This is a genomic window from Bradyrhizobium sp. Unk1 (genome assembly GCF_059512345.1).
On the sequence record NZ_JCAMOP010000002.1, the window covers coordinates 55,967 to 111,569 of the forward strand.

General features: G+C 64.5%; 57 protein-coding genes (1 of these 57 only partly in view). 23 read left to right on the forward strand and 34 right to left on the reverse strand.

Going from position 1 to position 55,603, the window contains the following annotated elements; all coding sequences use genetic code 11:
- Positions 1-75: 75 nt before the first annotated feature.
- Entirely contained in the window at positions 76-813 is a 738-nt protein-coding gene (locus AC5ZFO_RS02335) for an SDR family NAD(P)-dependent oxidoreductase (protein ID WP_496121241.1), read from the reverse strand.
- 98 nt (positions 814-911) lie between these two features.
- Between AC5ZFO_RS02335 and AC5ZFO_RS02340 the strand changes: the two genes are divergently transcribed.
- Together AC5ZFO_RS02340 and AC5ZFO_RS02345 are read left to right on the forward strand one after the other, a co-directional pair.
- Positions 912-1,691, forward strand: coding sequence for an SDR family NAD(P)-dependent oxidoreductase (locus AC5ZFO_RS02340; protein ID WP_282520029.1), 780 nt, complete (start codon positions 912-914; stop codon positions 1,689-1,691).
- A 97-nt stretch (positions 1,692-1,788) separates the two neighbouring features.
- Entirely contained in the window at positions 1,789-2,676 is an 888-nt protein-coding gene (locus AC5ZFO_RS02345; protein ID WP_496121244.1) for a TauD/TfdA dioxygenase family protein, read from the forward strand.
- 175 nt (positions 2,677-2,851) lie between these two features.
- Here AC5ZFO_RS02345 and AC5ZFO_RS02350 read toward each other — a convergent pair whose 3' ends face one another.
- Positions 2,852-3,496, reverse strand: coding sequence for a YqgE/AlgH family protein (locus tag AC5ZFO_RS02350; RefSeq protein ID WP_063981003.1), 645 nt, complete (start codon positions 3,494-3,496; stop codon positions 2,852-2,854).
- A gap of 142 nt (positions 3,497-3,638) precedes the next feature.
- Here AC5ZFO_RS02350 and AC5ZFO_RS02355 point away from each other — a divergent pair, with 142 nt between their 5' ends.
- The 3 genes from AC5ZFO_RS02355 to AC5ZFO_RS02365 all read left to right on the forward strand — a co-directional run bounded on the left by AC5ZFO_RS02355 (position 3,639) and on the right by AC5ZFO_RS02365 (position 7,185).
- Positions 3,639-4,478 carry a protein-disulfide reductase DsbD domain-containing protein gene (locus tag AC5ZFO_RS02355; RefSeq protein ID WP_282520027.1) on the forward strand — a complete coding sequence of 280 codons (840 nt, stop codon included), beginning with the start codon at positions 3,639-3,641 and terminating at the stop codon, positions 4,476-4,478.
- A gap of 324 nt (positions 4,479-4,802) precedes the next feature.
- A complete protein-coding gene (locus tag AC5ZFO_RS02360; protein WP_404979732.1) occupies positions 4,803-6,170 on the forward strand; it encodes a flippase in 1,368 nt (455 codons plus the stop codon).
- 190 nt (positions 6,171-6,360) lie between these two features.
- On the forward strand, positions 6,361-7,185 hold the full coding sequence (locus AC5ZFO_RS02365; RefSeq protein ID WP_071916674.1) for a sulfite exporter TauE/SafE family protein: 825 nt from the start codon (positions 6,361-6,363) through the stop codon (positions 7,183-7,185).
- Between the two features lie 142 nt (positions 7,186-7,327).
- Here AC5ZFO_RS02365 and AC5ZFO_RS02370 read toward each other — a convergent pair whose 3' ends face one another.
- The 12 genes from AC5ZFO_RS02370 to cysG form a co-directional block, all read right to left on the reverse strand.
- Positions 7,328-8,116: a 3-hydroxybutyrate dehydrogenase gene (locus AC5ZFO_RS02370; protein WP_028148408.1), complete on the reverse strand. Its 789-nt coding sequence runs from the start codon at positions 8,114-8,116 to the stop codon at positions 7,328-7,330.
- A 1-nt stretch (position 8,117) separates the two neighbouring features.
- Entirely contained in the window at positions 8,118-9,293 is a 1,176-nt protein-coding gene (locus AC5ZFO_RS02375) for a DUF3734 domain-containing protein (protein ID WP_282520025.1), read from the reverse strand.
- Between the two features lie 78 nt (positions 9,294-9,371).
- On the reverse strand, positions 9,372-9,875 hold the full coding sequence (locus tag AC5ZFO_RS02380) for a CAP domain-containing protein (RefSeq protein WP_282520024.1): 504 nt from the start codon (positions 9,873-9,875) through the stop codon (positions 9,372-9,374).
- 92 nt (positions 9,876-9,967) lie between these two features.
- Positions 9,968-11,002, reverse strand: a complete 1,035-nt coding sequence (locus AC5ZFO_RS02385; RefSeq protein WP_282520023.1) for a sulfate/molybdate ABC transporter ATP-binding protein — start codon at positions 11,000-11,002, stop codon at positions 9,968-9,970.
- Positions 10,992-11,903 carry a sulfate ABC transporter permease subunit CysW gene (gene cysW, locus AC5ZFO_RS02390; protein ID WP_282520022.1) on the reverse strand — a complete coding sequence of 304 codons (912 nt, stop codon included), beginning with the start codon at positions 11,901-11,903 and terminating at the stop codon, positions 10,992-10,994. Before cysW ends, AC5ZFO_RS02385 begins: the two co-directional genes overlap by 11 nt.
- A 9-nt stretch (positions 11,904-11,912) precedes the next feature.
- Positions 11,913-12,749 (reverse strand): sulfate ABC transporter permease subunit CysT, encoded by an 837-nt coding sequence (gene cysT / locus AC5ZFO_RS02395; protein WP_282520021.1) that lies wholly within the window; start codon positions 12,747-12,749, stop codon positions 11,913-11,915.
- A gap of 33 nt (positions 12,750-12,782) precedes the next feature.
- A complete protein-coding gene (locus AC5ZFO_RS02400) occupies positions 12,783-13,784 on the reverse strand; it encodes a sulfate ABC transporter substrate-binding protein (RefSeq protein WP_404979730.1) in 1,002 nt (333 codons plus the stop codon).
- A 124-nt stretch (positions 13,785-13,908) separates the two neighbouring features.
- Positions 13,909-14,640, reverse strand: a complete 732-nt coding sequence (locus tag AC5ZFO_RS02405; protein WP_282520019.1) for a phosphoadenylyl-sulfate reductase — start codon at positions 14,638-14,640, stop codon at positions 13,909-13,911.
- The gene (locus tag AC5ZFO_RS02410; RefSeq protein ID WP_282520018.1) at positions 14,637-15,152 is read right to left on the reverse strand and encodes a DUF934 domain-containing protein; all 516 of its coding nucleotides are present in this window, start codon (positions 15,150-15,152) and stop codon (positions 14,637-14,639) included. The genes AC5ZFO_RS02405 and AC5ZFO_RS02410 overlap by 4 nt, the downstream gene beginning before the upstream one ends.
- A complete protein-coding gene (locus AC5ZFO_RS02415) occupies positions 15,139-16,794 on the reverse strand; it encodes a nitrite/sulfite reductase (RefSeq protein ID WP_282520017.1) in 1,656 nt (551 codons plus the stop codon). The genes AC5ZFO_RS02410 and AC5ZFO_RS02415 overlap by 14 nt, the downstream gene beginning before the upstream one ends.
- A gap of 11 nt (positions 16,795-16,805) precedes the next feature.
- Positions 16,806-17,123, reverse strand: coding sequence for a DUF2849 domain-containing protein (locus tag AC5ZFO_RS02420; RefSeq protein WP_028148398.1), 318 nt, complete (start codon positions 17,121-17,123; stop codon positions 16,806-16,808).
- The gene (gene cysG, locus AC5ZFO_RS02425) at positions 17,120-18,544 is read right to left on the reverse strand and encodes a siroheme synthase CysG (protein ID WP_282520016.1); all 1,425 of its coding nucleotides are present in this window, start codon (positions 18,542-18,544) and stop codon (positions 17,120-17,122) included. The genes AC5ZFO_RS02420 and cysG overlap by 4 nt, the downstream gene beginning before the upstream one ends.
- 236 nt (positions 18,545-18,780) lie before the next feature.
- Between cysG and cysD the strand changes: the two genes are divergently transcribed.
- The 3 genes from cysD (at position 18,781) to AC5ZFO_RS02440 (ending at position 23,975) form a co-directional block, all read left to right on the forward strand.
- Complete coding sequence (gene cysD, locus AC5ZFO_RS02430; RefSeq protein ID WP_038933487.1) at positions 18,781-19,575, forward strand: sulfate adenylyltransferase subunit CysD; 795 nt, start codon at positions 18,781-18,783, stop codon at positions 19,573-19,575.
- A 20-nt stretch (positions 19,576-19,595) separates the two neighbouring features.
- On the forward strand, positions 19,596-21,512 hold the full coding sequence (cysC, locus tag AC5ZFO_RS02435; protein ID WP_282520015.1) for an adenylyl-sulfate kinase: 1,917 nt from the start codon (positions 19,596-19,598) through the stop codon (positions 21,510-21,512).
- A gap of 297 nt (positions 21,513-21,809) precedes the next feature.
- A complete protein-coding gene (locus AC5ZFO_RS02440) occupies positions 21,810-23,975 on the forward strand; it encodes a malate synthase G (RefSeq protein WP_282520014.1) in 2,166 nt (721 codons plus the stop codon).
- 158 nt (positions 23,976-24,133) lie between these two features.
- Here the strand turns inward: AC5ZFO_RS02440 and AC5ZFO_RS02445 are convergent, their stop codons facing one another.
- Positions 24,134-24,289, reverse strand: coding sequence for a Thivi_2564 family membrane protein (locus tag AC5ZFO_RS02445; RefSeq protein WP_011084288.1), 156 nt, complete (start codon positions 24,287-24,289; stop codon positions 24,134-24,136).
- 272 nt (positions 24,290-24,561) lie between these two features.
- Here AC5ZFO_RS02445 and AC5ZFO_RS02450 point away from each other — a divergent pair, with 272 nt between their 5' ends.
- Positions 24,562-26,655 carry a methyl-accepting chemotaxis protein gene (locus AC5ZFO_RS02450; protein ID WP_282520013.1) on the forward strand — a complete coding sequence of 698 codons (2,094 nt, stop codon included), beginning with the start codon at positions 24,562-24,564 and terminating at the stop codon, positions 26,653-26,655.
- 68 nt (positions 26,656-26,723) lie between these two features.
- Here AC5ZFO_RS02450 and AC5ZFO_RS02455 read toward each other — a convergent pair whose 3' ends face one another.
- Positions 26,724-27,377, reverse strand: coding sequence for a DUF2865 domain-containing protein (locus AC5ZFO_RS02455; protein ID WP_282520012.1), 654 nt, complete (start codon positions 27,375-27,377; stop codon positions 26,724-26,726).
- 17 nt (positions 27,378-27,394) lie between these two features.
- The gene (locus tag AC5ZFO_RS02460) at positions 27,395-28,174 is read right to left on the reverse strand and encodes a L,D-transpeptidase (RefSeq protein WP_282520011.1); all 780 of its coding nucleotides are present in this window, start codon (positions 28,172-28,174) and stop codon (positions 27,395-27,397) included.
- Between the two features lie 208 nt (positions 28,175-28,382).
- On the opposite strand from AC5ZFO_RS02460, the gene AC5ZFO_RS02465 reads away from it, so the two are divergent.
- The 5 genes from AC5ZFO_RS02465 (at position 28,383) to AC5ZFO_RS02485 (ending at position 32,621) form a co-directional block, all read left to right on the forward strand.
- Complete coding sequence (locus AC5ZFO_RS02465) at positions 28,383-29,495, forward strand: AI-2E family transporter (RefSeq protein ID WP_496121256.1); 1,113 nt, start codon at positions 28,383-28,385, stop codon at positions 29,493-29,495.
- A gap of 79 nt (positions 29,496-29,574) precedes the next feature.
- A complete protein-coding gene (locus AC5ZFO_RS02470; protein WP_282520009.1) occupies positions 29,575-29,946 on the forward strand; it encodes an ElaB/YgaM/YqjD family protein in 372 nt (123 codons plus the stop codon).
- 82 nt (positions 29,947-30,028) lie between these two features.
- Positions 30,029-30,484 carry a hypothetical protein gene (locus AC5ZFO_RS02475; RefSeq protein ID WP_282520008.1) on the forward strand — a complete coding sequence of 152 codons (456 nt, stop codon included), beginning with the start codon at positions 30,029-30,031 and terminating at the stop codon, positions 30,482-30,484.
- 187 nt (positions 30,485-30,671) lie between these two features.
- Positions 30,672-31,814 (forward strand): OpgC domain-containing protein, encoded by a 1,143-nt coding sequence (locus AC5ZFO_RS02480; RefSeq protein ID WP_282520007.1) that lies wholly within the window; start codon positions 30,672-30,674, stop codon positions 31,812-31,814.
- Positions 31,815-32,012: 198 nt separating this feature from the next.
- A complete protein-coding gene (locus AC5ZFO_RS02485) occupies positions 32,013-32,621 on the forward strand; it encodes a TetR/AcrR family transcriptional regulator (RefSeq protein WP_282520087.1) in 609 nt (202 codons plus the stop codon).
- 73 nt (positions 32,622-32,694) lie between these two features.
- Here AC5ZFO_RS02485 and AC5ZFO_RS02490 read toward each other — a convergent pair whose 3' ends face one another.
- The 15 genes from AC5ZFO_RS02490 to urtA all read right to left on the reverse strand — a co-directional run bounded on the left by AC5ZFO_RS02490 (position 32,695) and on the right by urtA (position 46,712).
- Positions 32,695-34,353, reverse strand: a complete 1,659-nt coding sequence (locus AC5ZFO_RS02490; RefSeq protein ID WP_282520006.1) for a CHASE domain-containing protein — start codon at positions 34,351-34,353, stop codon at positions 32,695-32,697.
- A 299-nt stretch (positions 34,354-34,652) separates the two neighbouring features.
- Positions 34,653-35,276, reverse strand: a complete 624-nt coding sequence (ureG, locus tag AC5ZFO_RS02495) for an urease accessory protein UreG (RefSeq protein ID WP_282520005.1) — start codon at positions 35,274-35,276, stop codon at positions 34,653-34,655.
- A gap of 39 nt (positions 35,277-35,315) precedes the next feature.
- A complete protein-coding gene (locus tag AC5ZFO_RS02500; protein WP_282520086.1) occupies positions 35,316-36,044 on the reverse strand; it encodes an urease accessory protein UreF in 729 nt (242 codons plus the stop codon).
- A complete protein-coding gene (gene ureE, locus AC5ZFO_RS02505) occupies positions 36,025-36,645 on the reverse strand; it encodes an urease accessory protein UreE (RefSeq protein WP_259259170.1) in 621 nt (206 codons plus the stop codon). Before ureE ends, AC5ZFO_RS02500 begins: the two co-directional genes overlap by 20 nt.
- 12 nt (positions 36,646-36,657) lie before the next feature.
- Entirely contained in the window at positions 36,658-36,957 is a 300-nt protein-coding gene (locus AC5ZFO_RS02510) for a putative quinol monooxygenase (protein ID WP_007599815.1), read from the reverse strand.
- A 152-nt stretch (positions 36,958-37,109) separates the two neighbouring features.
- Positions 37,110-38,825: an urease subunit alpha gene (gene ureC, locus AC5ZFO_RS02515; RefSeq protein WP_014498211.1), complete on the reverse strand. Its 1,716-nt coding sequence runs from the start codon at positions 38,823-38,825 to the stop codon at positions 37,110-37,112.
- A 34-nt stretch (positions 38,826-38,859) separates the two neighbouring features.
- Positions 38,860-39,399 carry an HD domain-containing protein gene (locus tag AC5ZFO_RS02520; protein ID WP_282520085.1) on the reverse strand — a complete coding sequence of 180 codons (540 nt, stop codon included), beginning with the start codon at positions 39,397-39,399 and terminating at the stop codon, positions 38,860-38,862.
- Positions 39,400-39,547: 148 nt separating this feature from the next.
- Positions 39,548-39,853, reverse strand: coding sequence for an urease subunit beta (locus AC5ZFO_RS02525; RefSeq protein WP_007599812.1), 306 nt, complete (start codon positions 39,851-39,853; stop codon positions 39,548-39,550).
- 8 nt (positions 39,854-39,861) lie between these two features.
- Positions 39,862-40,164, reverse strand: coding sequence for an urease subunit gamma (locus AC5ZFO_RS02530; RefSeq protein WP_007605424.1), 303 nt, complete (start codon positions 40,162-40,164; stop codon positions 39,862-39,864).
- 39 nt (positions 40,165-40,203) lie between these two features.
- On the reverse strand, positions 40,204-41,034 hold the full coding sequence (locus tag AC5ZFO_RS02535) for an urease accessory protein UreD (protein ID WP_063980978.1): 831 nt from the start codon (positions 41,032-41,034) through the stop codon (positions 40,204-40,206).
- Between the two features lie 36 nt (positions 41,035-41,070).
- The gene (urtE, locus tag AC5ZFO_RS02540; protein WP_014498215.1) at positions 41,071-41,766 is read right to left on the reverse strand and encodes an urea ABC transporter ATP-binding subunit UrtE; all 696 of its coding nucleotides are present in this window, start codon (positions 41,764-41,766) and stop codon (positions 41,071-41,073) included.
- Positions 41,767-41,769: 3 nt separating this feature from the next.
- A complete protein-coding gene (urtD, locus tag AC5ZFO_RS02545; RefSeq protein ID WP_282520003.1) occupies positions 41,770-42,531 on the reverse strand; it encodes an urea ABC transporter ATP-binding protein UrtD in 762 nt (253 codons plus the stop codon).
- A 5-nt stretch (positions 42,532-42,536) separates the two neighbouring features.
- A complete protein-coding gene (gene urtC / locus AC5ZFO_RS02550; protein WP_282520002.1) occupies positions 42,537-43,703 on the reverse strand; it encodes an urea ABC transporter permease subunit UrtC in 1,167 nt (388 codons plus the stop codon).
- Complete coding sequence (urtB, locus tag AC5ZFO_RS02555; RefSeq protein WP_282520001.1) at positions 43,700-45,307, reverse strand: urea ABC transporter permease subunit UrtB; 1,608 nt, start codon at positions 45,305-45,307, stop codon at positions 43,700-43,702. The genes urtC and urtB overlap by 4 nt, the downstream gene beginning before the upstream one ends.
- Before the next feature lie 82 nt (positions 45,308-45,389).
- The gene (gene urtA, locus AC5ZFO_RS02560) at positions 45,390-46,712 is read right to left on the reverse strand and encodes an urea ABC transporter substrate-binding protein (RefSeq protein ID WP_282520000.1); all 1,323 of its coding nucleotides are present in this window, start codon (positions 46,710-46,712) and stop codon (positions 45,390-45,392) included.
- Between the two features lie 507 nt (positions 46,713-47,219).
- Here urtA and AC5ZFO_RS02565 point away from each other — a divergent pair.
- The 3 genes from AC5ZFO_RS02565 to AC5ZFO_RS02575 all read left to right on the forward strand — a co-directional run bounded on the left by AC5ZFO_RS02565 (position 47,220) and on the right by AC5ZFO_RS02575 (position 49,581).
- A complete protein-coding gene (locus AC5ZFO_RS02565; RefSeq protein WP_282519999.1) occupies positions 47,220-48,791 on the forward strand; it encodes a DEAD/DEAH box helicase in 1,572 nt (523 codons plus the stop codon).
- A 23-nt stretch (positions 48,792-48,814) separates the two neighbouring features.
- Positions 48,815-49,102 (forward strand): translation initiation factor IF-1, encoded by a 288-nt coding sequence (infA, locus tag AC5ZFO_RS02570; RefSeq protein WP_008131890.1) that lies wholly within the window; start codon positions 48,815-48,817, stop codon positions 49,100-49,102.
- A 266-nt stretch (positions 49,103-49,368) separates the two neighbouring features.
- Positions 49,369-49,581 (forward strand): cold-shock protein, encoded by a 213-nt coding sequence (locus AC5ZFO_RS02575; RefSeq protein ID WP_028148374.1) that lies wholly within the window; start codon positions 49,369-49,371, stop codon positions 49,579-49,581.
- A 164-nt stretch (positions 49,582-49,745) separates the two neighbouring features.
- Here AC5ZFO_RS02575 and AC5ZFO_RS02580 read toward each other — a convergent pair whose 3' ends face one another.
- Both AC5ZFO_RS02580 and AC5ZFO_RS02585 read right to left on the reverse strand, forming a co-directional pair.
- Positions 49,746-50,243 (reverse strand): pilus assembly protein N-terminal domain-containing protein, encoded by a 498-nt coding sequence (locus AC5ZFO_RS02580; protein WP_063980973.1) that lies wholly within the window; start codon positions 50,241-50,243, stop codon positions 49,746-49,748.
- Positions 50,244-50,401: 158 nt separating this feature from the next.
- The gene (locus AC5ZFO_RS02585) at positions 50,402-51,229 is read right to left on the reverse strand and encodes a sterol desaturase family protein (RefSeq protein WP_014498223.1); all 828 of its coding nucleotides are present in this window, start codon (positions 51,227-51,229) and stop codon (positions 50,402-50,404) included.
- Positions 51,230-51,498: 269 nt separating this feature from the next.
- On the opposite strand from AC5ZFO_RS02585, the gene AC5ZFO_RS02590 reads away from it, so the two are divergent.
- From AC5ZFO_RS02590 to AC5ZFO_RS02615, 6 genes are all read left to right on the forward strand, one after another.
- A complete protein-coding gene (locus AC5ZFO_RS02590) occupies positions 51,499-51,663 on the forward strand; it encodes a Flp family type IVb pilin (protein ID WP_014498224.1) in 165 nt (54 codons plus the stop codon).
- A gap of 76 nt (positions 51,664-51,739) precedes the next feature.
- Positions 51,740-51,880, forward strand: a complete 141-nt coding sequence (locus AC5ZFO_RS02595; RefSeq protein ID WP_282520090.1) for a hypothetical protein — start codon at positions 51,740-51,742, stop codon at positions 51,878-51,880.
- A 123-nt stretch (positions 51,881-52,003) separates the two neighbouring features.
- Complete coding sequence (locus AC5ZFO_RS02600) at positions 52,004-52,528, forward strand: A24 family peptidase (protein ID WP_014498226.1); 525 nt, start codon at positions 52,004-52,006, stop codon at positions 52,526-52,528.
- A 126-nt stretch (positions 52,529-52,654) separates the two neighbouring features.
- Positions 52,655-53,449 carry a Flp pilus assembly protein CpaB gene (gene cpaB / locus AC5ZFO_RS02605; protein ID WP_282519998.1) on the forward strand — a complete coding sequence of 265 codons (795 nt, stop codon included), beginning with the start codon at positions 52,655-52,657 and terminating at the stop codon, positions 53,447-53,449.
- Between the two features lie 11 nt (positions 53,450-53,460).
- Positions 53,461-54,936 (forward strand): type II and III secretion system protein family protein, encoded by a 1,476-nt coding sequence (locus tag AC5ZFO_RS02610; protein WP_282519997.1) that lies wholly within the window; start codon positions 53,461-53,463, stop codon positions 54,934-54,936.
- 20 nt (positions 54,937-54,956) lie between these two features.
- Positions 54,957-55,603 carry the 5' portion of a CpaD family pilus assembly protein gene (locus AC5ZFO_RS02615; protein WP_496121268.1) on the forward strand. It continues 88 nt past the right edge of the window, so the window shows 647 of its 735 coding nt (coding positions 1-647); it begins with the start codon at positions 54,957-54,959; its stop codon lies beyond the right edge, outside the window.

Consider the following 55,603-nt stretch of genomic DNA (forward strand, 5'->3'; position numbering starts at 1 on the left):
AGCTTCTGCGAAAGTGTGTAGTCTGGATCCCGCCTGCACTCTTCGAGCTACGGCAGGCCAGTCGCTCCATCCTGGCTACAGGATGAGCCCGCCATCGACGACCAGCGTCTGGCCAATGATGTAGGACGACAGCGGCGAGGCCAGGAACAGGGCCGCGCCCGCCATGTCAGCCGGCGTGCCCAATCGCCGCAGCGGAATGCGCGACAACGCGCCTTCGAGCCGCTTGGGATTGTCGGTGGTTACCTTCGTCATCTTGGTGTCGACGAGGCCGGGCGCGATACCGTTGACGCGGATGCCATCCTCGGCCCAGGCCTCGCCCAGCGTCCGCGTCAATCCGACTGCGCCGGTCTTCGAGGCGTTGTAGGCGGGATTGCCCATGGTGGAATGATAGGCTGCGGTCGAGGACACCATGATCAGCGCGCCCTTGCTGTCGCGCAGCATGGAGTGAAACCGCGTCGCGCAGGCCATCAGGCTCATCAGATTGACCTCGACGACCTTGCGGAAGCCGGCCATCTCGAACTCGCCGCGGCGATAGAGCACCGCGCCCTGCGCGAGCACGAGCACATCGAGACGGTCGAAGGACGGCTTGAACGCTTCCACCGCGCCGGTGTTGCCGACGTCGAGCTGCGCATAGGAAAGACCCGTGAGATCGGAGCCTTCTTGCGTCGAATATTCCGCAGGATGAGCACGCGTGCCGCAGACCGCAACAGCGGCACCCCTCGCACGAAAGGCTTGCGCGATGCCGTTGCCGATACCGCTGGAACCGCCGACCACCAGCACCTGCTTGCCTGAGAAATCCAGCTCGTTCGCCATCGCGGCCTCCCCTTTTGTTTTGCTTGTTTGACCTGTCTGCTGATCGATGCCAGCCTTGTCCATCTCATAACAAGAAACAAGAGACGCGAGGAAACGGCATGTCCGAATTCAAGGAGCTCAGCCGGTCGGTGAAGGGCCTGACCGTTCTCGTCACGGGTGCTGCGAGCGGCATGGGGCGCGCCACAGCGCGCGTGTTCGCCGCTGAAGGCGCAAACGTCGCCGTCACCGACTTTGATGAGCAGGGCGCACTGTCCGTTGCCAAGGAGATTGCCGCGAACGCCGGATCATCGAAGGCGTGGAAGCTCGATGTCGCCGATGGCGGCGAGATCAAGCGCGTGGTTGGCGCTGTCGCGGCGCATTTCGGCGGACTCGACATCATCGTCAACAATGCCGGCATCTCCGTGCGCGTCGCGATAGACGACGAGGCTTACGAAGATGCCTGGGCCAAGGGCATCGCGGTGATGCTGACGGCGCATCCGCGCATCATCCGCGCCGCGCTGCCGCACCTGCGCAGGTCGAAGAGCCCGCGCATCGTCAACATCGCCTCGACCGAGGCCCTCGGCGCCACCGCATTGCACAGCCCCTATTCGGCGGCAAAGGGCGGCGTGGCGAGCCTCACGCGCTCGCTCGCCGTCGAGCTCGGCCGCGAGGGCATCACCGTCAACTGCATCTGCCCGGGCCCGATCCGCACCGCCATCACCGACCGCATCTCCGAAGAGCACAAGACCATCTACGCCAAGCGCCGCACTGCACTCGGCCGTTACGGCGACCCCGAGGAGGTCGCGCATATGACGCTGAGCCTGTGCCTGCCGGCTGCGTCTTTCCTCACCGGCGCGGTGATCCCGGTCGATGGAGGCTTGATGGCCCGCAACGCGTGAGAGCCATGCGCGCCGAGCGTTGACAACGCCGAGTGCCGGAGTAGCTTTTTCACCGGCAGAGCGGGACCAACCGCTCGCGGTTTGCGGGAGAAACACCATGACGATCGCCATCCGGCAGCTTCAAAAACATTTTGCCTGCGAGGTTTCCGGCCTCGACCTGCGAAAGCCTCTCACCGAGGCCGAGGCGCGCGAGGTCGAGGCCGCCATGGACAAATATGCGGTGCTGATCTTCCACGACCAGGACATCACCGACGAGCAGCAGATGGCCTTCGCGCTGAATTTCGGCCAGCGCGAGGACGCGCGCGGCGGCACCGTGACCAAGGAAAAGGACTACCGTCTCCAATCGGGCCTCAACGACGTCTCCAATCTCGGCAAGGACGGCAAGCCGCTGGCGAAGGACAGCCGCGCGCATCTGTTCAATCTCGGCAACTGCCTGTGGCATTCCGACAGCTCGTTTCGCCCGATCCCCGCAAAATTCTCGCTGCTGTCGGCGCGGGTGGTGAACCCGAAGGGCGGCAATACCGAGTTCGCCGACATGCGCGCGGCCTATGACGCGCTCGATGACGACACCAAGGCGGAGATCGAGGATCTCGTCTGCGAGCACTCGCTGATGTATTCGCGCGGATCGCTCGGCTTCACCGAGTACACCGACGACGAAAAACAGATGTTCAAGCCGGTGCTGCAACGCCTGGTGCGCACCCATCCGGTGCATCGCCGCAAGTCGCTCTATCTCTCATCGCATGCCGGCACGATCGTCAGCATGAGCGTGCCGGAGGGCCGGCTGCTGCTGCGCGATCTGAACGAGCATGCGACGCAGGCCGAGTTTGTCTACGTCCACAAATGGAAGCTGCATGATCTCGTGATGTGGGACAACCGCCAGACCATGCATCGCGTCCGCCGCTACGACCAGTCCCAGCCCCGCGACATGCGCCGTGCGACGGTGGCGGGGACAGAGCCGACGGTACAGCAGCAGGCGGCGGAGTAGGCGGCACACCCCGCTGGACGTGGTCATCGCCCGGCTTGACCGGGCGATCCAGTACTCCGAGACGGTTGTGATGCAATCGATAGGCCGCGGCGTACTGGATGCCCCGGTCAAGCCGGGGCACGACAGCGGAGGGGGGCGCAGGACACCGCAAACCTTCGCAGCAGTTGTTACACAGCTACGCGTGTCCCGCATCGTTCGAGAGCATGCCGGGATCGATGCCGATCTTGCGCAGCGCGCGGCCGTACTTCTCGTCAACATCGTCGCCGAAGATCAAATCCGAATCCGCATCGCAATGCAGCCAGCCATTGCTCTGGATTTCGGTCTCGAGCTGGCCCGGCGCCCAGCCGGCATAACCAAGCGCTAGGATGGCGTGCTTCGGGCCGGAGCCGTTGGCGATCGCCCGCAGGATGTCGACGGTCGCGGTGAGGCAGACGCCGTCGTCGATCCGGAGCGTCGCGTTCTCGATGTAGAAATCGCTGGAATGCAGCACGAAGCCGCGGCCGGTATCGACCGGTCCGCCACGCAGCACTTTCATGCTTTCGGCGTTCTCCGGCAGCTTGATGTGCTCGCCCTTCTTGATGATGCCGAGCTGCTGCAGGAGCTCGGGGAAGTCGATGCTGCCGGCGGGATGATTGACGATGATGCCCATCGCGCCCTCGGCGGAATGCGCACAGAGATAGATCACCGAGCGCTCGAAGCGCTCATCGCCCATCACGGGCATCGCGATCAGGAGCTGGCCGTCGAGATAGCCGGCCGAACTGGGAAGCGCGGGGGCCGCGCTGCGGGTGCTTTCGCCCGTCCTTTTGCCTGTGGGAGCCATCGGTAAAGCACTCCGGTTTCGATTCCTATCCTGATGTCGGGCCGGGCCGCTGTCAAATCAAGGCTTGCCTCGACTTGATTCAGGTGCATCCATCACAAGCAATTCAATGGTTTGCCCAGGGGCGACCCTGTAAAGACGTGCCATGCTGACAAGAGTTCCCCTGCATGCGGCGATTGGCGTCGCAACAACCCTGCTTGCGTCGTCGGTGACGCTCGCAGCCCGCGCCGACGACGCTTCGCCCTGGCAGCGCGACGGCCATTCCGCAGTGCGATTGATCGCAGGGTCGCGCAGCGGCGCCGTCCTGCTCGGCGGTATCGCCTTCCAGCTCCAGCAGGGATGGAAGACCTACTGGCGCATCCCCGGCGATTCCGGCGTTCCGCCGCGGTTCGATTTCTCGAAATCGGACAATGTCGAAGCGGTGACGGTGATGTGGCCGGCGCCGCTGAAATTCGATGACGGCGCCGGCGGGCATTCGATCGGCTATCACGGCCAGATCGTGCTGCCTCTGCGCATCGTGCCCAAGGCGCCCGACAAGCCGGTGACGCTGCGCGCCGAGATCAACTACGCCGTGTGCGAGAAGCTCTGCGTTCCCGTCGAGGCCAATGTCGAGCTCGGCTTCAACAACGTCGCCTCGACCGAGGACGCCAATCTGCGTGCCGCGCTCGACACCGTGCCGAAGCCTGCCACGATCGGTGATCCCAATCCGCTGACCATCCGCGACGTCAGACGTGACGGGCCCAAGAATGTCGTGGTCGACGTGGTCGTGCCCGATAGCCGCGGCGTCAATTTGTTCGTGGAAGGGCCGACGCCCGATTGGGCGTTGCCGATCCCGGCGCCGGTCGACCGCAGCCCACCCGGCGTGCAGCGATTTTCCTTCGAGCTCGACGGACTGCCGCCGGGCGCCAAGCCCGACGGCGCGGCGCTGAAGTTCACACTCGTCGCGCCTGAGAAGTCGTACGAGTTCAATACGAATCTGGAGTAAGCCGGAGCTGAGTTGCGCTGCCAGCGCCACATATTCAGCTGTCGTCCCGGGGCGCGCGCAGCGAAAGCCCGGGACCCATAGCCACAGGGAGTGGTTTGGCGAGGACTCGGAGTTGCCAGCCAGCGCAACAATGTCTCCCTGGGGTTATGGGTCCCCGCCCCCGTGCGCAATTGCGCACTAGGCGGGGACGACGCCGGTGGCTGGAGCGGCAGCATGCCTCACCCAACCCAATCTTAACGAATGGTTGCTAATCCCCAAGGGCTACCGCATCAGGCCTGCCGCAGCATGCGGGACGCCTGATACGGACGCCCTGGGGATCTCGAATTGGCCGTGATGGATGCAGAACCCGCAACGACCGGACCTGCCGGCCTCGTCGCGCGGCTGCGCGCGAAGCTGACGGGCGGGTCGAACGAGGCGTCGCTGACGCGGCGGTTGGCCGGCACCATCTTCATCATCCGGGTGATCAGCGCAGGCCTCGCCTATTTCTCGCAGGTTCTGCTCGCGCGCTGGATGGGGACGTCCGACTACGGCATCTACGTCTATGTCTGGACCTGGGTGCTGCTGCTCGGCAGCATGATGGATTTCGGCATCTCGGCCTCCGCGCAAAAGATCATTCCCGAGTATCGCACCAGCGGTGAGCATGCGCTGCTGCGCGGCTTTCTCTCCGGCAGCCGCTGGCTGACCTTTGCCGCGTCCACGCTGGTGTCGCTGGGGCTCGCCGGTATCGTCAAGCTGCTCTCGCCCTGGATTAATCCGGCCGAGGTGCTGCCGCTCTATATCGGCTGCATGACGCTGCCCGCCTTCGTCGTCGCCAACACCCAGGACGGCATCGCGCGCTCGCATGACTGGATGCAGCTCGGTTTGATGCCGCAATTCATCATCCGCCAGGCGCTGATCATCGGCATCACGGCCGCTGCCTTCCTGCTCGGCTATCATCTCGGCGCGGTCGCCGCGATGGTCGCGAGCGCCGGCGCGGTGTGGATCGCGATGACCGGGCAGATGGTGGTGCTGAACCGCAAGCTCGCCGATCATATCGAGCCAGGCCCCAAAACCTACGACATCGGCGGCTGGCTCGCCGTCTCGCTGCCGATCCTGCTGGTCGAGAGCTTTTACCTGCTGCTGTCCTATACCGACGTGCTGGTGCTTCAGCAGTTCCGCCCGTCGGACGAGGTCGGTGTCTATTTCGCGGTGGTGAAGACGCTCGCTTTGGTCTCGTTCATCCACTACGCGATGTCGGCGACCACCGCGCATCGCTTCGCCGAGTACAACGCGCTCGGCGACAAGGCGCGCCTGTCGGCCTATGTCGCGCATGCCATCAACTGGACGTTCTGGCCGTCGCTGGCAGCGACAATCGTGCTGCTTGCGCTTGGCAAGCCGCTGCTCTGGCTGTTCGGCCCGCAATTCACGGTTGGCTACGACATCATGTTCGTCGCCGCGATCGGCCTCGTGGTGCGCGCCGCGATTGGACCGGTCGAGCGCCTGCTTAACATGCTCGGCCAGCAGAAGATCTGCGCGCTGGCCTACGCGCTGGCCTTCGTGATGAACGTCGTGCTCTGCATCGCGCTGGTGCCGAGCTTCGGCGGTCACGGCGCCGCGGCTGCGACCTCGATCTCGCTGACATTCGAGACAGTGCTGCTGTTCTGGATCGTGCGCCAGCGGCTCGGCCTGCACGTGCTGGCGTTTGGCAAATAGGCGCTGCCACCCGGGTTGCCGGCCTGGAGAATGGCTGTTTCGCGCCTTGCGCAGCGGCGACTGAAACCCCCTCCCCGCCCACCGTCCGTAGCAAGATTATTCTTATTCAACCCAAACGGTTGCGCTTCAGGGAAATTTTATTCTACGTCATATTGCTCAACCGACGAGATAAACCTAAGATTCCCCAGACATGATTGATCCACTCTATGTCGCCTCCGGATTTGGCGTCGGCCTGCTTGTCGGGATGACCGGCGTGGGCGGCGGCTCGCTGATGACGCCGCTGCTGATCCTGCTGTTCGGCATCCACCCCTCCACCGCCGTCGGCACCGACCTGCTCTATGCCGCCGCCACCAAGACCGGCGGCAGCGTGGTGCATGGCTGGTCGCGGAGCGTGCACTGGCCCGCCGTGCTGCGGCTCGCCTGCGGCAGCATCCCGGCGAGCGCGCTGACGCTGCTCGTGCTGTGGAAGCTCGACCTCAGGAGCGATTCCGAGCGCAGCCTGGTCAATCTGGTGCTGTGCTTTGCACTGCTGCTGACCGCGACCTCGCTGATCTTCCGCAAGGCTCTCATGGAGCGCTATCGGAAGCGCCTCGAGCAGGTCAATGAGCGCACCACGGCCATCGCGACCGTCGTCACCGGCATCGTGCTCGGCGTGCTGGTGTCGATCTCGTCCGTCGGTGCCGGAGCGGTCGGCGTCACCGTGCTGCTGCTGCTCTATCCGCGCCTGCCGATGGCGACCATCGTCGGCTCGGACATCGCGCATGCGGTGCCGCTGACGCTGGTCGCGGGCATCGGACATTGGGCGCTTGGCGATGTGGATTGGGCCCTGATGGGCGTGCTGCTGCTGGGCTCGCTGCCCGGCATCATCGTCGGCAGCCTCAGTGCGACGCGCGTCCCCGAGACGGTGCTGCGCCTGACGCTTGCCTGCGTGCTGTTCGTGGTCGCCGGCAAGATCATGTTCGCGGAGCTGAACCTGTCGTCCGCGATCGTGACGGCGCTGGCCTGGACGCATTAGGCCAGCCACCCGCCCTAGCTGTCATCGCCCGGCTTGACCGGGCGATCCAGTACTCCAGAGCCTAACGTTGGCGAACTCGCTCTTGCAACTTCCGCCGCGGCGTACTGGATGCCCCGGTCAAGCCGGGGCATGACACCGGTCGTTACTCCGCCGTCCAGCCGCCGTCGATCGACAGGTTGGTGCCGGTGATCTGCGCGGCGTCGTCGCCGCACAGGAACAGCGCGAGGGCTGCGACCTGCTCGGAGGTGACGAACTCCTTGGTCGGCTGCGCGTCGAGCAGCACGTCGTTGATGACCTGCTCGCGCGTGAGGTTGCGCGCCTTCATCGTGTCGGGGATCTGCTTCTCCACCAGCGGCGTCCAGACATAGCCGGGGCTGATGCAGTTGCAGGTGATCTTGTGGGTCGCGACCTCGAGCGCCACGGTCTTGGTCAGGCCGGCGATGCCGTGCTTGGCCGACACATAGGCGGACTTGAAGGGCGAGGCGACCAGCGAGTGCGCCGACGCCGTGTTGATGATACGGCCCCAGCCCTTCTTCTTCATGCCGGGCACCGCCGCGCGGATGGCATGGAAAGCCGAGGACAGGTTGATCGCGATGATCTGGTCCCACTTCTCGACCGGGAATTCCTCGATCGGCGAGACGAACTGGATGCCGGCATTGTTGACGAGGACGTCGACGGAGCCAAACGACTTCTCGCCGAGCGCGATCATCCCGGCGATCTCGGCGGGCTTGGTCATGTCGGCCGGCGAGTACACCGCCTTCACGCCGAAGTCGGACTCGATCTTGGCGCGCTCCTTCTCGATGTCTTCCGGCGAGCCGAAGCCGTTGATGACGACATTGGCCCCAGCGGCGGCGAAGGCGCGCGCATAGGCGAGCCCGATGCCGCTGGTCGAACCGGTCACGACGGCGTTCTTGCCTGACAGACTACCCATGTTATTCGCTCCTTTTTGGCGGGGGCGCGGTGACGTCCCCCGTGAGATCGTAGGTCACCATGGTCTCGCCGGACTGCGGCCGCTCGAGCCAGTCCTTATGGCGCATCGACAGATGCACGTCGCGCACGCCGGCTTCCCAATGCTCGACCATGCCGACATGCGAGAAGTCGTAATCCTTCGACGAGGATTCGTAGTTCTTGCTGCGATAGATCAGGTGCACCACGGTGACGGTGCTTTCGCGCGACACCTTCGCGAGGAATTCGACGGACGGGTCGTTCTTCAGATAGTCCGGCAATTTGCCGATCAGGTCGCGCACGGCCCTGCGGGCGTTGTGGATCTGCTTGTTCTTGTCGGTGTTCATCCGCGTTCGGCTGGAGAAGCGGATGTCCTTCTCGCGCTCGGTCGCCTCGAGCAGCGAATTCGGCAGATCGCCGCGGGCGCTGAACAGATCGACCTGGAAGATCAGCATGTCGCGAGCGATCTCGGCATCGAGCACGTAGTCGAGCGGTGTGTTGGAGGCGATGCCGCCGTCCCAGTAGTGCTCGCCTTCGATCACGACGGACGGAAAGCCCGGCGGCAGCGCGCCGGAGGCCATGATGTGCTCGGGGCCGATGGTCTTGCCGAGCTTCTTGAACTCGTAATTGTCGAAATATTTGAAGTTGCCCGAGGTGACGCCGACGGCGCCGACCGACAGCCGCGTCTTCAGATCGTTGATGCGGTCGAAATCGACCAGGCGCTCCAGCGTCTTCTTCAGCGGCGCGGTGTCGTAATAGCTCTCGGCCTGCTTGCTGCCGGGCGGCCAGAGCGGCGCGGGCGGAATGCGCGGCGTGAAGAAACCGGGCACCCCGAAGGTCGCGATCAATGCGGCACTGGTCGAGTTGAACAGCTCGCGGCTGTGATCGCTCTTGCCGATCGGCTTCCACGGCACCGGCGCCGACACCATCTCCCAGAATTCCTTGAGCCGCTTGATGCGGGTGTGTCCGTCATTGCCGGCGATGATGGCGGCGTTGACCGCGCCGATCGAGATGCCGGCGACCCATTCCGGCTCGAAGTCGAAATGGCACAGCGCCTGATAGGCGCCGGCCTGATAGGAGCCGAGCGCCCCACCGCCCTGGAGGACCAGGACGCGCTGCGCCTTCGCGGGGACTGTTGCGACTTCCGGGCTATGATCTGTCATCTGGGAACAATAGCAAAAGGCGAGCCACCGTGGCGACAGTCCCCCGCGGCGTCAATGCATCCCGGGATCAAGTCTGGCTTATCGGGGGTCGGTCGAGGCCAGGATCATGGTCCAGAACACCTTGTATTTGGTGCCCGGAGCATAGCCCGCCGCGATGCCCAGTTTTGTGACACCGCTCTTGAGCATGTTGGCCCGGTGCGGGGGCGAGTCGCGCCAGCCGGAAAACGCTTCCGCCAGCGTATGATAGCCGGCCGAGACGTTCTCGACCGCCACCGTTGCCGGATAGCCGCCCGCGCTGAGGCGCTTGGCCAGCGGGGCGCGGACGTCATGGTCCATCTTGTTGGCCGCCGCCATGGCCTGGGACTGGGATTCGGCGAGCCGCATCAGATCGGGGTCGATCACGACGGTGCCGAGGGCGTTGTTCTGGCGGTATTGCGAGATCATGATCGCTGCCGCCTGCGCATCGAGCTTGGCGCCCGGGACCGACATGTCGGCATACATGGTCGGCTGCTGGACCGGTGCTTCGTTGCCGGCGCAGCCGGCGAGAAGCAAAGCAATTGATATCGCGGCCGCGGCGCGCATTTCCAGGAGCCCCCAATGAGGGGCCGTTGTTGCATACCAACCGTGGCTGAAAGGTGAATATTGAGGAAGATTTGAGCTTTTGGCCGCGGCGCCTAGCCCGCAAATATCCGGTAGCGGCGCGGTTTGAGGCCGATCGTATCGCCGGCGCGCAGTTCCCTGTCGCGGGGGGCGTCGATCTCGATGGTCTCGCCGCCGGACAGGGCCACCTCGGCCCGCTGCACCGGGCCGAAATTCCGGACGTGCTGCACGGCGCCCTCGAAGGCACCGCTTCCGGGCGGGCCGACCAGCATGTCATGTCGCCGCACGAACAGTTTTGACGCGCCAGACACCAAGCCGTCTACTGCAAGATTGAGCGGCCGGTCGCCGAGCCTGATGACGCCGCCTTCGACCTGGACCGGCAGCTCGATGGATTCGCCGATGAAGCCGTGGACGAAGGCGGTCGCCGGGCTTTCATAGACGTCGTCGGGCGAGCCGATCTGTTCGATCCTGCCCTTGTCCATCACCACGACGCGGTTGGCGACTTCGAGCGCCTCCTCCTGATCGTGGGTGACGAAGATCGAGGTGACGTTGATCTCCTGGTGCAGCGAGCGGAGCCATCGGCGCAACTCCTTGCGCACCTTGGCATCGAGCGCGCCGAAGGGCTCGTCGAGCAGGAGGATGCGCGGCTCGATCGCGAGCGCGCGGGCGAGTGCGATGCGCTGGCGCTGGCCCCCGGAGAGCTGGCTCGGATAGCGGTCGGCGAGCCAGTCGAGCTGCACGAGATCGAGCAACTCCTTGACGCGCGCACGAATGGTGGGCTCGTCCTTGCGGCTGGCGCGCGGCTGCACGCGCAGGCCGAAGGCGACGTTCTCGAACACCGTCATGTGGCGGAACAGCGCGTAGTGCTGGAACACGAAGCCGACGTTCCGTTCGCGCGCGCCCTGCGCCAGCGCATCCTCGCCATTGAAGGAGACCTCGCCGGAATCGGGCCAGTCGAGGCCGGCGATGATGCGCAGCAACGTGGTCTTGCCGGAGCCGGACGGACCGAGCAGCGCCAGGAGCTCGCCATTGTCGACCTTGAGATCGACGCCATCGAGGGCTTTGAAGCTGCCGAACTGCTTGACGAGATTCCTGACTTCAATGGTCACTTGCGTCGTGTCCTTCGTCGAGGTGACGTTCGAGAACGGTCTTGGCGATCAGCGTGATCAGGGCCAGCATCGCCAGCAGCGAGGCGATCGCAAACGCAGCGACGAACTGGTACTCGTTGTAGAGAATCTCGACCAGCAGCGGCATGGTGTTGGTCTCGCCGCGAATGTGTCCTGATACCACCGACACGGCGCCGAATTCGCCCATCGCGCGCGCGTTGCAGAGCAGCACGCCGTAGAGCACGCCCCATTTGATGTTGGGCAGGGTGACGCGGAAGAAGGTCTGCAGGCCGGAGGCGCCGAGCGAGATCGCGGCCTCCTCCTCCTGCGTGCCCTGCTCCTGCATCAGGGGGATCAGCGCGCGCGCCACGAACGGGAAGGTCACGAAGGTGGTGGCGAGCGCGATGCCCGGCACTGCGAACAGGATCTGGATATCGTGATCCCTAAGCCAGCTGCCGAAATAGCCCTGCGCGCCGAACAGCAGCACGAAGACGAGGCCCGAGATCACCGGGCTCACCGAGAACGGCAGGTCGATCAGCGTGATCAGGAAGGTCTTGCCGCTAAACTCGAACTTGGCGATGGCCCATGCCGCGACGAGGCCGAATACGAGATTGAGGCCGACCGAGATCGCCGCCACGATCAACGTCAGCTTGATTGCAGCCAGCGCTTCCGGCTCGGCAAGCGCAGAGAAATAGGCGAGAACGCCTCTCGAAAAGGCCTGCGCGAATACCAGAACCAGCGGCAGCACGACGAAGACGCTGAGGAAGATCACCGCCATCGCGATGATGGCGATACGTATTGCCGGCGGCTCGGTGCGGAGGCTGTCGCGTGCCGCAACGGCGTGCGCACGTGCGCGCGCATCGGTCGAAGGCAGCGAGACGGAATCTGCGATCTGCATCGTCATGATCCGCCCTCAGCGCGCCGGGATCCGGCTCTGCGCCCAGCGCTGGAGCCGGTTGACGGCGAAGATGATGACGAAGGAGACGACGAGCATGACCACGGCGATGGCGGTCGCGTCGGCATAGCGGAACTCGGATAGCCGGATCACGATCAGGAGCGGGGCGATCTCGGAGACATTCGGCAGATTGCCGGCGATGAAGATCACCGAGCCGTATTCGCCGACCGCGCGGGCGAAGGCGAGCGCGAGGCCGGTGAGCAACGCCGGCCCGAGCGAGGGCAGGATCACGCGGATGATGGTCTGCCAGCGGCTGGCGCCGAGGCTGCCGGCGGCTTCCTCGATCTCGGGGTCGAGGTCCTGGAGCACCGGCTGCACGGTGCGCACCACGAAGGGGATACCGATGAAGATCATGGCGACGAAGATGCCGATCGGCGTGAACGCCACCTTGATGCCGAGCGCGGCGAGCGGCGCGCCCAGCCAGCCCGTCTCGGCAAACAGCGCCGTCAGCGCGACGCCGGCGACCGCCGTCGGCAGCGCGAACGGCACGTCGACGATGGCGTCAAACAGCCGGCGTCCGGGGAAGCGGTAACGCACCAGCGCCCAGACGATGATGCTGCCCATGACGAGATTGACGCAGGCCGCCGCAAAGGCGAGGCCGAAGGAGACGCGCAAGGCGTTGAGGGTGCGGCGGCTGGACAGGATGTTCCAGAATTGCTCGGGGCTGAGCTCCAGCGATTTCAGGAACAGCCCGGCCAGCGGAATCAGGATGATGATGGAGAGCCAGGAAAGCGTCAGTCCCATCGTGAGACCGAAGCCCGGCAATGTCCGTCGTCGTGCTGCAAGTACGCTCACCAGGCCCCCTGCTACTCCTAAGACGGCGCCCGATCAGTTCTTGTAGATCTGATCAAAGACGCCGCCGTCGGCAAAATGTTCCTTCTGCGCCTTGGTCCAGCCGCCGAAAACGTCGTCGATCGTGAACAGTTCGACCTTGGCGAAGGAGTTTGCGTACTTCTTGGCGATCTCTGCGTCGCGCGGACGGTAGAAATTGCGCGCGGCGATTTCTTGACCTTCCTTGGTATACCAATACTGGAGGTAGGCATCGGCTGCGTTGCGGGTGCCTTTTTTATCGGCAACCTTGTCGACGATCGCGACCGGCGGCTCGGCGAGGATCGATTGCGGCGGCGCCACGATCTCGAACTTCTGCGCACCAAACTCCTTCAGGGCGAGATAGGCCTCGTTCTCCCAGGCCAGCAGCACGTCGCCGACGCCGCGCTCGACGAAGGTCACGGTGGCGCCGCGCGCACCGGTGTCGAGCACCGGCACCTGCTGGTAGAGCTTTCCGATGAAGTCCTTGGCCTTGTCGGCCGAGCCGTATTTCTTTTGGGCAAAGCCCCAGGCAGCGAGATAATTCCAGCGCGCCCCGCCGGAGGTCTTCGGGTTCGGCGTGATCACCGAGACACCGGTCTTGAGCAAATCGTCCCAGTCCTTGATGCCCTTCGGATTGCCCTTGCGCACCAGAAACACGATGGTCGAGGTATAGGGCGATGAATTCTGCGGCAGACGCTTCTGCCAGTCGGTCGCGGTGAGGCCCTTGTTCGCGACGGCGTCGATGTCATAGGCAAGCGCGAGCGTCACCACATCGGCCTGCAATCCGTCGATCACGGCACGCGCCTGCGAGCCGCTGCCGCCATGCGACTGCTTGATCTCGACACTCTTGCCGGTTTCCTTCTGATAGGCATTCGCGAACGCCTTGTTGAACTCGGCATAGAGCTCACGCGTCGGATCGTACGACACGTTCAAGAGATTGATGTCAGCGGCGAGAGCCGAGCTTGCCAACAATCCAGTCAAGAGCAGCCCTGCCGCGAGCGGAACGATACGGCGCATCATGTCCATCTCCATTCACCACGACGACGTCATCGTCATCGATGGCACGCGGGCATAACTCGGGGCGAAACGCTCTCAAGTCAACGGAACCGGATTTTCTTGTTCGTAGCCGAACAGCTCGACTGTGCTACGAAGTCTTCATCGTGTGGATGCCGCATTCTGTCTTGGCTCGGCCGCGCCAGCGACCGGCGCGTGCATCCTCGCCCTCGGCCGTTCTGCTGGTGCAAGGCATACACCCAACCGACAGGAAACCGGACTCCACCAACGGATGACGCGGCAATTTGGCGCGGACGAAAATGGCTTCGAGTTCCTCGCGCGAGACATTGGCGAAGGGGTTGAACTTCAACCGCACGCCGTCGTCCTCGACCACCGGAATGTCGGTGCGCGCATTGCCCTGAAAGCGCTTGCGGCCATTGAGCCACGCATCGAACGGCTTCAGCGCACGCGCGAGCGGCTCGACCTTGCGGATGCGGCAGCAGGCGTCCGGATCGGAGAACCAAAGGTCGCGGTCGGGGTCTTCGCGCGACAGCGTTTCCTCGGCAGGCCTGATCGAGCGGACGTCCTTCAAGCCGAGTTCCGCGATCAGCGTGTCGCGATAGGCCAACGTCTCCTCGAACAGCCAGCCGGTGTCGAGGAAGATCACGGGGATCGCCGGATCGACGTCGGCCATGACCTTCAGCAGCGTCGCCGATTCCGTGCCGAAGGACGACACCAGCGCAAGCTTCTCGCGCCCAACCGCCTTCAACGCCGCGGCGATGACTTCCGCAGGCGAAGCAGCGCGCAGCGCGCGATCGAGCTCCGCCGCCGAGGGCAGCGCGGATGTGGACACCGAAGAAACCTGAGGCGCGATTGCGTTCACGTGCCGACACCTTCGGAGTGACGCAGTTGCATCCGCCGGTGCAGCGCGGTGATGCGGCCGTCGCCGGTCGGCTGATAGAACACCGAATAGCGCTTCGCGGTCTGCATGAAGGCTTCCGCATCGGCCTGCTTCTTGACCTCGAAGGAATCGAAGCCGGCGCGCAGCATGAACACGAACTGGTCGCGCAGGATCTGGCCCGTTGCACGCAAATCGCCGCGATAATTGTAACGTTCGCGCAGCAGCCGTGCCTGGCTGTAGGCGCGTCCGTCGCGGAAGGTCGGGAACACCAGTGCGACCGTAGCGACCTTGCCGAGATAGGGCACGAGCTCGTCGATGTCGCGATTGTTCGGCCAGATCACACCGACCTTGCCGGTGCGCTTGAGCAAGGCTTCAGCCTCGCCGACGAAGCGCTCGGCAGGCACCAGGATGTCGCCGCTCTCGGGCAGCGGCGTATCGACGGCCAGTTTGACAAAACTGTCGTCGACGATTTTTCCGCCGTTAACGAGTGGCATAGACGCGCTCCTTGAAGGGTTCGACGCCGAGGCGCTTCACCGTGTCGATGAACAGCTCTTCGGGCCGCTCGCGCAGCGCAAGATAGGCTTCCACGACGTCTTCGACGACGTCGGCGACCTCGTCGAACTTGACGCCGGGGCCGATCAGATTGCCCAGCGCAGCACCCTCGTCGGCACGGCCGCCGATGGTGATCTGGTAGACCTCCTCGCCGTTCTTCTCGACGCCGAGAATGCCGATATGGCCGACATGATGATGGCCGCAGGCATTGATGCAGCCCGAGATGTTGATGTGCAGACGGCCGATCAGGTTGGCAAGCTCATGGTTGGCGAAGCGCCGCGTCAGCTCCTGCGCGATCGGGATCGAGCGCGCATTCGCCAGCGAGCAATAGTCCAGCCCCGGGCAGGCGATGATGTCGGTGATCAGATTGACGTTCGGCGTCGCCAGCCCGAGCTTGTCGAGCGCCTTCCACAAGGCCGGCAGGTCGCGCTTGGCGACGTGCGGCAGCGCGAGGTTCTGCTCGTGGCCGACGCGGATCTCGCCGAAGGAGTACCGGTCGGCGAGATCGGCGAGCGCGTCCATCTGCTCGGCGGTGGCATCGCCCGGAGGCGCGCCGATCGGCTTCAGCGAGATCGTGACGATGGAATAGCCCTGCACCTTGTGCGGGGCCACCGAGTTCTTGCGCCACGCCTCGAAATCAGGATCGGCCGCGGCCTGACGCAGCTCGTCCGGATTGTGCGGCAGCTTCTCGTAGGACGGATAGGTGAAGCGCGAGCGGATGTCCTCGATCACCTCGTCGTCGATCTGGAGCGAGGAGTTGCGGATGTGCTGCCACTCCTCCTCGACCTCGCGCGAGAATTTCTCGATCCCGAGCTCGTGCACCAGGATCTTGATGCGCGCCTTGTAGATGTTGTCGCGGCGGCCGTACTGGTTGTAGACCCGGAGGATCGCCTCGATGTAGCTCAGGATATCGCGGCCGTGGACGAAGTGCTTGATGGTCTTGCCGATGAACGGCGTGCGGCCGAGACCGCCGCCGACCAGCACCTCGAAGCCGGTCTCGCCCTTCTCGTTCTTGATCAGCCTCAAGCCGATATCGTGGATCTTGATCGCGGCGCGGTCGTGGTCCGACGCAGTGATCGCGATCTTGAACTTGCGCGGCAGGAACGAGAACTCCGGATGCAGCGTGGTGTGCTGGCGGATCAGCTCCGACCAGATCCGGGGATCCTCGATCTCGCCGGGCGCGACGCCGGCCCACTGGTCCGACGTGACGTTGCGCATGTTATTGCCGGAGGTCTGCATCGCATGGATGCCGACCTCGGCGAGATCGGCGAGAGCATCCGGCAATTCGGCGAGCTTGATCCAGTTGAACTGGATGTTCTGCCGCGTGGTGAAATGGCCGTAGCCGCGATCGTATTTGCGCGCGACATGGGCAAGCGCCCGCAACTGGTTCGACGCCAGCGTCCCATAGGGAATCGCGACGCGGAACATGTAGGCGTGCAGTTGCAGATAGACGCCGTTCTGAAGCCGCAGGATCTTGAACTCGTCCTCGGTGAGCTCGCCGGAAAGGCGCCGCTTCACCTGGTCGCGGAACTCCGAGACGCGCTCGTTGACGAGCGTGCGGTCGATTTCATCGTAAGCATACATAAGAGAGTGCCTTAAACCTGGACCGACGACCCGATAGTCACGCCGGTGCGGCGGATCTGTTCGCGCAGATTGCCGGGTTCGATCTTGCCGTCCGCGCCAACCTGCACCGGTGCGATATAGGGACCGATCGCGCCGACGTCATCGGCAACGGACTCCGCAAGCAACGCTTTGGCCTCGTCCGAGTTGCGCACGATCGCGGCTTCCGACAGGTCCGCGGACCAGCTCTTGGCGGCGGTGCGGTAAACCACGATGCCGTCCCAGGTGCGGTTGGCGGTCACGACCGACGGGCCGGCGATTTTGATCTTCTTCTGTTCAAGCGGAGAGGTCATTCGGCTGCATCCAATAGGTCAGAGATGATGTGTTGAGGTGTCTGGCGGCGAAGCGAGCCGGCATGCCGGACCACGTCGCCGATGATGAGGATGGCGGGACCGCCATGGGTCCGCCGCACGAGCTCGGGCAGGTCGCGCAGCGTGCCGATCGCGCCTTGCGCATCCGGCCGCGTGACGCGGGCGAACACGCCGACCGGCGTCTCCGGCGAACGGCCGGCCGCGAACAAGCCTTCGCGGATCGCGGGGGCAGCGGTCGTGCCCATGTAGACCACGACGGTCATTTTGGTGTCGGTCAGCGCCGACCAGTCCACGTTCTCGGCATCGCGCGCCTTGTGCGCGGTGAGGAAGGTGATGCGAGTCGCTTCATGACGATAGGTGAGCGGCACCTCGAAATCGGCGGCGCCGCCGAGCCCCGCGGTGATGCCGGGAATGATCGAATAGGCGACGCCGGCCGCGCGCAACGCTTCCACCTCTTCGCCGCCGCGGCCGAACACGAGGGGGTCGCCGCCCTTCAGCCGCACCACGCGCTGGCCGGATTGCGCGGCCTCGATCATGCGCTTGTTGATGGCGTCCTGGCCGATGCCGGGCTTGCCGACGCGGCGGCCGACGGCAACGCGCGTGGTGTCGCGGCGGATGCGGTCGAGAATTTCGCCCGAGACCAGTTCGTCATGGAAGACGATGTCGGCATCCTGGAGCGCGCGCAGCGCCTTGATGGTGAGAAGGTCGGCGTCGCCGGGCCCGGCGCCGACCAGCGCGACCGAGCCTTCCGGCTTGTCGGCACGCGCGAACGCGGACGGATCGGAGATCGCCTTGATCGCGGCGTCGGCCTCGCCCTTGCGGCCCGCGAGCACGGACGCGCCGATCGGACCGTCGATGACGCGCTCCCAGAAGCGGCGGCGCAGCGGAAACTCGGCGATGCGCTCGTTGATCGATTTGCGGAAGCCGCCGATGAACTCGGCGAGCTCGCCGATGCGGGCCGGCAACAGTGCCTCGATCTTCTCGCGCACCCGCCGCGCCACCACCGGCGAGGTGCCGCCGGTGCCGACCGCGACCACGACATCGCCACGATCGACGATCGCCGGGAAGATGAAGCTGGAATGTTCGAAATCGTCCATGACGTTGACGGGCAGGCCGAGCGCCTTGGCGCGGCCCGACATGGCCACGCCGACATCGCCCGCGCCCGCGCAAACGATGGCGATGACGCCCGAGAGATCGGCGGTGAGCGGGTCCCCCGCCGCGATTTCAATCCGCGCAGCGTCGTCGGAGCTGAGGCTCAGGTCCCGATTGCCGTCGATCGCATGCACGCGGATGCGCGCACCGGCGGCGGCGAGCACGCGCAGCTTGGCGCGCAAAAGCTCACCCGCGCCGATGAGGACCACCGGACCGGCCTTGAGATCGAGGAACACCGGCAAGAACCGCATGCGATACTCGCTTCCCCCACATCCGGGGTTGACTGGAATTATTTTCTATATATGTGTCGTTTCGAGCGCGCAAAGAGAAAATTTTTTCTTCTCTTCTGCACCGCAACTATAGAAAATTCGCCTCCAAACGCAAAGTGGCAGAGATGCATCTTCTCAGGACCGATTCCGGTGCAGATGGACGGGACTCCCGGGCTCCCGTTTCCGAGCAAATTCCAGTCGGGCTGACCGCCCCCAGCATGGACCATTTGGACCAGCTCGAGGCGCAGAGCATCTACATTTTCCGCGAGGCCTTCGGCCGCCTGAAGAAGATCGCCCTGCTGTGGTCGCTCGGCAAGGACTCCAACGTCATGATCTGGCTGGCACGCAAGGCGTTCTTCGGCCGGCTGCCGTTCCCGGCCCTCCATGTCGATACCGGCAAGAAGTTTCCGGAGATGTATCGCTTCCGCGATCACTACGGCAAGGAATGGGATCTCGATTTGCGCGTCGAGCCCTGCCCGCCGATCGATGCCGTCGATCCAACGCTGCCGCCGGCCGCCCGTTCCGCCGCGCGCAAGACCGAGGGCCTCAAGATGGCACTCGGCAAATACGGTTTTGACGGCCTGATCGCTGGCATTCGCCGCGACGAGGAAGCAACCCGCGCCAAGGAGCGCGTGTTCTCGCCCCGCGGGCTCGAAGGCAATTGGGACGTCCGCGACCAGCCGCCGGAGTTTTGGGATCATTTCAATGCGTCGCCGCCGCAAGGCGCGCATTTGCGCATCCATCCGATCCTGCATTGGACCGAGGCCGACATCTGGGCCTACACCAAGCGCGAGAATATCCCGATCATCCCGCTTTATCTATCGCAGAACGGCAAGCGCTACCGCTCGCTGGGCGATCAGGACATCACCAATCCGGTCGCGTCGACCGCGTCGAACATCGACGAGATCCTGGCCGAGCTCGAGCAGACCAAGGTGCCGGAACGCGCCGGCCGTGCGCTCGACCACGAGACCGAGGACGCTTTCGAGCGTCTGCGCGTCGCCGGCTATCTCTGATTCAAGGACGCAACGCGGCTATGAACATGATCGTCACCCCCGCTTCGCCCGCCACGCCGAACGGCACCACGCGTCCGCAGGTCCGCATCGTCATCGTCGGCCATGTCGACCACGGCAAGTCGACGCTGGTCGGGCGCCTGCTGCACGAGACAGGCAGCCTGCCCGACGGCAAGCTCGAGATGCTGAAAGCCGTCAGCGCGCGGCGCGGCATGCCGTTCGAATGGTCGTTCCTGCTCGACGCGCTCCAGACCGAGCGCGACCAGGGCATCACCATCGACACCACGCAGATCCGCTTCCGCACCAATTCGCGCGACATCGTGCTGATCGACGCGCCCGGCCATGCCGAATTCCTGCGCAACATGATCACCGGCGCCTCGCAGGCGGACGGCGCGGTGCTGATCATCGACGCGCTCGAAGGCGTGCGTGACCAGACCCGTCGGCACGGCTATCTCCTGCACCTGCTCGGTGTGAAGCAGGTCGCGATCGTCGTCAACAAGATGGACCGCGTCGATTTCAGCGCCGAGCGCTTCAAAGAAATCAGCGACGAGATCTCGGCGCATCTGAACGGCCTCGGCGTGACGCCGACGGCCGTGATCCCGATCTCGGCCCGCGACGGCGACGGCGTCGCGGAGCGCACCGACCGCATCGGCTGGTACAAGGGTCCGACCGTGGTCGGGGCGCTTGATAGGCTCGAGCCGGCGCGTCCGCTGGAAGCCCTCGCCCTGCGCCTGCCGGTGCAGGCGATCTACAAGTTCGACGACCGCCGCATCGTGGCGGGCCGCATCGAATCCGGCAGCCTCATTGCCGGCGACGAGATCGTGATCATGCCGGCCGGCAAGATCGCCAAGATCAAGACCGTCGAAAGCTGGCCGGTAACGCCGGTCGCAGGACGGCAGGGCGCGGGCCGCTCGGTCGGCATCACGCTCGACCACGAATTGTTCATCGAGCGCGGCGACATCGTCGCGCATGTCGGCTCCGCACCGCGCGAGACGCGCCGCCTGCGCGCGCGGATCTTCTGGCTGCACGACAAGCCGCTGGCCAAGGGCGACCAGCTGCTGGTCCGCTGCGGACCGAAGGAAAGCCGCGCCACCGTCGTCGCCATCGAGAAGGCGGTCGATCCCGGCGAGCTGTCGAGCGTCGAGAACAAGGCGATCGGCCGCAACCATGTCGGCGAGATCGACATTTCCCTTTCGAGCCCGATTGCCGCCGATCCCTATACTGAGAATCCGCGCACCGGCCGTCTCGTGATCGAAGTCTCGGGGCGCATCGCCGGCGGTGGTCTCGTGCTGTCGGTCGATGCCGGCCAGCGCGCCGTGCCGGTCGACATCGTGCCGGTGGAATCGGCGCTGCGGCCCGACGAACGCTCCGCGCGCTACCGCCACAACGGCGCCGTGGTCTGGCTCACCGGCCTGCCGGCGTCCGGCAAGTCGACGCTGGCGAAGGCGCTGGAACGTCGGCTGTTCACCAATGGCGGCTCGCCGATCCTGCTCGACGGCGACACGTTGCGCGCCGGGCTCAACAACGATCTCGGATTCTCCGCCGCCGACCGCAGCGAGAACATCCGCCGCCTCGCCGAGGTCGCGACCCATCTCGCCCGCAACGGCCACATCGCGATTGTCGCCGCCGTCTCGCCGGCCCGCGAGGACCGCGCGACCGCGCGCCGCATCGCCGACACCGCGTTCCGCGAGATCCATGTCGCGACGCCGGCAGAGGTCTGCGAGGATCGCGATCCCAAGGGCCATTACAAGAAGGCCCGCGCCGGCGCGCTCGCGTCGTTCACCGGCATCGGCAATGACTACGAAGCACCGCAGGCTGCCGAGCTCGTGATCGACACGTCGGCCCGCACGGTTGCGGACGCCGCTGACGAGATCGAACGGATGCTGAAGACCACCGGCGTGCTGTTCGACGAACTCGTGGACCTCGCCGCGAATATTTGAGTCTGTCCTATTCCCCGCTGTCGTCGCCCGGCTTGACCGGGCGACCCAGTATTCCAGAGACAGCGTTGGAATACGGAGAAGCCGCGGCGTACTGGATTCCCCGCCTACGCGGGGAATGACACCGGTGCGTGGAGCGTCCCACACCTCGTCTTGACATTTTGACAAACCTTTGGGGGTCTTCTCAGGGCCTCTTTTTTGGGGCTAATAGGCCCTGAAAGCCGCCCCCTATGGGCGCATTTTGCTGCTGTCGGGTCAAAAGCAGCCAAAAAACAGCCATTTCCAACAAGAAAGCCCATCATGAAACGCGTCGACGCCCACGGATTGAAGATCGCTCCCGTCCTTTTCGATTTCATCGCCAAGGAAGCGGCCCCGAAAACGGGGATCGCGCCGGACGCGTTCTGGGCCGGGGTTGCAGGCATCATCAACGAGCTGGGGCCGAAGAACCGCGCGCTGCTGGCGGTGCGCGATACGCTGCAGGCCAAGATCGACGACTGGCACCGCGCCAACAAGGGCAAGGCGTTCGACCTCAATGCCTATACCGCCTTCCTGAAGGAGATCGGCTATCTCGTTCCGGAGCCGACGACGCAGAAGGTCGAGACCGCCAATGTCGATGAGGAAATCGGCAAGATCTGCGGCCCGCAACTCGTCGTCCCGCTCACCAATGCGCGCTACGCACTGAACGCGGCGAATGCGCGCTGGGGCTCGCTCTACGACGCCTTCTACGGCACCGATGCGATCCCGCACGACGCTGCCGAGAGCGGCAAGGGCTACAACAAGGCGCGCGGCGACAAGGTGATCGCCAAGGCCAAGGCGTTCCTCGATGCCGCCGCGCCGCTGGCGACCGGCAGCCACACCGACGTCACTGCCTACAGCGTGGTCGCAGGCCAGCTCGCGGTGAAGCTGAAGAGCGGCAACGCCACCGCGCTGAAGAACGCGGATCAATTCGCGGGCTTCCAGGGCGATGCGGCCGCGCCGTCCGCGGTGCTGCTCGCCAACAACGGCTTGCACGTCGAGGTCAAGATCGATCGCAGCAGCACGATCGGCAAGGACGATCCCGCTGGTGTCGCCGATATGATCATGGAGTCCGCGGTCTCGACCATCCTCGACATGGAGGACTCGGTCGCCGCGGTCGACGCCGAGGACAAGGTGCTGGTCTATCGCAACACGCTCGGCCTGATGAACGGCACGCTCTCGGCCGATTTCGAGAAGGGCGGCAAGACGCTGACCCGTTCGCTCAATGCCGACCGCAGCTACAAGACGCCTGACGGCAAGGGCGAGGTCAAGCTGCACGGCCGCAGCCTGCTGCTGATGCGCAATTGCGGTCACCACATGTTCACCGACGCGGTGCTGGACGACAAGGGCGAGGAGATTCCGGAAGGCCTGCTCGATGCCGCCGTCTCCGGCCTGCTTGCGATCCACGACATCAAGGGCAACTCCAAGACCAAGAACAGCCGCACCGGATCGGCCTATATCGTCAAGCCGAAGATGCACGGCCCGGACGAGGTCTCGCTGACCTGCGAGATCTTCGACCGCGTCGAGAAGATGCTGGGCCTGCCCGAGAACACGCTCAAGGTCGGCATCATGGACGAGGAGCGGCGTACCACCGTCAACCTCAAGGCCTGCATCCAGCGCGCCTCCAAGCGCATCATGTTCATCAACACCGGCTTCCTCGACCGCACCGGCGACGAGATCCACACCTCGATGGAAGCGGGCCCGATGATCCGCAAGAACGAGATGAAGGCGCAAGCCTGGATCAAGGCCTATGAGGACTGGAACGTCGACATGGGCCTGATCGACGGCCTGCCCGGCCACGCCCAGATCGGCAAGGGCATGTGGGCCGCGCCCGACAAGATGGCGGACATGCTGCAACAGAAGCTCGCGCATCCGCAGGCCGGCGCCACCACCGCCTGGGTGCCCTCGCCGACCGCAGCGACGCTGCACGCCCTGCACTATCACCAGGTCAACGTCACCGCGCGCCAGCAGGAGCTCACCAAGGGCGGCCCGCGCGCAAAACTCTCCGACATCCTCACCATTCCGGTGTCGAAGTCGAACTGGGCGCCCGACGACGTCAAGCAGGAGATCGACAACAACTGCCAGGGCATTCTGGGCTACGTCGTGCGCTGGATCGACCAGGGCGTCGGCTGCTCCAAGGTGCCTGACATCCACGATGTCGGCCTGATGGAAGACCGCGCCACCTTGCGCATCTCCAGCCAGCATCTCGCCAACTGGCTGCACCAGGGCGTCATCACCGAGGCACAGGTGATGGAATCGCTCAAGCGCATGGCCGTCGTGGTCGACAAGCAGAACGCGGGCGACGCGATCTACAAGCCGATGGCGCCCGCCTTCGACGGTGTCGCCTTCAAGGCCGCTTGCGACTTGATCTTCAAGGGCCGCACGCAGCCGAACGGCTACACCGAATACATCCTCACCGCCCGCCGCCGCGAGGCCAAGGCGGCAGGCTGAAGCCCGATCATTCAAACACCAAAGCCCCGGCTCGCACCGGGGCTTTTTTTGTTGCGGGCCGTAGCCCGGATGGAGCGCAGCGCAATCCGGGACCGGCGTTGCTTGGGGCAGGCCCCCGGATTTCGCTGCGCTCCATCCGGGCTACACGTCCCGCCCCGCTAAAACACCGTCAGATATTTCAGCAGCGACACCACGCCGATGATGATGACGACCACGCGCGCGATCTGTTTGGCGCGGCCGTCCATGGGCAGCATGTTGATGAGATAGAGCACGAGAATGACGACGAGAAAGGTGACGAGTACGCCGACCAGCATCGCAAGGACCCCCCTTCAGACAAATTGCTGACGGTGTACTAACGCCCATCTCCCGCCCAGGTTCCATCACGGCAACCCACTGCAACTTCTAGTAAATACGTACTTCTACGATCAGCCGGCCTGCCTAAAACTTTACCCTTTTCGTTTCAGATGCGGAAACCGTTTGGGTGATGCGGCGCAAACGGCATGCGATTGCCGATCTGCCTGCCCCTCCGTTTTGATGTTGCCGGGGCGTCTCGACCAACTTTGCAATGGGAATTTTGGGGGCTTCGATGCTGAATCGTCTGACCGTTTCCGCCCTGCTGAAGGCGGTGATCGCCATCACCTCGGTCTGTGTGGTGATCGCGCTCTCGCTCACCGCCTACGCCTCCTGGGACCGCCTCAAGACCGCCAACCGCATCTCGCAGATCGCCGATGCCTCCGCGGATCTGTTCAAGGCGATGCACAATCTGCGCACTGACCGTTCGAGCACCAACCGGCTCCTTAACGCGACCGAGCCGATGGATCCTGAGATCGAGAAATATCTGCGCGCGATCCGCGACGCCGAGATGCCGGCGATGGCACACGCGCTGGAGCTGCTGCCGAGCATGGAGTTTCCGCAGTCCGGCACGCTGGTGCCGGAGCTCGCGCGTCTCTACAAGCTGCTGACCGAGGAGCAGAAGCAGTTCTGGGAGGACGTCGCCAAGCCCAAGGATCAGCGTCGTGCCGGCCTGCCGAAGGAATACATGGAGACGACGCAGGGCCTGCTCGAGACGCTCGACAAGCTCTCGAACATCCTGGCCGCCAGCGTCAACCACCAGGACGCGGAGATCGACCAGCTGCTGTCGATCAAGCAGAACGCCTGGCTGCTCCGCAACACCGGCGGTGAAGCCTCGCTGATCATCTCGACCGGGCTCAACGCCGGCCGCATCGCGCCGGAGGCCCGCCTCGCCTACACCCAATATGTCGGCGGAACGGCTGCGGCGTGGAAGGCGCTGGAATTGTCGGCCTCGGGCATGCAATTGCCGCCGGCCCTGTCGTCTGCCATGGCAACGGCCAAGACCGCCTATTTCGATCCGCAATATCTGGCGCTTCGCGATCGCCTCGCCAATACGCTCGCCAATGGCGAAAAGGCCGAGATAACCGCGAACCAATGGACCCCGGTCACGGTGGGCCGCCTCGCCGGCGCAGTCGCCGTGGCCGAGACCGCGCTCGATGCCGCCAAGAGCCATACGCTGGACCAGCGCAGCGCGGCTCAGCGCGCACTGATTGTGCAGCTCATGCTTCTGGCGCTTGCCATCGGCCTCGCCGTCGGCGCGGTCATGCTGGTCAGCCGCCGCGTCATCCATCCCCTCAACACCATCCGCGACGCCATGCTCAAGGTCGCCGGCGGCGATCTCGCCGTCGACAGCGGCTATCTCGACCGCCAGGACGAGATCGGCGCGCTGGCCGGCGCGCTGGAGACCTTCAAGCAGCAGGCAACCGAGAAGCTCAAGATTGAAGAGCATGAGCGCGAACGCAATGTCGGCGCGACCGCGCGCCAGCGCGCGGTCGAGGCCTATGTCGGCGAGTTCGAGGGGGCGGTGCGCAAGACGCTGGGCGAACTGAGCGAAGCGTCCGGCGAGATGCGCAAGACCTCGGGCGATCTCTCCGCGGTGTCGCGCCAGACCAACGACCGCGTCCAGATCGCCGGCAAGGCCTCCAACGACGCTTCCATGAGCGTCGACAGCGTCGCCGCCGCGGCCGAGGAACTCTCCGCCTCGATCAACGACATCAGCCAGCAGGCGGCGCACGCCGCAGGCATTGCCAGCCGCGCCGTCAACCAGGCCCGCGAGACCGACGGTACCGTGCAGGGTCTTGCAAAATCCGCCGGTCGCATCGGCGAGGTCGTCGGCCTGATCAACACCATCGCGGCGCAAACCAACCTGCTCGCGCTCAACGCCACGATCGAAGCGGCGCGCGCCGGCGAAGCCGGCCGTGGCTTTGCGGTCGTCGCCTCCGAGGTGAAGTCGCTGGCGAGCCAGACCGCGAAGGCGACCGAGGAAATCTCGGAGCAAATCGCCGACATCCAGAAGGTCGCGGGCGACGCCATCAACGCGATCCAGACCATCGGCGGCATCATCGGCGAAGTGAACGAGGTCGCTACCGCGATCGCCGCCGCCGTGCAGGAGCAGGGCGCGGCGACCCAGGAGATCACCCGCAGCACGCAATTTGCGGCGCAGGGCACCAGGAACGTCTCGGACAACATCACCGGCGTGAAGGCCGACGCGGACGCTGCCGCCGGTGCGGCGGACAACGTCAAGCAGGCCTCGGAAACGCTGGAGACGCAGAGCCGCCAGCTCGGCCAGCAGGTCAGCGACTTCCTGGGGAAGATCCGCGCGGCTTAAAGCTGCTGCGGGCTGGGAAGAAAGCAACCGCTACAAATTCGGTGTCGTCCCCGCGAACGCGGGGCACCCTACTCCTTCGCGACCACCGGCACCTGGCGGAACCTGGCGCGCACCGACTCCGGCAGCGGCGAAAAATTCATCGCGACGCCGCGGCGGTCGTTGGCGTTGCGGTTGGCGACCACCAGGCCTTCACTGCCCGCGACGATGTCCCCCTTGCGCAAGGTGGGATCGTCCTCGACCTTGACCTGGGCGAGGCCGACCTGATCCTTGCCGTTGCAGGTGCAGCCCGCGACGATCTCGTTGCGGAAGCGGAACGCGTTGGGCAGGTCGGAATAGGATTTTCCCTTGTCGGTCGTGGCGTCGTCGATATTGCTGCCGTAGACCAGCGAGGTTTCGGACGTCGGGCAGAAGCTCTTGCAGGATTGCGTCTTGCTTTCGGCGTCGTTTCCTTGCGCCGGGAAGTAGCGGCCATCGCAACCGCGCACGCAATAGGCACTGCCGCCGCCATAAGAGGCCCGCTGGCGCGGCGGGTCGTAGCGCGGCATGTCATCGGTCGGGAACGGCATGCGGATCTCCGGCGCGGAGCGCGCGCGGAAGCTGCCGAACAGCGCCGAGAAGAAGTCTTCCGCATGCGCCGACGGCGTCAACGCGAGGCCGAACGAGGCGACGGCGAAGCACGTCGCCGCGCCACCGGCCAGTTTGCCGATCGAGCGTCTCTTCATATGACCTCGCTCAACTCTTAGTTCACTGCCGACGTCGCGATGTTCAGCGCCTGCCGCCCCGAAGGCAGCGTCGTCACCGGGCGCTTGCGTACGGGGTCGCCGCCCTTGTCGTACCCCTTGGCCATCAGCGGGGCGTTCTTCGGCAGCACCACCACCTTGGCGCCGACATTGACGCGGCTGAACAGGTCCGTGACATCCGCGTTGGTCATGCGAATACAACCGGAGGACACGAACTTGCCGATCGTGGTGGGATCGTTGGTGCCGTGGATGCGGTATTCGCTCGAACCGAGATACATCGCGCGTGCGCCGAGCGGATTGCCGGGACCACCGGCGACGAAGCGCGGCAGATAAGGCTGACGCGCGATCATCTCGGCCGGCGGATGCCAGTCCGGCCACTCGGCCTTGCGGCTGACGCTCTGCACGCCGGCCCAGGTGAAACCTTCGCGGCCGACGCCGACGCCGTAACGGATCGCGCGGCCATTGCCGAGCACGTAATAGAGGTAAGTGTTGCCGGTATCGATGACGATGGTCCCGGCCGGCTCGTTCCGGTCGAAGCTGACGATCTGCTTGCGCAGCCGGTCGGGCAGCGCGGCATCCTCGTCGGCGGCCTGCGGCGCCGCGGTGACATACCCCCGCGAATAGGTCGGGTCCTGCGGATATCCCTGCGGCTGCATCGGCGCGTAGCCGAGCGTCTGGGCCTGTGCCGCGAAGGGCACGGTCAGCAATGCTGTCGCGAAGGCAATAGCGGTAGCGGCGCGCGGCGAGAAGCGGCGACGGGCTGGAGAGAACCTTGTCATGTGCTGCCCCGTTGGATGTGTGCATCTGGGTGATGCGGCTTCCCAACAAACGCAGCTGGGCCGACTCAAGTTCCGCCGCCAGCTGCGGCGCCCACGTCACAGTCAAGCGAGCAAAACTTCACGAAACCGCGATGGAACCGGAACGTCCTCCCGGACGTTTTACTGCCAACACTGGGCGCGCGGAGGCTTCCGTGCGGGAGGAGATATTGTGCGCGTCCTTCCCACCGAACGTCTGATTTCCGGCAACAACGAGGGCGCCCCGCTTCCCGACAGCCATGTCGAGCTGCCGCCGGTGATCCGCCGCACCGAGTTCGTCGCCTTTGCGCTCGCCGGTCTGTTCCTGATTGCCGTGGTCGCCGTGCTCTACGTCGCCAGGGCGTTCTTCCTCCCGGTCGTGATGGCGGTCGTCGCCGGCACCATGTTGTCGCCGGCCGCAAGCTTTCTCGAGCGGCGGCATGTGCCGCGCGCCCTCGGCGCCGTGCTGATCGTGATCGCGGTGACGACGGTGGTCGCCTTCGTCGTCGCGCTGATTGCCGTGCCAGCGATGGAGTGGAGCTCGCGCCTGCCGGAATTGGGCGCGCAGTTGAAGGAGAAGATGCACGTCTTCGACCGGCCGCTGGCGCTGTGGAAGGAGTTGCAGACAATGGTGGGCGGCTCCGAGGGGCTGCCAAGCCTTCCGCTGCTGAAAGCCGAATGGGTGCAACCGACGCTGGAATTCCTGTCGCCGACCTTCGCCGAATTCCTGCTGTTCTTCGCCACGCTGATCCTGTTCATCGCGAGCTGGCGCGACCTGCGGCGGGCCCTGATCATGAATTTCGGCGATCGCGATGCGCGGCTGCGCACGCTGCGGATCGTCAACGAGATCGAGGTCCATCTCGGCAACTACCTTTTGACGGTGACGCTGATCAATCTCGGCGTGGGCATCGCAACCGGTCTCATCTGCGCCGTCACCGGCATGCCCAATCCGGCCGGGCTCGGCGCGCTTGCGGCGGCGCTCAACTTCATCCCGATCATCGGACCGGTCGCGATGTTCGTCATTCTGGTCGTGGTGGGGCTCGTCGCCTTCCCGACCATCGGCGGCGGACTGATGGCGGGGCTCGCCTTCGGCGGCATCACCTTCCTGGAAGGACACTTCGTCACGCCCACCATCATCGGGCGCAGGCTTTCCCTGAACGCGCTTGCCGTCTTCATCGCGCTGGCGTTCTGGACCTGGCTGTGGGGACCGATGGGCGCATTCCTGTCGTCGCCCCTCCTGATCGTCGGGCTGATCCTGAAGGAGCATCTGCTGCCGGAGAATTCGCCGCAGCTCCCGCAGGCATGACCGGTTTCCCCGAACGGAACTTACCCGGGCAAGAAACGTTTTCCGGCTATCTCAGCCGCCAACAGTTTTGGAGCTCCTGATGTCAATGACCAATGGCGAAACCGGGATGAGAGACTGGACCGACAAAGCCACCAGAGAACGCCTCGAAAAGGATGTAGCAGCCGTGAAAAGCGATATCGCCGCCCTCACCGATCAGATTACCGACGCGCTCAACACCTTTGCCAATTCCAGCAGCAAGCAGGCCCGCCGCGGCTATCGCCAGGCCCGCGAGAGCGTGGATTCCGCGGTCGACGACATGTCGGATCGCGGCAGCGCCATGATGGAAGCTGCGCAAGACGCCTACGGCTCGATCGAGGAAACGCTGGAAGACGCCATCACGCAGCGGCCGCTCGCGACCGTCGGGCTCGCGCTCGGCATCGGCTTCCTGATCGGCGTCGCCTGGCGCCGGTAGCGTGGACGCAAGACCTTGACGTTGTTACGGCGGCGCCGTCGCGCCGCCGCTGCCGGCTTGCGGGGATCTGAGGAGCAAGGCCATGTTACAGCGCATCATCGACGGCATCAGCGCATCGACGGGCACGACCGTCCGCCTGACATCGCTCGCCGCGGGCGCGGCACTCGCGCTCTTCATCACCACGGGCTTTCTCTGCGCGGCCGCCTTCATCTCGGTCCTCGAAAAATATGGTCCCGTGCAGGCCTGCCTCGCGGGCGCCGGCATCTTCTTCCTGCTGACGCTCGCCGCGGCAGGGAGCTATTGGGGCTACAAGCGGGAGATTCAGAAGCGCGCCCGGATCGCCGCCGAGCGCGCCGCGAAGTCGGCCGCTTCGAATATGCTCGCCGACCCCATGCTGCTCGCGACGGGCCTCCAGATCGTTCGTGCCATCGGAATCAAGCGGCTATTGCCGATCCTGGCGATCGGCGGCGTCGCCCTCGGAATCATGGCGAGTCGCGCCGGCGCGTCCGACGAGGCCGCGGCCGAACCGGCCGAATAATGGTCAAGGCGCTAAGATGATTTCGTCGGCGGCAGAACGAGCGAGCTTGCGCGAATTCCGTCCGGCGCTCATGCGCAATTTTGCGCCAGATTGGACAATTCCGGCCTCCCTCACGCAAACGCTACTCGGATAGGCGGGCGGTTGCCGCTAAAAGCAGCGGCCCTGATTCTAAAAGTCATTTTCCGCGATGAAACCGTCCGTCAAGGCGAACCTCGCCGCATTCCATCACGATGCCAGATTGTATTTGACGCTCGGCATTGCCAACTGGTCGGTGTTCGTCGACCACATCCCGAACAACGTCGTCAATCTCCTGACGCTGCGAAATTTCGGCTTCAGCGGCGCCGCGGACCTGTTCGTGTTCGTGGTGGGCTATGGCGTCGCCATCATTCACGGCAGGATGGCGCTGGAGCGCGGCTACGTCGTCGCGGCGACGCGCATCTTTCGCCGCGTCTGGCGGCTCTACGCCGCCTATGTCGTGCTCTTCGTGATCTATATCGACACCATCGCCTATGTCGCCTCGCAATCGATGGCGCCGGAGATCATCCACGAATACAACATCTCGGGCATTCTCGAGCATCCGCTGCGCATCCTGGTCCGCGGCCTCGTGCTCCAGGAAGAGCCGCTGAACCTCGACCTCCTGCAACTGATGATCCCGCTGATGGCGTTCTTTCCGTTTGCGCTGTGGGGTTTGTTGCGGCGGCCGAACCTGACGCTGGCGGCATCGGTCGCGCTGTACGTTGCGGCGCGCTGGTTCGACTGGAATTTCCGGGTCTATCCGGACCAGGACTGGACCTTCAATCCGTTGTGCTGGCAGATGCTGATGGTCCTGGGCGGCTGGTTCGCCGTGACAGGCGCCTCCGGACGCGCGTTGCACGGCATGTCCTGGCTGCGTATCCTCGCGGGTGCCTATCTCATCTTCGCGATGGCCGTCACCTTGATGCGGCATTCGCCCGCGCTGTCGGTCTATTTGCCGGACTTCCTCGTCAACAGCATCGCGCCGACAGACAAGGAAAACCTCGCGCCCTATCGCGTGGTCCATTTCCTCGCGCTCGCCTTCCTCGCGACCCATTTCATTCCGGCCGACCACCCCGGCCTCAAGTTGCGGCCGCTTCAGGCGGTGATCACATGCGGCGAGGATTGGCTCGCGGTGTTCTGCGTTGCCGTGTTCCTGTCCTTTGCCGGCCATCTCATCCTGATCACCGGACCGAACCTCGTGGTGATGCAGATCGCGGTAAGCCTCGTTGGCTTCGCGGCGATGACAGCAGTGGCCTATTACATCTCCTGGTCGAGGCGGCAGGACCTGCCGGCCGCCCTGCGGCAGCAGGCCTAGAGCTCCGTTCCGATCTAATCGGAACGGAGCTCTAGATTCCTGTTTCGACGCGTTTTCTTCACGCGAACCGGTATCCACTTCACTCGAAAACGCTCTCGCCAAATAATCGTGCGATTGTGCTAGGCCGAGACCTGTGGCTGCGCTATGCGGGAGCCTCTGCGTGAGGGGTGGCTCTGCATAAGGGGACTTGGCGTGGCGATGGCAAAGGGCGGGGGTGATGAGGCTGACAGCGCGCCCCGGCGCGGCCGGCCGCGGTCGATCGAGACCACCAACGCCATCCTCGAAAGTGCCTATGCGCTGATGGCCGCCACCGGCCTTGCCGCCACCACCATCGATGCCGTCGCACGCCACTCCAGCGTCTCCAAGATGACGATCTACAAATGGTGGCCGTCGCGGGAAGCGCTGCTGATCGACGCCTTCCTTCATCATGCCGCGCAGATGCTGCCGCTGCCGCCTGCGAGCTCCGGCAGCGCCGCGGCGCGCGCACGCCGCCATGCCGCGGCCTATGCCGAGGCGCTCCAGGGCGAGTTCGGCAAGGTGCAGCTCGCCGTCGTCTCCGAATGCATTTCCAAGACCGGCTCGGCGGAGCTGTTCTATGCCCGCTACCTGCAATTCCGCCGCGACGCCCTGGTCGAGATGATCGCCGCGGGGCAGACGGATGGCAGCATCCTGGCGGAGGGAGCGCCCGAGGATCTCTACGACGCCATCTATGGCAGCCTGTTCTACCGCTACGTCTTCGGCATTGCACCGATCACGCCGGCCTACGCGCGCAATCTGGTCGACCTGGTGCTGCGGCCAAGGGGTTAGATCATGATCCGGAAAAGGGCGAAGCGGTTCTCCGAAAAGACCATGCTCAACACAACAATCTAACGCGCGACCTCTATCGCACCGGCCTGACCGGAGCCGAGATCTTGTCCGTGCGGTCGCGCTCGGACATGTCGACCACCGTCTCCATCGGCGCCGTCAATTCATAAACGTAGGAGGCGTCGGTGAAGAAGCGCTTGGCGGTGCCCCCGAGCGCTTCGGGCGCGACACGGTCGAGCAGGATCAGACCGAAATCGGAATCCGGGCGGCGCGTCGCCTCGCTGGTGTTGAACTCCTCCCAGCGGAAATGGAAGACCTCATCGGTCCCCTCGCCCGTCACCGTCCAATTCGCGGTGATGTGCGGATGCTTTCCGACCAGCGACAGACCTTCGTCGGAGTGCGAGGCGAGCTCGAAGAACAGGAGCGACAGGCTCTGCGCGGCGCGTGCGCTGACCGCGATGTCGGGGCCGGTGACGGCGATGCGGTCGGCATGCGGGATGGCGCGCGCCTCGAACAGGCCCTTCAGCTTGACGCCCTGCCACTGGCTCTCGCTGAGCAGCGAGACCACGTTGGACATGGCGTGGATGCGGCCGATCAGCAGTTCACGCGCAACGTCGATGTCCGAGCCGTGGCGCAGCGTGCGCGTCACGATCGACTGGATCACCGCCAGGATGTTCTTGACCCGGTGGTTGAGCTCGTCGATGACGGCGGTCAGCCGGCGCTCGAAGCCGATCCGCACCTGGATTTCCCGGCTGAGCCGCAGATTGTTGTAGGCGACATAGCCGAACAGGCCGCACACCATCGCGGTGATGGCAAGACCGATCGCCGCCACGATGATCGCCGTCTGCTCGGCGCGCCGCGCCGAATTGGTCTTGGCGTAGTAGCCGAGATGCCAGTCGCGCCCGCCAAAGCTCACCGTGCGCGTCGCCGACGGCGCCGGCCCGTCCGCTGCCGTCATGCGTGACGAGACCACGCCCTGGTCGTTGGCGACGAGCTCACCACCTTCCCTGCGCGGATCCTTCAGCGCGACCGCGAACAACGACATGTCGTCATTGGTCAGCATCAGGGAGGCGAGCTCGTAGGAAAATGTGACGAAGCCGGCCGGCTCGGTCGCGCCCTCGGGAATCACGGGCGCGGCCACGATGATGCCGATGGGCCCGTCGCCCCGCAGCAACTGAACCGGGTCTGAGGCGACCGACCTCTTCTCGACACGCGCACGCGTCAGCATCGCGCTGCGCACCTGGTCCTGGTCGTAGCTGCGGCCGGGCAGCGCCTTGGTCTCGTTGCTGCGCGGCTCGAGGTCCATCAGCACGTCGATCGGCTGGGTGACCTTCGCAAGATCGATCGGCTTGTCGTCATAGGAGCGGATCTGCGGATTGGGGAAGCCGGCGCTCGCGATCGCGGCCTGCGCCGGCAGAAGCTCGTTCGGCTTCAGCCGGGCGACCCACCCGGCGACCACGAAATCGGTCTTGAAGGCGTAGATGGCCGAGCGCAGCGGCTCCAGCATGTTCGGCTTGATGACCGACGGCGCACGGAACAAGCCTGAGGCGACACGCGCGAGCAGCTCGCGCTCGGTCAACCGGTCCTGAACCAGGCTCGCGTGGACGTCGATCGCGCGCGCCAGCGCGATCCGGTCCAGTGCCAGCTCCTGGTCGTGGACACGATAGGCCGCGAGCCCGGAGAGCAGGGCTCCGAGCAGGGCGATGAAACCGATGATAAATCCCAGCCGGACCACTTCGACTACTCAGCCGAAAGCAGCAGGTCGGCAATAAATACGGAGCATATCAACGCCGCTCGAACGGCCATGTGCCGAAACAGAGTGGACCCCAGTAACGGAGATAATGAAGGAGGAGGCATCAGTACGCAACTTCGGTCGCCTGAAAAGCTTAATACGCCCGGCCGATGGTCTGGCCATGAAGGCTTTGCTCCGGGCACCGGAGGTAGTTAATCGCCGTGTCCGAAATTTGTTCCGCGGATGCGGCTTTTGCCCCAAACGTTAACGGCGGAAAACGCCTGCGCCACGTCGTCGCGCCGTCAGCTCGCCCGTTTCAGGCCGCCTTTGGCCTCGATGAAGCCGACGATCTGGTCGAGCCCATCGCTCTTTTTCAGGTTGGTCATGACGAAGGGGCGCGCGCCGCGCATGCGCCTGGCGTCCGTCTCCATCTTCTCCAGGGAGGCGCCGACATGGGGCGCGAGGTCGATCTTGTTGATGACCAAGAGGTCGGAGCGGGTGATGCCGGGGCCGCCCTTGGACGGGATCTTGTCGCCGGCCGCCACGTCGATGACGTAGATTGTGAGGTCGGCGAGCTCCGGGGAAAAAGTGGCAGCCAGATTGTCGCCGCCGGACTCGATCAGCACGAGGTCGAGCCCGGGAAATTTTGCCCGCATGTCCGCGACCGCGGCCAGGTTCATCGAAGCGTCCTCGCGGATCGCGGTGTGCGGACAACCGCCGGTCTCGACGCCGGCGATGCGGTCCGGCGTCAGCGAGCCCGAGCGCACGAGGAATTCCGCATCCCATTTGGTGTAGATGTCGTTGGTGATCGCCGCGATGTCATAGCGCTCGCGCATGGTCTTGCAGAGCAGGTCCATCAGCGCGGTCTTGCCCGATCCGACCGGGCCGCCTATTCCGACACGCAAGGGACCGTGAGATTTCGACATGTCACTCGCTCTCTCTTGATGGGTTAAAGGCCGCGCCGCTCACGAGCGAAACAGCCGCGTATATTGCGTCTCGTGCCGCAGACTAGCGAGATCGGCGCGGAAGGTCGCGCTGCCGAGGTCGTCCAATGTCGCATTCAATGCACGATTGGCGGTCGCGGCAACGGCGGCTTCCAGCTTCACCAGCACCCGCTGGCTGTCGGTCTGGCCGAGCGGAATGAGGCGGCTCGCCGCCGAAATCCAGTTCGAGACCAGCGCATGCAGGAAGGCGTGCAGCGTCGGCGCCAGCGGCACGCCGTGCACCGCTGCAACCACGCCGATGGCGACGGGATAGACCAGTGCCGTGCGACATGCCGCCACCATGGCATCCAGCCCGTCGGCATCCCACGCGGCGCGGGAAATTTCAATGAAGGCGCGGCCCTGTGAGGTCGTCTCGAGCTGCCGCTCGCGCGACGGCACGAAGGCGGCGGCGAGCTCCGCGATATCGCGCAACGTGGTATCCTCGCCCAATTCAGTGGCGCGATAGGCGTGGACCAGGAACGTCGCATCGCAAAAGCCGGACCCATCGCCCAGCATCGCGTCGAGCCAGTCGGCCAGCGTCGCGGTGTCCGTGATGTCGCCCGCCTCGACCGCCCATTCGATGCCGCTGGAATAGGAGAAGCCGCCGACCGGAAAGGCCGGCGACAGCCACGTCATCAGCCGGTACAGCGCCGCCGCCTCGCGCTCCGCGAGGTCACCGGCACTCACCGGCTCATTTGTGGTCATGAGCATGCTTGTGGCCGTGGTGGTGGTCGGGGTGGTCGCAATGCTCGTCGTGGTGATGGTCGTGGCCATGGTCATGCGCGGCATGATCATGGTGGTCGTGGTGATCGTGACCATGATCATGGTGATGATGGTCGTGATCGTGATGCCCGTGATCATCGTGACCATGCGCATGGCCGGCGTCGGCGTAAGCGCCGCCCTCAGGATCGAACGGCGCCTCGATCTCGATCACGCGCGCACCGAGGCCCTTCACCATGGCTTCGATGACATGGTCGCGGCGGATGCGCAGGCTCTTCGCCATGATCTGGGTCGGCAAATGGCGATTGCCGAGATGCCAGCCGACGCGAATGAGGTGGTGCGGATCGCGGCCGCGGATCTCCAGCAACGGCTCGGGCGCCGCGACCACTTCGACCAGCCGGCCGTCCTCCAGCACCAATGCATCACCGCCGCGCAGCGCGACGGCATTCTCCAGGTCGAGCAGGAATTCGAGGCCCCGCGTCCCCGTCATCGCCATGCGACGGCGGTGCCGGTCGTCGAAATCGAGCACCACCGTATCCGCCGGCGTCTCCGTGAAGCCGTGCTGTCCCTTAACCTGCGTCGCCCGGATCATGCTTTTACCCCGTTACCGTGTCTCGACCTTCTCGGGCGTGATCACTTCAATCTTCGGCGGCGCCGTAAAACACTTCACTGCGACGCGGCCGAACGTCTTCATGTGCTCCATGGCGCGATGCGGCACCAGCGCCTCGGCATTCTCCCACTGCTCGACGAACACCATCTTGGCGGGATCGGTGACGCTCTCGTGCAAATCATAGGCGATATTGCCGGGCTCCTTCCGCGTTTCCTTGATGCAGGCAGTGGCGGCCGCAATGAATTCGGCGCGCGTCTCGGGCTTGATGGTCAAGGTGGCAACGACGTAAATCACGAGAAATCCTCCCGGCTTTTCTTCTGAGATAAGATACCGGGCGGGACCTTAGACCAGGCGGGGTCGAACGCAAAACCGGAAACGCCGCCCCAGGACATGCAACAAGACATGCAATCGGGACATGCGCCGGGGACATGCGTCCAGACGCTATTTCAGTACATGAAATATCGCTGCGCCATCGGCAGCACCTCGGCGGGCGCGCAGGTGAGCAGCTCGCCGTCGGCGCGCACCTCGTAGGTCTCGGGATCGACCTCGATATTGGGCGTGGCGTCGTTGTGGATCATGCTCTTCTTCGAGATTTTTCCGCGGGTGTTCTGCACCGCATAGAGCTTCTTGTCGATGCCGAGCTTTCGCGCGAGGCCGCCGGTGACCGCCGCCTTCGAGGTGAACACCACCGACGACGCGGTGCGCGCCTTGCCGAAGGCACCGAACATCGGCTGATAGTGCACCGGCTGTGGCGTCGGGATCGAGGCGTTGGGATCGCCCATGGGGGCGGCGACGATCGAGCCGCCCTTTATGATGCAGTCCGGCTTGACGCCGAAGAAGGCCGGCGACCACAGCACGAGATCGGCGAGCTTGCCCTTCTCGACGGAGCCGATCAGTTTCGACACGCCATGCGCGATCGCGGGATTGATCGTGTACTTGGCGATGTAGCGCTTGACGCGGAAATTGTCGTTGTCCTTGCCTTTGTCCTGGTCGAGCGACCCGCGCTGCTTCTTCATCTTGTCCGCGGTCTGCCAGGTCCGGATGATGACTTCACCAAGGCGGCCCATGGCCTGGGAGTCCGAGGAGATCATCGAGAGCGCACCGAGATCGTGCAGGATATCCTCGGCCGCGATGGTCTCCTTGCGGATGCGGCTCTCGGCAAAGGCGAGGTCCTCGGCGATCGAGGGATCGAGGTGATGGCACACCATCAGCATGTCCAGATGCTCGTCGAGGGTGTTGCGGGTGAACGGCCGCGTCGGATTGGTCGAGGACGGCAGCACGTTCTTCAGCCCCGCGACCTTGATGATATCGGGCGCATGCCCGCCGCCGGCGCCCTCGGTGTGGAAGGCGTGGATGGTGCGGCCCTTGAATGCCTTGACCGTGTCCTCGACGAAGCCGGATTCGTTCAGCGTGTCGGTGTGGATCATCACCTGAATGTCGTAGTCGTCGGCCACCGACAGGCAGGTGTCGATCGCCGCCGGCGTCGTACCCCAATCCTCGTGCAGCTTCAGCGCACAGGCGCCGGCCTTGATCATCTCGACCAACGCGGCGGGCCGCGACGCATTGCCCTTGCCGGAGATGCCGAGATTGACCGGGAACGCATCGAACGACTGGATCATCCGCCCCATGTGCCACGGCCCCGGCGTGCAGGTGGTGGCGAACGTGCCATGCGACGGGCCGGTGCCGCCGCCGAGCATCGAGGTGACGCCGGACATAAGCGCGTGCTCGATCTGCTGCGGACAGATGAAATGGATGTGGCTGTCGAAGCCGCCGGCCGTGAGGATTTTTCCCTCGCCCGCGATCACGTCGGTGCCGGGGCCGACAATGATGGTGACGCCCGGCTGGATGTCGGGATTGCCAGCCTTGCCGATCGCGGAGATCATGCCGTCCTTGATCGCGACGTCGGCCTTCACGATGCCCCAGTGATCGACGATCAGCGCATTGGTGATGACGGTGTCGGCGGCACCCTGCTTGTTGGTGACCTGCGACTGGCCCATGCCGTCGCGGATCACCTTGCCACCGCCGAACTTCACCTCCTCGCCATAGGTGGTGAAATCCTTCTCGACCTCGATGATGAGATCGGTATCGGCGAGCCTGACCTTGTCGCCGGTGGTCGGGCCGAACATGTCGGCATAGACGGAACGCTTTATTTTGACGGACATCACAAGCCCCGTTTGCGTTTGAATTCTTGGTTGTTCACAGCGCAGCCCTCGCTGCTCTTACGGCATCGTCGAATCTTGCATCGAGCCACGAATTGCCGCCACGGCATCCGGCGACGACCTGCTCAGCCCAGCCCGTGTAGTCGGCGAGATCGTCGCGCTCCTCGGCGGACGGGTCGGAATGAATGCGCGCGCCGATATTGCTGATCTTGTCGGCGATCTTGATCAGCTTGGCGCCGGGAGATTTCTTCGGCGCGTCAATCACCTGCCGGCGCCGCCGCTCGGCCTTCGGCAGGCTCATATCGTCGGTGCACTCGACTACAAGGGAGGCGACACGGTCAGAGAATTTCTGTGAGAGCTCCTCACGCGTGGTCTCGGTGTCCTCGATCAGATCATGCAGCCAGCCAGCCGCGACAAGCTCGGCATCGGCGCCGTCTGTCGCGACGGCGAGCAGGCTTGCGACCTCGGCGAGATGATTGATGTAAGGCTCCTGGCCACGCCCCTTGCGCGCCATGCCGTTGTGCCGGCGCGCAGCCAGCTCAGCGGCTTCCGAGATAAGGCGGACGGCGGGGAGCATGACGATCACGATGCTCCTCGTTGACAACATCCGCGATCGACGCAGCGCCGCAAAATAGCTTCGGTCAGAGTTCGTGACTCACCCCTCTCCCCAACCCTCCCCCGCAAGGGGGGAGGGAGCCCGACCGGCGTGCTCACCTCACCTCGAATCACAGCTTCCCCATCACGTCGCCACGAAAACCGTAGATGGTTTTCTTCCCCGCCACGGCGACGAGCTGGACGTCGCGGGTCTGGCCGGGCTCGAAGCGGACGGCGGTGCCGGCGGCGATGTCGAGGCGCATGCCGCGGGCTTTCTTGCGGTCGAACTTCAGCGCCGGGTTGGTCTCGAAGAAATGGTAGTGCGAGCCAACCTGGATCGGGCGGTCGCCGGTGTTGGCCACCGTCAGCGTCACGGTCTTGCGGCCGGCATTGAGCTCGATCTCGCCGTCCTGGATGAAGAGTTCGCCGGGGATCATTTGCGCTCCTACCTGATCGGCTCGTGCACGGTGACGAGCTTGGTGCCGTCCGGAAACGTCGCCTCGACCTGGATGTCGTGGATCATCTCGGGGATGCCCGGCATCACCTGGTCGCGGGTGAGGACCTGCGCGCCGGACTGCATCAACTCGGCGACGGTGCGGCCGTCGCGCGCGCCTTCGAGGATGAAGTCGGAGATGATCGCGATCGCCTCGGGATGGTTGAGCTTGACGCCGCGATCCAGCCGGCGGCGGGCGACGATGGCCGCCATCGAGATCAGGAGCTTGTCCTTTTCGCGGGGAGACAGGTTCATGCAGCATCTCTTCCGTTCAATGCATCAATTCAGCGGCCATCAACTCAGCCACAGCCGCGGCAGCGCCGCGCCGGTCCGCGCCAGCACCGCCATCATGTCGGCGCGCAAGCGCGCGGCATCTTGGGCACAGAACCGCGCCATTGCAAAGCCATTCCAGGCGGAGATTCCGACCTCGCCGGCGAACGACTCCGAGGCCTCGCGGATACGCTCGATCAGCGGCTCGTCGCCGGGGACGATCAGCGCCGTACCGATCGCGGCACCACCCTTGGCCACCGCTGATCGCCCAAGTTTCGCACCGATATTGCCGTCGAGCCTGACGGTTTCGGCGAACACCAGCTTGCCACCACGACGCAGCCGCCAGCGATCAATGAACTCGCCCTGCTCCATCCGCTCGCCCATGGCGGTGCGGCCGAACACGACGATCTCGCAAAGCAGAAGCGAGGCGGCCTCGTCGAGCTCGATGTCGAAACGACGATGGACCCGGGCGCGATCGAACAGGATCGTCTCCTGGGGTAACCAGCCAAGATGCGCGCCTGCGGCGACCTTCAAGGCGATATTGAGCTGCGCCGCCGCCCCTGGCGCGCGATAGACCTTCTCGGCCGCAGCCGTGGTCAATGTCAGGCGCGAGCCCTGGCCTGCCGCGATCTCGATGTCAAAACTGTCTCCGCCGGCAACGCCGCCGGCCGTGTTGACGAACACGCCGGAGAGCCCCTCGCCCTCCGGCGAGGGAAAGCGCACGCGCAGGGAGCCGGACTCATGCAAGACGCCACGCCGCGTCACGCCATCGCGCGCATGGACGTCGAAGCGCACCGCGCCACGGGCGCGGTTCGCCTCGAAAACCGAAGATGTCGTTAGAGCGTCGCTGCGCATCCGTCTCCCCAGCCGGCCGCGGCAGAAATTTTCGGATTACAGCGCCATCTGGCGGCTGATTTCGGCCGGATCGAGATTGGATCGGTCGCAGGAGAACTTCACCGCGCCACGATCCATCACGGCGAAACTGTCGCCGAGTTCGCAGGCAAAGTCGAGATATTGTTCGACCAGCACGATGGCGATGTTGCCGAGGTTACGCAAGTAAGAGATGGCGCGACCGATGTCCTTGATGATCGACGGCTGGATGCCCTCGGTCGGCTCGTCGAGCAGGAGCAGCTTTGGCCGCATCACCAGCGCACGCCCGATCGCGAGCTGCTGCTGTTGGCCGCCGGAGAGGTCGCCGCCGCGCCGGCCGAGCATGGATTGCAGCACCGGGAACAGCGAGAACACGTCGTCCGGGATGTGCCTGTCCTCGCGCTTGAGCGGACCGAAGCCGGTCTTGAGGTTCTCCTCGACCGTCAGCAGCGGAAATATCTCGCGGCCCTGCGGCACGAAGCCGATGCCCTTGCGCGCCCGCTCATAGGGCTTGAGGCCCGTGATGTCGCTGCCGTCGAGCACGATCGCGCCCGAGGAGATCGGATATTGGCCGACCATGGCGCGCAACAGCGAGGTCTTGCCGACGCCGTTGCGCCCGAGCACGCACGTCACCTTGCCGGGCTCTGCGGCGATGGAGACGCCGCGCAGCGCCTGCGCCGCGCCGTAGAACAGGTTGATGTCCTTGACCTCAAGCATTGCTCAGCGTCCCAGATAGACTTCGATGACCCGCTCGTTGGACGAGACCTGGTCGATGGTCCCTTCCGCGAGCACGGTGCCTTCATGCAGGCAGGTGACCTTGACGCCAAGCTCGCGCACGAACGTCATGTCGTGCTCGACGACCATCACGGTGTGGGTCTTGTTGATCTCCTTGAGCAGCTCGGCGGTGAGATGCGTCTCGACGTCGGTCATGCCCGCGACGGGCTCGTCGACGAGCAGCAGCTTCGGATCCTGCGCCAGCAGCATGCCGATCTCGAGCCACTGCTTCTGACCGTGGCTGAGGCTGCCGGCGAGGCGGTTGCGCGCCTCGGTGAGACGGATCGTCTCCAGCACCTTGTCGATCCGCTCGGACTCCGCCCTGCTGCCGCGCCAGAACAGCGTGCCCTTGACGCTGTGGTCGACATTGAGCGCGAGCAGGAGGTTGTCCTGCACGGTCTGGCTCTCGAACACGGTCGGCTTCTGGAATTTCCGGCCGATGCCGAGCTCGGCGATACGGGTCTCGTCCAGACGCGTCAAATCGGTGACGCCGTCGAACAGCACCGTGCCCTCGTCGGGCTTGGTCTTGCCGGTGATGATGTCCATCATCGTGGTCTTGCCGGCGCCGTTCGGGCCGATGATGGCGCGCATTTCGCCGGACGCGAGCGTCAGCGACAGATTGTTGATGGCATGGAAGCCGTCGAACGAGACGTGCACGCCGTCGAGATAGAGCATCGCGGAGGTCGCGCGGGTGTCCATGACGTTCATTGCGCCTACTCCGCCATTTTGGGTTCGGTGACGCCATCTTCGGCCGCGGCGCTCGCGCTGGTCGCCGCGCGCTTTTCCTTCGACGACTCCCACCAGGCGTTGAAGGTGCCGACGATGCCCTTGGGCAGCAGCAGCGTCACCAGGATGAACAGCGCGCCTAGCATGAACAGCCAGTAGGGCGCGAGCATGCCCGAGGTGAAGAACGTTTTTGCGTAGTTGACGACGACGGCGCCGAGTGCAGCGCCGATCAGCGTACCGCGGCCGCCGACCGCGACCCAGATCACCGCCTCGATCGAGTTGCCGGGTGCGAATTCGCTCGGGTTGATGATGCCGACCTGCGGCACGTAGAGCGCACCGGCAACGCCGGCCATGCAGGCCGACAACGTGAACACGAACAGCTTGTAGGATTCGACGCGGTAGCCGAGGAACCGGCTGCGCGATTCCGCATCGCGGATTGCGATCAGAACCTTGCCGAGCTTGGAGGACACGACGGAGCGGCAGATCAGGAAGCTCAGGATCAGCGCCAGGCAGCTCAGCGCAAACAGCGCGGCGCGGGTGCCCTCGGCCTGCACGTTGAAGCCGAGGATGTCCTTGAAGTCGGTCAGGCCGTTGTTGCCGCCGAAGCCGAAATCATTGCGGAAGAAGGCGAGCAGCAGCGCATAGGTCATCGCCTGCGTGATGATCGACAGGTACACGCCGGTGACGCGAGAGCGGAAGGCGAGCCAGCCGAAGCAGAAGGCGAGCAGGCCGGGCGCGACCAGCACCATCAGCGCCGCGAACCAGAACATGTCGAAGCCGTACCAGTACCAGGGCAGTTTCGAATAGTTCAGGAACACCATGAAGTCGGGCAGGATCGGATTGCCGTAGACGCCGCGGGTGCCGATCTGCCGCATCAGGTACATGCCCATCGCGTAGCCGCCGAGCGCGAAGAAGGCGCCGTGGCCGAGCGAGAGGATGCCGCAATAGCCCCAGATCAGGTCGATCGAAAGCGCGAGGATCGCGTAGCAGACATATTTGCCCCAGAGCGCGACCAGATAGGTCGGCACCTGCAGGACCGAGCCCGCGGGCAGCAGCAGGTTGGAGAGCGGGATGAGGATGCCGCAGGCCGCGACGATGGCGAGAAAGATCGTCGCGCCGCGGTCCAGCGACTTGGTCAGCATGTGGGGGGTCATGCTTCCACCGCACGGCCCTTGAGCGCGAACAGGCCGCGCGGCCGCTTTTGAATGAACAGGATGATGAGAACGAGGATCGCGATCTTGCCGAGCACGGCGCCGGCGACTGGCTCCAGGAACTTGTTGGCGATGCCGAGCGTGAACGCGCCCACGAGGGTCCCCCAGAGATTACCGACGCCGCCGAACACCACGACCATGAAACTGTCGATGATGTAGCTCTGGCCGAGATTGGGGCTGACATTGTCGATCTGCGACAGCGCCACGCCGGCGATGCCGGCAATGCCGGAACCGAGGCCGAAGGTCAGCGCGTCGACGCGCGAGGTTGCAATGCCCATCGAGGCCGCCATGCGGCGGTTCTGCGTCACCGCGCGCATCTCGAGGCCAAGCGCGGTGTAGCGCAGCATCGCGAGCAGGATGGCGAACACGGCGAGCGTGAAGACGAGGATCCAGAGCCGGTTATAGGTGATGGTGATCTGGCCGAGCTCGAACGCGCCGCTCATCCAGGAGGGATTGCCGACCTCGCGGTTGGTCGGGCCGAACATGGTGCGCACCGCCTGCTGCAGCACCAGCGACAGGCCCCAGGTTGCGAGCAGGGTCTCCAGCGGACGGCCGTAGAGGAAGCGGATGATGCTGCGCTCGATCAGCACGCCAATGCCGCCGGCGACGAGGAAGGCGAGCGGCACGGCGATCAAGAGCGAATAATCGAAGAGTGCGGGGTAGCGCGTGCGGATCACCTCCTGTACCACGAAGGTGGTGTAGGCGCCGATCATCACCATCTCGCCATGGGCCATGTTGATGACGCCCATGACGCCGAAGGTGATGGCGAGCCCGATCGCGGCGAGCAGCAGCACCGAGCCGAGCGAGAGGCCGTACCAGGCATTCTGTACCGTGGACCAGACCGCGAGCGAAGACTGGATCGAGCCGATCGCGCTCGCGGCGGCCTTGGTTACCGAGGCCGGCTGGTCGCCCATGCCGGTGAGCAGCGCCATCGCCTCCTGGTCGCCGCGCGCCTTGAGGGTGGCGACCGCCTCGAGCTTCTCGACCTCGGTGGCATCGGACTTGAACAGCAGGATGGCCGCGCGGGCTTCGCCGAGCGCAGCCTTGACCGATTTGTTGGTTTCCTTGGCGAACGCGCCATCGACCGCCTCGAGCGCGGTCTCCTCATGCGACTTGAAAACGGATTGCGCGGCCTGCAGGCGCGTTCCGACGTCCGGCGACTGGAGCGTCAGGCTGCCGATCGCGGCATCGACGCTGCGGCGCAGGCGGTTGTTGAGGCGGACCGCGCTCGCGGTGTCGGGAACGCTGGCGACGGGCTCGCCGGTCGCGGCATCGATCGACTTGCCGTCGGCACCGGTGACGTAAACCTTCTTGCTATCAGGATCGGCCATGAGACGGCCGTCCTGGAGCGCGCTGATGATGGGGAAAGCCAGCTTGTTGCCGCTGCTCGCGACCACGCCGATCGCCTCTTCCGTGTCGGAGTAATCGTCATTGGCGAATTTGGCGACCGCCTCCTCGAATGGACCGGCAAGGGCCGGCAGTGCGAACGCGATCAGGAATAACGAGAGGACAAAGGTCGAGAGACGAGCGGATAAATTGGTTGGCACTGTGGATCACCCCGGCAGAAGTGGGGAGAAGGCGGCGGAATAGCCGTCTTCTCCCGTCGTGCAATCAAACGTCAGATCCGGATCAGGAGCCTGAGCCGAGGCACTTGTTGGTCTTGGTGTTGAAGTTGCCGCACTTCTTGCCGACCCAGTCGCCGACCAGGTCCTTGGAGCCCTCGAGCTCCTTCGACCAGGCGTCGCCGGCAACGAGGCTCGGGGTCTTCCAGACCACGTCGAACTGGCCGTTACCCTTGATCTCGCCGATGAACACCGGCTTGGTGATGTGGTGGTTCGGCAGCATCTTCGACACGCCGCCGGTCAGGTTCGGCGCCTCGATGCCGGGGAGCGCGTCGATCACCTTGTCCGGATCGGTCGACTTCACCTTCTCGACGGCCTTCACCCACATGTTGAAGCCGATCACGTGCGCTTCCATCGGATCGTTAGTCACGCGCTTCGGGTTCTTGGTGTAGGTCTGCCAGTCCTTGATGAACTTCTCGTTCGCCGGGTTCTTGATCGACTCGAAGTAGTTCCAGGCGGCGAGATGGCCGACCAGCGGCTTGGTGTCGATACCGGCGAGCTCTTCCTCACCCACCGAGAACGCGACCACCGGGATGTCCTTGGCCTTGATGCCCTGGTTGCCGAGCTCCTTGTAGAAGGGGACGTTGGCGTCGCCGTTGATGGTCGAGACCACCGCGGTCTTCTTGCCGGCCGAGCCGAACTTCTTGATGTCGGCCACGATCGTCTGCCAGTCGGAATGACCGAACGGCGTGTAGTTGATCATGATGTCTTCCTGGGCGACACCCTTCGACTTCAGGTAGGCCTCCAGGATCTTGTTGGTGGTGCGCGGATAGACGTAGTCGGTGCCCGCGAGCACCCAGCGCTTCACCTTCTCGTCCTTCATCAGATAGTCGACGGCGGGGATCGCCTGCTGGTTCGGCGCAGCACCCGTGTAGAACACGTTGCGCTCGCTCTCCTCGCCCTCGTACTGCACGGGGTAGAACAGGATGCTGTTCAGCTCCTTGAACACCGGGAGCACCGATTTGCGCGACACCGAGGTCCAGCAGCCGAATACGACCGCAACCTTGTCCTTGGTGATCAGCTCGCGCGCCTTTTCTGCGAACAGCGGCCAGTTCGAAGCGGGATCGACGACGACGGCCTCGAGCTTCTTGCCGTTCACGCCGCCCTTCTTGTTCTGCTCGTCGATCAGGAAGAGGATGGTGTCCTTCAGCGTGGTTTCGCTGATGGCCATGGTGCCGGAGAGAGAATGAAGGACGCCGACCTTGATGGTGTCGTCCGCGGCCTTGGCGCCGGTCAATGAAGCCAGACCCATCATCAGTCCGGCGGTCGCGGCGAGAACGCCACGGCGGCTAAATGACGCCGCTATATCGTGAGTGGATTTGTTAAGCATGGATGTATCATCTCCCTGACGCAGACGTGAAAAAGACGCTGCGAAACGGCCCCACGGCCGCCTGCGATTAATGGAATCGCAAGAACCATGCCATGGGCTGGGCACATGCCAACCTATTGGTCAGGCTAGATAATTTTGCTGCAATCCAACTTTCGCCGCAGTCCAATTGCTCAAATCTTGGGCAAATAAAATGTATGCTAATGCGGCAGACAGGATATTTTTTAAGCAAAACAATGACACTGTCTAAATTTCTGGCATAACTATTTCTGCACTGCAATCACGGTTTGAGGCCGCGTTGCCTTGAAACCGCCCCCTGAATGTTCCATATGGAGGTTCGAGACCTCTTGCGAATCAAGGGGTCGTAGCGAGCCGCGTGTTCTTAAGCCCTTTCCGGGCCTCTGGCTTGCCCCATCCCATCAAGCCATCCGACACCCCAAACACGCAGGTGTCTATTCGACACCCTTATTGCGCGTGCCCCGCTGATTGCGCCGGGCGCTCGCTTTCGACATGGAAAGAACCCATCTTTTGACTTCCTTTCAGGACTTCGGCCTTGCCGAACCCATCGCGCGTGCTCTCGCCGAAGAGAATTACGTCACCCCCACCCCCATCCAGGCCCAGACGATTCCCACGGCGCTGACCGGCCGCGACGTCGTCGGCATCGCCCAGACCGGCACCGGCAAGACCGCGTCCTTCGCGCTGCCGATCCTGCACCGCCTGCTCGAGAACCGCATCAAGCCGCAGCCGAAGACCTGTCGCGTGCTGGTGCTCTCACCCACCCGCGAGCTGTCCGGCCAGATCCTCGACAGCTTCAACGCCTACGGCCGCCACATCCGGCTGTCCTCGACACTCGCCATCGGCGGCGTGCCGATGGGCCGCCAGGTTCGCGCGCTGATGCCTGGCCTCGAGGTTTTGGTGGCGACCCCCGGCCGGCTGCTCGACCTCGTGCAGAGCAACGGACTGAAGCTTGGAAGCGTCGAATTCCTCGTGCTCGACGAGGCCGACCGCATGCTCGACATGGGCTTCATCAACGACATCCGCAAAATCGTCGCCAAGCTGCCGATCAAGCGGCAGACGCTGTTCTTCTCGGCCACCATGCCGAAGGACATCGCCGAGCTCGCCGACGCGATGCTGCGGGACCCCGCCCGCGTTGCGGTCACCCCGGTGTCCTCGACCGCCGAGCGGATCAACCAACGCATCATCCAGGTCGATTTCTCCGCCAAGCCCGCCTTCCTGACCAGGCTCCTGAAGGACGAGCCGGTCAATCGCGCGCTGGTCTTCACCCGCACCAAGCATGGTGCCGACAAGGTCGTGAAGACACTCGAGAAGGCTGGCATCGCCGCCAGCGCCATCCATGGCAACAAGTCGCAGAACCATCGCGAGCGGACGCTCGCCCAGTTCCGTTCCGGCGAGATCCGCACCCTGGTCGCCACCGACATCGCCGCTCGCGGTATCGATGTCGACGGCATCAGCCACGTCATCAATTTCGACCTGCCGAACGTGCCCGAGACCTATGTGCACCGCATCGGCCGCACCGCGCGTGCCGGTGCCGACGGTACCGCGATCTCGCTGGTCGCCGGCGGCGAGGAACTGAGCTATCTCCGCGACATCGAGCGATTGATCAAGGTGGCGCTGCCGCGCGAGGATCTCCGCACCGACGCCGGGCGCCGCGATGCGGGTCCGCCCCCGCCGCAGCAACGACAGGGCCGGCCGGGCCGCCCGGGCCAGCGCCCGCAAGGCGCAAGGCATGGTGAGGGACGTCACACTGACGGACGACGCACCGACGAAAGGCATGCCGACGGACGCCACCATAGCGCCGCCAAGCAGGGCGACGGACGGCCCGGCGAAGGTCGGCACGGTGACGGACGGCATGTTGACGGACGTCCCGGTGGTAGCCAGAAGGTCTCGAAGGGGTCTCGCCGCCACCGGTCCGGTGGTAAGACGCATTCTTCCCCAACCGACCGTCCGGAACAGCGTTCCGCGCATAGCGCCGGCAAGCCCGATGGGATACAAGGCGTGGCCTTTTTACGCCGCGAGAGTCGGCCGATGGGCCAACCGACCCGCAAACCCTATTCGCACTAGCCGTCCACGACCTGGAGAAATTCATGGCTAAGGAAGAGCTGATCCAGTTCGAAGGACTGGTCACCGAAATCCTCCCCGACGCGCGCTACCGCGTGCAGCTCGACGCCGGGCACGAGATCGTCGCCTACACCGCCGGCAAGATGAAGAAGAACCGCATCAAGACGCTGGCGGGTGACCGCGTGACCGTGGAAATGTCGCCCTACGACCTCGAGAAGGGCCGGCTGATTTTCCGCCACAAGGACGAACGTCCGAGTGGCGTGGGCGGGCCTCCCCGTCCCGGACAGCGCGGTGGCCAGTTCCGCCGCCGTTGATCCGCTTCCAGCATCTCGGCTGCGGAGGTAAATTCTGACCTGTATGCTGATCCGCCGTGTCGAACGCGGCGGATCAAAAAATCGTGCACGTCAGGATTGTTTTGGTGCCTTAATTCCAATAAAATCACTCATCGATTTTCGGCCGGACGACATTGGCATCCACCGGTACAGCCGGTTCAGACACGCTGACGACCCTTCCAGAAACTCGATCTAACCCGCCTGCGAAAGTAGGCTTCGACACTGCACATCTGAGAAGGAACTACCCCGTGAGCATGGGAACCGTGAAGTGGTTTAACGCGACCAAGGGCTTTGGCTTCATCCAGCCCGACGATGGCGGCCAGGATGTCTTCGTACACATCAGCGCCGTCGAGCGCGCCGGTCTCGGCACGCTGCGTGAAGGTCAGAAGGTCTCTTACGAGATCGTCGCCGACCGTCGTTCCGGCAAGTCCGCAGCGGACAACCTCCGCGCCGCCGGTTGAGCCCACGGGCCTTCGGCCCGGACGGCTCTAGCGAGCAAGCAAAAGGAAAAGGCCGTGCGCAACGCACGGCCTTTTTTCATGTCCGACAGAGCGGATGGACTCAACAGGTCGTACCGGCCGCATCCGCGCTGTCATGGACGCAACTGGACAACGCGTCGGTCTTGCTAGTTCGTTTTGGCGGCAGCGCCGGCGTTGCCGCTGGCGTTGTTGCTCAACGAACCTGCCTGGCTCATCGTGTTGTTGAAGTAGTTGTCGCTGTCGCCGAGCGTCACGCGACGCTGGCACAGCGGCATGCAGCTGTAGGACTCGCGCTCGACCCCGCGATAGACGGTGACGAGCCGGTCGCTCGGACCTTCGACCTGGATCTGACGGTCGACCAGGATCTCACCGCCCCGGTCCAGCGCGATGAAATTGGTGGCACCGTAGCCCTTCCCGGTCACGACGATCATGCCGCCTGGCTGGAGCGTGACGTCGGCGATCAGGGGATTGCCGACCACGATGGTCGCCACCTTGCCGGGCAGCCGGACCAGCTTGGCCTGGTCGACATTGACGGCGATGGTGTCGGCGGTCGCCTCGGCAAGGCTGGCGGCCGGCGATGCCAGCACCGCAGCCGCAACCAGAAGACAAACGCGCGCATGACGGCGCAGCAACTCTTTACGCATACTCTTACCCCCGGGACGTCACAAACCGGCAGAAGCGATTCGATACACAGCGGAGCCGGTGCCCGACCCGGCTAACCTGCCCTTAATTCGTGAACGTTCCGCAAACTCGCCGACTATTGTTTGAACGGACTGGGCGTTTTGCTGCCTCAGGAGGTCCGTTACTGGCGGAACGGATAGGCGAGCTGACCCCCGATCTCCTTCGGCATGGTCGCTTCGTCCTTGCCGTAGTCCTGTGGCAGTTTTCCCTCCGGCATGCGGAAGGTGCCGAACAGCACGTCCCAGATCGGAAACGTCCCGGCAAAATTGGTGTCACCGCCCTCTTCGAGCGCGGTGTGGTGCCAGCGGTGGAACACCGGCGTCGCCAGCACATATTTGAACGGTCCGAAGGTCCAGTTCAGGTTGGCGTGCACGAAGGCCGAATGGAAGGTGGTGAACGGACCGAGCCAGATCATGACGTTCGGGGAGATGCCGGCCATCAGCAACACGACGTCGACGCCGATCGTCCCGAGCATGAGATTGACGGGATGGAAGCGGGCCGCGGAAATCCACCCGATCTCCTCCGACGAATGATGAATGGCGTGGTACTTCCAGAATCCGCCGTCGTGGAACAGCCGGTGCAGCCAGTACAGCATGAAGTCAGACAGCACCAGGAACAGTATCGCCTGCACCCACAGCGGCAACTGCGCCAGCGGGCCATGGCCATTGTCGTAGAAGGCGATCAGGTCGTCGGCGTCGTGGATGTTGAAGACGGCACCGGCACCGACGATCAGGAGTCCGATCCGCATGGTGCGGGCGAACACCGGAACGAAGAACCAGTAGCAGATGTCGGTGAGGATCTCGCGCTTGCGCCACCACGGCGCGCCGGGATTGCAGGCCCAGAAATGCTCGAGCACGGTGAAGACCGCTGCGAGCACGAAGGTGACGGGGACCATCTTCTGGATGGTCTCGCCGAGCATCAAGGCGACTTGCATGGGCAGGCTCGACATCATCGCCTCTCTTCCGGACTTCTGATCCCGCTTATGCCTACTCCGCGAAATTTAAGGGAGGGTGAAGTCCACGGCGCGCTTGAGGCGCATTTGGAACAGGAAGAATTTCGATTGCGTCCTTAAGGCCAAATTCACTCTGGGCAAAAGCATCGGGCGGGAAGCGGGTTTGCCCGATCGAATTAACTCTACCGAAAGAGCTCGGCTCTCATGTTTAGCGCGTCAAGCACAGCGCCGAACGAGGCGATCACACCCCAGACGGAGTTTAGTTCATGAAGAACCTGATTGCGCGTTTCGCGAAGGATGAATCCGGCGCCACCGCCATCGAATACGGCCTGATTGCCGCCGGCATCGCACTGGCCATCATCACCGTCGTCAACAACCTCGGCAGCTCGCTGAACACCAAGTTCGGCTCGATCAGCTCCTCGCTGAAGTAAGCGACCGACCAACGACGGCAAAAGCCCCGGACCTCCGGGGCCTTTGTTTTTCTGAATGCGGCGAGTTCCAGTGGCGTTGCGCGAGTACAGAACCGAAGCCGCGGTTGCGGCGAGCGAGGCGGAGGCGGCCGAGGCCTCTTCGCCGGCGTACTGGGTTTGCCTTGCGCTGCTGCTCGCGACGGCCGTCCTCGCCGCGCGCATTGCCAGCATCTGGTGAGTGCGCCTCCGGCAGGTTCCTGCGCGCAGCGCCGCTGCCGCCGTTGTCGGTTTGTTTAGCACTGCCGGCTAGCATGCGGCGACACTCCGATCCCGCGATGAACCCAAGCTCAAGACGCCGCCCATGATCCTCGACCTTGCGCGCCTTCTGCTCTTCCCGGCCCTGATGGCCTTCGCCGCCGCGAGCGATCTCTTCACGATGACCATCTCGAACCGCGTGTCGCTGGCGCTGATCGCGGGCTTCTTCGTGCTCGCGTTCGCCGGTGGCATGGCACCTTACGAGATGCTGAGCCATGTCGGCGCCGGCGCACTGCTCCTCGTCGTGGCCTTCGGCTGCTTTGCGATGGGCTGGATGGGCGGCGGCGACGCCAAGGTCGCGGCTTCGGTCGCGCTCTGGTTCGGCTTCGCGCAATTGATGGATTTCCTGCTCTACGCTTCGCTGTTCGGCGGAGCCCTGACGCTGCTCCTGCTCCAGTTCCGGCAATGGCCATTGCCTTACGGGCTGGCGGGCCAGGCCTGGTTGGCACGGCTGCACGACAAGGAGAGCGGCATTCCTTACGGCATCGCGCTCACGCTCGGCGCGCTGATGGTCTATCCGGAGACCGAATGGGTGAAGGCGATCGACCTCGCTCACCTCGCACTGCGCTGAACGCACCGGGTAAGCCGGCGTTAAGCCGATTTAGATACGCCTCATTAACCATGCTTTGACGAATAGCTGGTCAACTGCCGATGACGGCGGCGGCTGCGTCGCGGCGTTTTGTGGAAAGTGAAGCGTATGAATAGGGCACGCATTGTCGTCCTGACGGTCGCCATCTGCGCCGGCGGTGTCGCCGCGTACCTGGCGAGCGGCTCGGACTCTGCGCCGCCACCGGCGGCTCCGGTCGCACAGCTTCCGACCGTCGACGTCCTGGTCGCCAAGAACGACATCGGCCTCGGCCAGACCGTGAAGCCGGAAGACGTGCAATGGCAGACCTGGCCGGCTGCAACCGCCAGCGCCACCTTCATCCGCCGCAACGAACGCCCCGAGGGCGCAACCCAGGTCATCGGCTCGATCGCCCGCGCGCCCTTCATCCAGGGTGAGCCGATCCGCGACCAGAAGCTGGTCAGGGCCGAGGGCTCCGGCTTCATGGCGGCGATCCTGCCGACCGGCATGCGCGCGATCTCGACCGAGATCTCGCCGGAGACCGGCGCGGGCGGCTTCATCCTGCCCAACGACCGCGTCGACGTGCTTCTGACACGCCGCCTCAAGAACGCCGACCAGAGCTCCGGCGCCCAGGACATCGTCACGTCCGAGATCATCCTGGCCAATGTCCGCGTGCTGGCCATCGACCAGGCGCCGAAGGAAAAGGACGGCCAGAACACCGTGGTGGGCAAGACCGTCACGCTCGAGCTCAATCCCGCGCAGACGGCGACGCTCTCCGCGGCCCGGCAGAGCGGCACGCTGTCGCTGGCGCTGCGCAGCATCGCCGACGTCAAGATGAGCGAGATCACGCTCGATGATTCCGCGAAGCGCGATGGCGTTTCGATCATTCGCTACGGCATCCCAAGCGCGACGGCGAAGGCACGATGAGGACTGTCGATATGAAATGCAGGGCAGATTTGGCGACGATGCGAACCTCGATGGTCCGCGCCCTGTCGTTTTCGGCCGCCTTTGCGCTGACGCTCAACCCGGTGCTCACCCCGGCGATCGCCGCCGACTACCGTCCCGTGGCGCAGGTCGGGGCCGATGGCCAGTTGAACGCGCGCTTCCTCTCGCTCGGCGTCGGCAAGTCGATCGTGATCGACCTGCCGCGCGACATCAAGGACGTGCTCGTCGCCGATCCCAAGATCGCCAATGCGGTGGTCCGCTCGTCGCAGCGCGCCTACATCATCGGTGCCTCGGTCGGCCAGACCAACATCGTGTTCTTCGATTCCGCCGGCCAGCAGATCGCGGCCTATGACATCGCGGTCAAGCGCGACCTCAACGGCCTGCGCGCCGCGCTCAAGCAGGTCCTGCCCAATTCCGACATCCAGATCGACGGCCTCGGCGACGGTGTCGTCCTGACCGGCTCGGCGGCGAACCCGCTGGAAGCGCAGCAGGCCAATGATCTCGCCGCGCGCCTCGCCGGCGGCGCCGAAAAGGTGGTGAACTCGATCGTGGTCCGCGGCCGCGACCAGGTCATGCTGAAGGTGACCGTCGCCGAAGTCGCGCGCACCATCATCAAGCAGCTTGGCATCGATCTCACCGCGAACCTGAACTACGGCACCTCGGTGGTGAGCTTCACCAACTCCAACCCCTTCACGGCTCTCGGCAAGAATCTGGTGGACGGCAACGCTCTGACCACGAAGTTCGGCGCGACGCCGTCGGTGCAGGCCACCCTGCGCGCGATGGAGAGCGCCGGCGTGATCCGGACGCTGGCCGAACCGAACCTGACCGCGATCTCCGGTGAGTCCGCGACCTTCATCGCCGGCGGCGAATTCCCGGTACCGGCGGGCTATGCGTGCGATCCCACCACGCATGTCTGTACCACCCAGATCAGCTTCAAGAAGTTCGGTATCTCGCTCAACTTCACCCCGATCGTGCTGAGCGAGGGCAAGATCAGCCTGCGCGTGATGACCGAGGTCTCGGAACTGTCGAACGAAAATTCGATCACGCTGTCGCAGGCCGTGACCTCGAACTCGGTGAACTCGCTGACCGTGCCCTCGATCAAGACCCGCCGCGCCGAAACCTCGCTGGAAATTCCCTCCGGCGGCGCGATGGCCATGGCCGGTCTGATCCAGCAGCAGACCAAGCAGGCGGTCAACGGATTGCCGGGACTGATGCAGCTCCCGATCCTCGGCACGCTGTTCCGCAGCCGTGACTTCGTCAACAACTCGACCGAGCTGGTGGTGATCGTGACACCTTATGTCGTTCGCGCGACGTCGCCAAAGGACCTGTCGCGGCCGGATGACGGCTTCGCCGCGCCCGCGGATCCGCAGGCCGAGCTGATCGGCAATATCAACCGCATCTACGGCGTGCCCGGCCGGACCGAACCGGCCAAGAACTACCGCGGCACCTACGGCTTCATTACCGACTGAGGCGGAACGGGGATTTCACGATGATCACAGCACCACCCCAGATTCGCAAACGCGCCATCCGTTTCGGTGGCGCGCTCGTCGGCATGGCGCTCGCCCTCGGCGGCTGCCAGCACAACGAAGCGGTCACGGCCTCCATCCCCGACGATTACAAGCAGCGCCACCCGATCGCGATCGAGGAGCAGAACCGCTCGATCGTCGTCTTCGTCGGCCACGCCCGCGGCGGATTGACCGCCGCCCAGCGCGCCGACGTGATGGGCGTCGCCTCGGCCTGGCTGCACGAAGGTACCGGCGCCATCCGCATCGACGTGCCGTCCGGCACGCCCAACGCACGTCCGGTCGCGGAGACGATGCGCGAGATCCAGGCGATGCTGGCGGGCGCGGGGGTTCCGCCGCGCGGCGTCAACATTCGCCCCTACCAGCCGGAAGACAGGCGCTTCCTGCCGCCGATCCGGCTCACTTATTCCAAGATCGCCGCGGTCGCCGGTCCCTGTGGCCTGTGGCCCGACGACATCGGCCCCTCGATGAAGAACAAGAGCTGGTTCGAGAACAAGGACTATTACAATTACGGCTGCGCCTATCAGCGCAACATGGCGGCGATGATCGACAATCCGTCGGACCTCGAGCAGCCGCGGACTGAAACGCCGTCCTATACGGCGCGTCGCACCAC

What these genes read in the sequence shown, in the direction of transcription:
- cpaB (WP_282519998.1), top strand. Translation starts at nt 52,655, where the DNA reads ATGAATAGGGCACGCATTGTCGTCCTGACGGTCGCCATCTGCGCCGGC.
- AC5ZFO_RS02470 (WP_282520009.1), top strand. Translation starts at nt 29,575, where the DNA reads ATGTCAATGACCAATGGCGAAACCGGGATGAGAGACTGGACCGACAAA.
- ureE (WP_259259170.1), bottom strand. Translation starts at nt 36,645, where the DNA reads ATGATCCGGGCGACGCAGGTTAAGGGACAGCACGGCTTCACGGAGACG.
- AC5ZFO_RS02585 (WP_014498223.1), bottom strand. Translation starts at nt 51,229, where the DNA reads ATGTCGAGCCTGCCCATGCAAGTCGCCTTGATGCTCGGCGAGACCATC.
- cysC (WP_282520015.1), top strand. Translation starts at nt 19,596, where the DNA reads ATGAACATGATCGTCACCCCCGCTTCGCCCGCCACGCCGAACGGCACC.
- AC5ZFO_RS02610 (WP_282519997.1), top strand. Translation starts at nt 53,461, where the DNA reads ATGAAATGCAGGGCAGATTTGGCGACGATGCGAACCTCGATGGTCCGC.
- urtE (WP_014498215.1), bottom strand. Translation starts at nt 41,766, where the DNA reads ATGCTTGAGGTCAAGGACATCAACCTGTTCTACGGCGCGGCGCAGGCG.
- AC5ZFO_RS02530 (WP_007605424.1), bottom strand. Translation starts at nt 40,164, where the DNA reads ATGAACCTGTCTCCCCGCGAAAAGGACAAGCTCCTGATCTCGATGGCG.
- AC5ZFO_RS02375 (WP_282520025.1), bottom strand. Translation starts at nt 9,293, where the DNA reads ATGACAGATCATAGCCCGGAAGTCGCAACAGTCCCCGCGAAGGCGCAG.
- AC5ZFO_RS02400 (WP_404979730.1), bottom strand. Translation starts at nt 13,784, where the DNA reads ATGATGCGCCGTATCGTTCCGCTCGCGGCAGGGCTGCTCTTGACTGGA.
- urtD (WP_282520003.1), bottom strand. Translation starts at nt 42,531, where the DNA reads ATGAACGTCATGGACACCCGCGCGACCTCCGCGATGCTCTATCTCGAC.
- cysW (WP_282520022.1), bottom strand. Translation starts at nt 11,903, where the DNA reads ATGACGATGCAGATCGCAGATTCCGTCTCGCTGCCTTCGACCGATGCG.
- AC5ZFO_RS02590 (WP_014498224.1), top strand. Translation starts at nt 51,499, where the DNA reads ATGAAGAACCTGATTGCGCGTTTCGCGAAGGATGAATCCGGCGCCACC.
- AC5ZFO_RS02565 (WP_282519999.1), top strand. Translation starts at nt 47,220, where the DNA reads ATGGAAAGAACCCATCTTTTGACTTCCTTTCAGGACTTCGGCCTTGCC.
- AC5ZFO_RS02520 (WP_282520085.1), bottom strand. Translation starts at nt 39,399, where the DNA reads ATGCTCCCCGCCGTCCGCCTTATCTCGGAAGCCGCTGAGCTGGCTGCG.
- urtA (WP_282520000.1), bottom strand. Translation starts at nt 46,712, where the DNA reads ATGCTTAACAAATCCACTCACGATATAGCGGCGTCATTTAGCCGCCGT.
- ureG (WP_282520005.1), bottom strand. Translation starts at nt 35,276, where the DNA reads ATGTCGAAATCTCACGGTCCCTTGCGTGTCGGAATAGGCGGCCCGGTC.
- AC5ZFO_RS02475 (WP_282520008.1), top strand. Translation starts at nt 30,029, where the DNA reads ATGTTACAGCGCATCATCGACGGCATCAGCGCATCGACGGGCACGACC.
- AC5ZFO_RS02370 (WP_028148408.1), bottom strand. Translation starts at nt 8,116, where the DNA reads ATGGGTAGTCTGTCAGGCAAGAACGCCGTCGTGACCGGTTCGACCAGC.
- AC5ZFO_RS02380 (WP_282520024.1), bottom strand. Translation starts at nt 9,875, where the DNA reads ATGCGCGCCGCGGCCGCGATATCAATTGCTTTGCTTCTCGCCGGCTGC.
- urtC (WP_282520002.1), bottom strand. Translation starts at nt 43,703, where the DNA reads ATGACCCCCCACATGCTGACCAAGTCGCTGGACCGCGGCGCGACGATC.
- AC5ZFO_RS02600 (WP_014498226.1), top strand. Translation starts at nt 52,004, where the DNA reads ATGATCCTCGACCTTGCGCGCCTTCTGCTCTTCCCGGCCCTGATGGCC.
- AC5ZFO_RS02410 (WP_282520018.1), bottom strand. Translation starts at nt 15,152, where the DNA reads ATGCCACTCGTTAACGGCGGAAAAATCGTCGACGACAGTTTTGTCAAA.
- AC5ZFO_RS02365 (WP_071916674.1), top strand. Translation starts at nt 6,361, where the DNA reads ATGATTGATCCACTCTATGTCGCCTCCGGATTTGGCGTCGGCCTGCTT.
- AC5ZFO_RS02460 (WP_282520011.1), bottom strand. Translation starts at nt 28,174, where the DNA reads ATGACAAGGTTCTCTCCAGCCCGTCGCCGCTTCTCGCCGCGCGCCGCT.
- AC5ZFO_RS02450 (WP_282520013.1), top strand. Translation starts at nt 24,562, where the DNA reads ATGCTGAATCGTCTGACCGTTTCCGCCCTGCTGAAGGCGGTGATCGCC.
- AC5ZFO_RS02480 (WP_282520007.1), top strand. Translation starts at nt 30,672, where the DNA reads ATGAAACCGTCCGTCAAGGCGAACCTCGCCGCATTCCATCACGATGCC.
- AC5ZFO_RS02345 (WP_496121244.1), top strand. Translation starts at nt 1,789, where the DNA reads ATGACGATCGCCATCCGGCAGCTTCAAAAACATTTTGCCTGCGAGGTT.
- AC5ZFO_RS02525 (WP_007599812.1), bottom strand. Translation starts at nt 39,853, where the DNA reads ATGATCCCCGGCGAACTCTTCATCCAGGACGGCGAGATCGAGCTCAAT.
- AC5ZFO_RS02445 (WP_011084288.1), bottom strand. Translation starts at nt 24,289, where the DNA reads ATGCTGGTCGGCGTACTCGTCACCTTTCTCGTCGTCATTCTCGTGCTC.
- cysD (WP_038933487.1), top strand. Translation starts at nt 18,781, where the DNA reads ATGGACCATTTGGACCAGCTCGAGGCGCAGAGCATCTACATTTTCCGC.
- AC5ZFO_RS02485 (WP_282520087.1), top strand. Translation starts at nt 32,013, where the DNA reads ATGGCAAAGGGCGGGGGTGATGAGGCTGACAGCGCGCCCCGGCGCGGC.
- ureC (WP_014498211.1), bottom strand. Translation starts at nt 38,825, where the DNA reads ATGTCCGTCAAAATAAAGCGTTCCGTCTATGCCGACATGTTCGGCCCG.
- AC5ZFO_RS02535 (WP_063980978.1), bottom strand. Translation starts at nt 41,034, where the DNA reads ATGCGCAGCGACGCTCTAACGACATCTTCGGTTTTCGAGGCGAACCGC.
- AC5ZFO_RS02500 (WP_282520086.1), bottom strand. Translation starts at nt 36,044, where the DNA reads ATGCTCATGACCACAAATGAGCCGGTGAGTGCCGGTGACCTCGCGGAG.
- AC5ZFO_RS02355 (WP_282520027.1), top strand. Translation starts at nt 3,639, where the DNA reads ATGCTGACAAGAGTTCCCCTGCATGCGGCGATTGGCGTCGCAACAACC.
- cysG (WP_282520016.1), bottom strand. Translation starts at nt 18,544, where the DNA reads ATGCGGTTCTTGCCGGTGTTCCTCGATCTCAAGGCCGGTCCGGTGGTC.
- AC5ZFO_RS02350 (WP_063981003.1), bottom strand. Translation starts at nt 3,496, where the DNA reads ATGGCTCCCACAGGCAAAAGGACGGGCGAAAGCACCCGCAGCGCGGCC.
- AC5ZFO_RS02455 (WP_282520012.1), bottom strand. Translation starts at nt 27,377, where the DNA reads ATGAAGAGACGCTCGATCGGCAAACTGGCCGGTGGCGCGGCGACGTGC.
- AC5ZFO_RS02580 (WP_063980973.1), bottom strand. Translation starts at nt 50,243, where the DNA reads ATGCGTAAAGAGTTGCTGCGCCGTCATGCGCGCGTTTGTCTTCTGGTT.
- infA (WP_008131890.1), top strand. Translation starts at nt 48,815, where the DNA reads ATGGCTAAGGAAGAGCTGATCCAGTTCGAAGGACTGGTCACCGAAATC.
- AC5ZFO_RS02340 (WP_282520029.1), top strand. Translation starts at nt 912, where the DNA reads ATGTCCGAATTCAAGGAGCTCAGCCGGTCGGTGAAGGGCCTGACCGTT.
- AC5ZFO_RS02440 (WP_282520014.1), top strand. Translation starts at nt 21,810, where the DNA reads ATGAAACGCGTCGACGCCCACGGATTGAAGATCGCTCCCGTCCTTTTC.
- AC5ZFO_RS02335 (WP_496121241.1), bottom strand. Translation starts at nt 813, where the DNA reads ATGGCGAACGAGCTGGATTTCTCAGGCAAGCAGGTGCTGGTGGTCGGC.
- AC5ZFO_RS02420 (WP_028148398.1), bottom strand. Translation starts at nt 17,123, where the DNA reads ATGACCTCTCCGCTTGAACAGAAGAAGATCAAAATCGCCGGCCCGTCG.
- AC5ZFO_RS02415 (WP_282520017.1), bottom strand. Translation starts at nt 16,794, where the DNA reads ATGTATGCTTACGATGAAATCGACCGCACGCTCGTCAACGAGCGCGTC.